Genomic DNA, 54,311 nt, shown 5'->3' with positions numbered 1-54,311 from the left:
CGTGATCGCCGCCGACATGTCCTCGGCCCAGCCCTCCGGCGCGTTGAGCCCGGTGCCGACCGCGGTGCCGCCGATCGCCAGCTTGCGCAGGTTGCCGTTCAGCGCCCCTTCGATCCGTGCCTTGCAGCTGATCAGCTGGGCCGCATAGCCACCGAATTCCTGGCCAAGCGTCAGCGGGGTCGCGTCCTGGGTGTGGGTACGGCCGATCTTGATGATGTGGTCCCAGGCCTCGGCCTTGGCGGTCAGCGAAGCGGTGAGCTGGTCGAGCGCCGGAATCAGCTGGTCGCGCGTCGCCAGCACGGCGGCGACGTGCAGCGCGGTCGGGAAGCTGTCGTTCGACGACTGGCTCATGTTGACGTGGTCGTTCGGGTGCACCGGCGACTTGCCGCCCTTGGTGCCCGCCAGCACGAAGTTCGCGCGGCCGGCGATCACTTCGTTGACGTTCATGTTGGTCTGGGTGCCCGAGCCGGTCTGCCAGATCACCAGCGGGAACTGGTCGTCCAGGTCGCCCGCGACGATTTCCTGCGCCGCTGCCTCGATCGCATCGGCGATTTTCGAATCCATCCCATGCTTGCGGTTCACCCGCGCCGCCGCCTGCTTCACGATCGCCTGGGCATGGACGATGCCCAGCGGCATGCGCTCCATCGCGCCGAACGGGAAATTCTCGATCGAGCGCTGGGTCTGGGCGCCCCAATAGGCGTCGGCGGGAACTTCGATCGCGCCGATCGAATCGGTTTCGGTCCGGGTGGTCACATCAGGCCTTTCATCTGGATCCGCCTCTCGCGGAGTCGCCGCGGCTCTACCGCCTTGCCCCCCGCGATTCCAGCACCCCCGCGCAGGCGTCTGGCCCGGCAGGAATTTTGAGGGCCGTTAACCAACTGTGCGTGCTTCGCTTCTTACAATGGAATCATGCACGCCGGCGCACATCTTCCCACTTCCCACGGATCGCAGGAGCGCGCGCCGCGCAAGAACCTGTTCCTGGCGGCCGCGATCGAAGCCGATGCGCTGAAGGTGGCGGTGCGCATCCGCAACCTTTCCGAGGGCGGCGCGATGCTCGACGGCTCGGTGCTGCCGCGCGCCGGCACCCCGCTGGTGCTGCGCCGCGCCGAGATCGAAGTCCCCGCCCGAGTCGTCTGGCAGAGCGAGGGCCGCTGCGGCGTCGCCTTCGATCACAGCGCCGTCACCGTCGACGAATGGATCTCGGGCAACCGCGTCGCCAGCTTCGAGGGCTATCGCGGCCAGGCGCGGGTCGATGCGATCCAGGAAGCGGTGCGCAGCGGCACTGCCCTGCCCGCCGAGCCCACCCCGCCTCCCGCCGCGCCGGCCATGGCCGATCTCGGCGAGCGGCTGGTCGAGGAGGTCTTCCATGTCCGCGAGCTGCTGAACAGCCTGGGCGAGCGGCTGGTCGAGGACCCGCACGTCATCGCCCAGCATCTCGAGGCGCTGCAGAATCTCGACCGCGCCAGCCAGATCCTCGAGCATCTCGGCTCGATCCTCGGCGCCGAGGACCCCGGCGCCGCGGCCCAGGCCGTAGCCATGCAGGACCTGCGCGCCCGCCTGCTCCGCCCGTCCAGCGCCAACGACGGCTAGGGAGCAAAGGCTCTCAACCTTCGGTTCCCCGGCGAAGGCCGGGGCCCAGTTGCAATGTCTTTCGTGAGGTTCCGGCGCGCTCGATGATGCGCCGAGACTGGGCCCCGGCCTTCGCCGGGGAACCGAAAGAACCACACACCCATATGACTAAAGGCCGGCCGAATAGGCATCCCCGTTTCGGGGCTAAATCTCCTCCGCGCGCGATTGCCCTGGCCGGCATCGCCCCCTTAGTCTGCCCGCACGGAAACAAGGGTCGCATCCGTCGGAGAACACAGGCTTTTCGAGGAGAACCATCATGTCCAGACTCTCGATGCGTCGCACGCTGATCGCGGTGGCGGCCACCGCCGCGCTGCCCGCCCTCGCTGCCGCCGCGCCCGGCGGCGAAACCCTCTACGTCCACCAGTATTTCAGCGACGACAGCTATACCGAACAGGTCGGCCGCGAGCTCGACCGCTGCACGCAGCAGGGCGTGCAGGCCGGCACGCTGTTCGGCACCTGGACGCCCTATGTGATCGACACGCCCACGGCGATCTGCCGCGACGGCAACAAATATCCGCTCGAATGAGGCATTGGGGGCGGTGCGCCTGCACGGCGCGCCGCCTTACTTCTTCCGCTTGAAGTCCACCGAGACGACGTTCGAGCCGTCCTCGACGGGCTTTGCCGCCGGCCCGTCATTCTCCGCTTCCTCGTGCTGCGGCTCGTCCTGCTCGGCGCCCTCGGCCGCCTGGAAGCGCAGCTCGAAGTTCACCGCCGGATCGTGGAAGCCGGTGATCGCCGAGAACGGGATGTTGAGCATCGCGGGAATCTGGTTGAAGCTCAGGCCCACCGAGAATTTCTCGCCGTCCACCTTCAGGTCCCAGAAGCGGTGCTGCAGGACGATAGTCATCTCGTCCGGGAACCGGTCGATCAGCCGCTGCGGGATGTCGACCCCCGGCGCATGCGTCTTGAAGGTGATGTAGAAATGATGCCCGCCGGGCAGGTTGCCCGTCTCGGCAACCGAGCCGAGCACGCGGCCGACGACTGCGCGCAGGGCCTCCTGCACGATCTCGTCATAGGGAATCAAGCTATCGGGCACGTTGCCAGTCATGCCCCTTGGGTAGCGCAAGGAGCCGCACGGTCAAGATTGCATGCGCGGCAACCTTCGTTATGGGGGTCGCGATGCGCACCGCCACCATAAGCCGCAAGACGAGCGAGACCGCCGTCGACGTCACCGTCAACCTCGACGGTACCGGAGCCTATTCCGTTTCGACAGGGATCGGCTTCTTCGATCACATGCTCGAGCAGCTGAGCCGCCATTCGCTGATCGACATGGAGGTGAAGACGGTGGGCGACCTCCATATCGACCAGCACCACACGGTGGAGGACACCGGGCTGGCGATCGGCGAGGCGATCCTCAAGGCGCTCGGCGACAAGAAGGGCATCCGCCGCTACGCCGACGCGCTGTCGCCGATGGACGAGACGCTGACCCGCGTCGCCATCGACATCTCCGGCCGCCCCTATCTCGTCTGGAAGACCGAATTCTCGCAGAAGCGCCTCGGCGAGATGGACACAGAGATGTTCGAGCACTGGTTCCACAGCTTCGCGCAGACCGCGGGCGTGACGCTCCACATCGAGACGCTCTACGGCACCAACAACCACCATATCGCCGAAGCCGCGTTCAAGGGCCTGGCCCGCGCGCTGCGCGAAGCGGTCGAGATCGACCCGCGCAAGGCGGACGTGGTGCCGAGCACCAAGGGGGTGTTGTGAAAATCTCCCCTTCCGCTTGCGGGAGGGGTCGAGGGGGGGCCTGTCACGGCACCTCACCCACGTCGCTCCCTCCCCTAGCCCCCTCCCGCAAGCGGGAGGGGAATGTGACCATCGCCCTCATCGATTACGGCGCGGGCAATCTCTATTCGGTCCACAACGCGCTGAAGGCCGCGGGCGCGAGCGATATCGCGGTCACCGCCGATCCCGAGGCCGTCCTCAAGGCCGATCGCATCGTCCTCCCCGGCGTCGGTGCGTTCGGCGCCTGCGCCGCGGGCCTGCGCGCCATCCCGGGCATGGTCGAGGCGCTGAACACCCGCGTTCGCCAACAGGGCGCGCCGTTCCTCGGCGTCTGTGTCGGCATGCAGCTGATGGCCGATGCGGGCGAGGAAATGGGCACGCACCCCGGCCTCGGCTGGATCCCCGGCACCGTCCGCGCGATCGCCCCCGCCCCCGGCGTCCATGTCCCGCACATGGGCTGGAACGACGTGATCCCCGCCTCCCCCCATCCGCTGATCGAGGCCGGCGAGGCCTATTTTCTCCACAGCTTCGCCTTCACCGGTGCGCATGTGCTGGCCACCACCGATCATGGCGGCCCGGTCACCGCGGCGATCGGCCGCGACACCATGATCGGCGTCCAGTTCCACCCCGAGAAGAGCCAGCGCTACGGCATCGCGCTGGTCGAAAGGTTCCTCCAGTGGCGTCCGTAGACAATGGCCTGATCATCTTCCCCGCGATCGACCTCAAGGGCGGCCAGGTCGTCCGGCTGGCCGAAGGCGACATGGACCGCGCCACCGTCTATGGTGACAACCCCGCCGCCCAGGCCGAGCTCTTCGCCCAGGCCGGCGCCGAATGGCTGCACGTGGTCGACCTGGACGGCGCCTTCGCCGGCGAATCGGTCAATGGCGGCGCGGTCGCGTCGATCCTCGAGAGCTTCGGCGGCCATATCCAGCTCGGCGGCGGCATCCGGAACCGTGAATCGATCGACCGCTGGCTCGATCTCGGCGTGCAGCGCGTGGTGATCGGCACCGCCGCGCTGGAAAACCCGGACCTGGTCCGCGAGGCCGCCCGTGACAATCCCGGCCGCATCGTCGTCGCCGTCGACGCGCGCGACGGGCTGGTCGCCACCCGCGGCTGGGCGGACGTGTCGGACGTCGCGGTGGTCGATCTCGCCCGCCGCTTCGAGGATGCCGGCGTCGCCGCGCTGCTGTTCACCGATGTCGGCCGCGACGGCCTGCTCAAGGGCTGCAATGTCGAGGCGACCGTGGCACTTGCCCGCGCCGTCTCGATCCCGGTGATCGCCAGCGGCGGCGTCACCGACATCGCCGACATCCATGCGCTCCGCCCCCATGTCGCCGACGGTATCGAAGGCGTGATCACCGGCCGCGCCCTATACGACGGCCGCCTCGACCTCGCCTGGGCAATCGAAGTGGGCCGGGCATGAGGTTCACGCGAAGCCGCGAAGCCGCGAAGATTTTGTTCGCGCAGAGGCGCAGAGAGCGCAGAGCTGTCTCGCGCTGCGCCAACGGCGCCCTCAATTACTTGGCTTCCAAAATCCCTGCCGCCGACGCGGCACATGGGCTCGGCACCAGCGCAACCTCTCTGCGTCCTCTGCGCCTCTGCGCGAACCCCCTTCTTCTTCGCGCCTTCGCACCTTCGCGCGAGCAAATCGCATGACCGTCCGCGCCCGCGTCATCCCCTGTCTCGACGTCGCCAACGGCCGCGTCGTCAAGGGCGTCAACTTCGTCGACCTGATCGATGCCGGCGACCCCGTCGAGCAGGCCCGCGCCTATGACGCCGCCGGCGCCGACGAGCTCTGCTTCCTCGACATCACCGCATCCCACGAGGCGCGCGGCACGATCCTCGACGTCGTCCGCCGCACCGCCGAGGTCTGCTTCATGCCGCTCACCGTCGGCGGCGGGGTGCGCAGCGTCGAGGACGCCCGCGCGCTCCTCCTCGCCGGTGCGGACAAGGTCGCGGTCAACAGCGCCGCCGTCACCCGTCCCGAGGTCGTGGCCGAGATCGCCGAGAAGATGGGCAGCCAGTGCGTCGTCGCCTCGGTCGATGCGCGCCGCACCGCCGCCGGCTGGGAAGTCTTCACCCATGGCGGCCGCAAGCCGACCGGCATCGACGCGGTCACCCACGCCATCGCCCTCGCCCATCTCGGCGCCGGCGAGCTGCTGATCACCTCGATGGACCGCGACGGCACCAAGGACGGCTATGATCTCGAGCTGATCCGCACCATCGCCGATCAGGTGACCGTGCCGGTGGTCGCCAGCGGCGGCGTCGGCAATCTCCAGCATCTGGTCGACGGCATCACCCAGGGCCATGCCAGCGCCGTGCTCGCCGCCTCGATCTTCCATTTCGGCGAGGCCAGCATCGCCGACGCGCATGCCGCGCTGGCCGCGGCGGGGATTCCGGTGCGCAGCTAGACCGTCATCCCGGCGAAAGCCGGGATCTTGTGCGGCTCTATTCCCGCCTTCGCCTGAGATCCCGGCTTTAGCCGGGATGACGGACAGCACTTAACCCTTCCCCAACCCCCGCCGCGCTAGGCCAAGCCATGCTCAAGCCCATGCTGTGCGCCGCCGCCCTGCCCCTGCTTTGGGCCAGCCCCGCGCTCGCCCAGGGCGCCAAGGCCAGCTCCCCCGTGGAGCTCGCCCGCGATATCGACCGGCTCAAGCCCGGCGAATGGGTCTGGGCGCCCGAAGTCGCGCCGGCCGGCCCGATCCTCGTCTATGTCGATCTCTCCGCGCAGCGCGCCACCGTCTATCGCAACGGCGTCCGCATCGCCGCGAGCACCGTCTCCTCGGGCAAGCCGGGGCACGAGACGCCCACCGGCGTGTTCACCGTGCTGCAGAAGGACGCGAAGCACCGCTCGAGCACCTACAACAACGCCCCCATGCCCTTCACCCAGCGGCTCACCTGGGACGGCATCGCGCTCCATGCCGGCGGGCTTCCTGGTTATCCGGAGAGCCATGGCTGCGTGCACCTGCCCTATGATTTCGCCAGGGCGCTGTTCGCCGAGACCAGCCTGGGCGTGACCGTGGTGGTCCAGGGCAACGCCGCCGACCATATCGACACCACCGAGGCCAGCCTGCTCGCCCCGCTCGACGCGAAGGGCAAGCCGTCCGCGCCCCAGCCGCTCGACGGCGAGGCCTATCGCTGGCAGCCCGAGCGCGCACCCAGCGGCCCGCTCACCATCATCGTCTCGAAGAGTGACCAGCGCATCGTCGTGCTCCGCGGCGGGGTCGAGATCGGCCGCAGCGCCGCGCATATCGACGACAATGATCCCGGCTCGCACGTCATCACCCTCACCCGCGGTGCCGACGGCAGCGACAATTGGGTCTATGTCGGCCTGCCCGGGCACAGCGAGGATGCCGGCCGCACCCTCGACGAGGCGACGCGCAACCGCGTGCAGATGCCCCGCGCCTTCTACGAGGCGGTGAAGGCCGTGCTCGCGCCGGGCACGACGATCCTCGTCACCCAGTCGCGCGTCGGCGCCACGCCGGGCAAGCACATCACGATCATGGACGCGGTGCCGCCCGCACCCTGATTAACGCTTTGTCGGTGCTTTGCGCCTAGGGTCGCGCCCATGCGCACCGCTCTCCTGCCCCTGGCCCTGCTCGCCGCGATCCCGGCCTTCGCCGCCGACGAGCCGCCGCATACCGGCCGCGCGGGCAGCCGCTCGATGCCCGAGCTGTCGGACCTGGCGCTCGCCGCCTGTGCCGCCGGCGGCATCTGGTTCGTCCGCCGCCAGCTGCGCGCCCGCTTCCGCAAGACATCGCCCAAAGACTGACGGCGCAGGATTGACAGCGGCGCGCGCCTCCCGCAGCCGGGAGCCATGGCCGATCCGCTCGACATCCTCGAACAGACCATCCGCGCGCGCCGCACCGCGAGCCCGGACAGCTCCTATGTCGCCAAGCTCACGCATCGCGGCCGCGCCAAGATCGCGCAGAAGCTGGGCGAGGAAGCGACCGAGACGGTGATCGCCGCGATCCAGGACGACCGCGAGGAGCTGACCAAGGAAGCCGCCGACCTCGTCTTCCACCTGCTCGTGCTGCTCGCCGATGCCGGCTTGGGGTTGGACGACATCCGCGCCGAACTGGCCCGCCGCGAAGGGGTTTCGGGAATCGAGGAAAAGGCCAGTCGCCCGGCATGAGCCGGCAGCACGCAACGCCGGTGCTGCTCCCCGCCAGCGGGGAAACCGTGGCGCTGCAGCCGCTTTCGTTCGACGGCGGCCCCGGTCAGGTCAGCGAAGCGGACATCCAGGCGCTCGTCCATGCCTATCCGCAATGCCTGCCGATCGCCGAGATCGATTCCGCCTTTGTCGGCGCGGTGCCGATCTGTACCGAACTCCGCACCAACGCCGGCGCCATCGACAATTTTCTGGTGACCCCGGGCGGCATGCCGGTGCTTGTCGAATGTAAGCTGTGGCGCAATCCAGAGGGGCGGCGAAAGGTCGTCGGCCAGATCCTCGACTATGCCAAGGAACTGAGCCGCTGGTCTTCGGCCGACATCCACCGCGAAGTCGCCGTTCGTACCGATCGCGAGGACGGCCCGTTGCTCCAGATTCTTCGGGAAGCAGGGCATGAGATAAACGAGATCGCGTTCAACGATGCGCTCACGCAGAATCTTCGCCGGGGCAGATTCCTGCTCCTGATCGTAGGCGATGGCATCCGTGAAGGCGTGGAAGCGATCGCGGAATATCTTCAGCGCCACGCGGGGGCGCACTTCTCGCTCGGGCTGGTCGAGATGCCGATCTACTTGGCACCGGACGGTGCTCGTCTCGTAGTACCCCGCGTCCTAGCCCGTACCCATCTCATCGAACGTCACGTCATCGTTGCACCGGATGATATGATCGTGGTCGATCCACAGGAGCCGACCGCCGCCCGGGAAATCGATCCGGATGCGGCCGCCATGGCCGCGGAACGGCAGCAATTCTGGACCGATTTCCAGGAAAGGCTCGTTCTCGACGATCTCGAGCAGCCGGTCGGCAAACCACCCAGGATGGGCTACACCACGCTCTCCATGCCGGTACCTCGCGGCGTCAGCTGGCTGACCGTCTATCGTGACATGTCGCTCGGTGAAGTCGGGATATTCCTGTCCTATCACCACGATACGCTTGGCGAACGTGTCGCGCACGCGATCGCCGAGGACCGCGACGTGGTGCTGGACGAACTAGGCGGCACGGCGCAGTTCATCGATAACAAGGGCAAGCCGCGGCTGATCGACAAGCTGCGTGTTGGCCCCTTAAACGATCCGGCCAATCGCGAGGCAGCACTTGCCTGGCTGCGCGCTCGCACCAATGACTTCGTCAATATATTGCGGCCGCGCATCCGCGCCCTGGCCCTGGATCTCGCAGGAGAAGCCTGATGCCCATCGACGCCACCCAGCCCTATGACGACCAGAACGTCTTCGCGAAGATCCTGCGCGGCGAGATCCCGTCGAAGAAGGTTTTCGAGGACGAATTCGCCCTCGCCTTCCACGACATCAACCCGCAGGCGCCGCATCACATCCTGGTGATCCCCAAGGGCCCCTATGTCTCGTGGGACGATTTTTCGGCCAAGGCGAGCGACGCCGAGATCGCCGGCTTCGTCCGCGCCGTCGGCCATGTCGCGCGCGAGGCTGGCCTGGTGAAGCCCGGCTACCGGCTGCTCGCCAATACCGGCACCAATGCGCACCAGGAGGTGCCGCACCTCCACGTCCATCTCTTCGCCGGCCGCCAGCTCGGTCCGATGCTGTCGCGCTGAGCGGGTGCGCTATCTCAACCTCGCCGTCGCGATCGTCGCCGAGGTCACCGCGACCTCGTTCATGAAACAGTCCGAGGGGTTCACCCGGCTGATCCCCTCGGCGGTCACGATCCTCGGCTATGCGATCGCCTTCTATTTCCTCTCGCTCACCCTGCGCGAGATACCGACCGGCATCGCCTATGCGATCTGGTCGGGCGTCGGCATCGTGCTGATCGCTACGATCGCCTGGCTGTTCCAGGGGCAGAAGCTCGACCTGCCGGCCCTGCTCGGCATGGCGCTGATCATCGCCGGCGTTCTGGTGATGAACCTCTTCTCGAGGGCCACGCCGCACTGATCCCGGCGCCGGAAACCTGCCATGGCGCCGCCGTTTCGCAGGTTTCCGTGCGCCAGCCTACCACGGCTCGACGCTTTCCTGCGCTAAAGCCGCGCTTTCGGCCACTAAAGCATTGCCTCCACCGGTTTTGCGGCTAGGCTCCGCGCTTTCATCCAAACGGGGCGGCGGGATACACCGCCGTAGAGGGGACCATCCATGATCTTCGGGCGCGTAAAGCCACTCGATGCCATCCTGGCCACCGCCGAGAAAAAATCGCTCCACCGGTCACTGGGAGCGTTTCAGCTCACCATGCTCGGCATCGGCGCGGTGATCGGCACCGGCATTTTCGTTCTCACCGCCGAAGCCGCGCAGAAAGCCGGCCCCGGCATGATGATCTCGTTCATCATCGCCGGCGTGGTCTGCGCCTTCGCCGCGCTCTGCTACGCCGAAATGGCCTCGATGGTCCCGGTCTCGGGCTCGGCCTATACCTATAGCTATGCCGTGATGGGCGAGCTGATCGCCTGGATGGTCGGCTGGGCCCTGATCCTCGAATATGCGGTCGCCGCGGGCGCGGTCTCGGTCGGCTGGTCCGGCTATGTGATCGGCCTGATCGAGCATACTTTCCATGTCGACATACCCGCCTCGCTGGTCACCGGACCGTTCGATGGCGGCCTGATCAACCTGCCCGCGATGCTGATCGCCGCGCTGGTCACCTGGCTGCTGGTCATCGGCACCAAGGAGAGCGCCACGGTCAACGCCATCCTGGTCACGATCAAGATCACCGCGCTCACCGTGTTCATCATCCTGGCGGTGCCGGTGATGAACAGCGCGCAGTTCTCTCCCTTCGCGCCGACGGGCGTGATCGGCGTCTCCATGGCGGCGGCGTCGATCTTTTTCGCCTATGTCGGCTTCGACGCGGTCTCGACCGCGGCCGAGGAGACCAAGAACCCGCAGCGCAACATGCCGATCGGCCTGATCGGCTCGCTCGCCATCTGCACCATCTTCTACCTGCTCGTCGCCGCCGGCGTGATCGGCGCCCCGGGCCTCAGCACCCAGCCGGTGATGGACGCCGCGGGCCATGCGCTCGAGCCGGGCAGCCGCGAGCTGGCCGCCCAGTGCGCCACCCGCGCCGCCGAAGGCTTCAAGGACGTCGTCTGCTCGAAGGAAGCGCTGGCGTTCACCCTGCGCGAGATCGGCTGGCCCCAGATCGGCAACCTGCTCGGCCTCGCCGCCGGCCTGGCGCTGCCCTCGGTCATCCTGATGATGATGTTCGGCCAGACCCGCATCTTCTTCGTGATGAGCCGCGACGGCCTGCTCCCCGCCGCCTTCTCGAAGATCCACCCCAAGTTCAACACGCCACATGTGATCACGATCATCACCGGCATCGCGGTGGCGCTGTTCGCAGCCTTCTTCCCGGTCGGCCAGCTCGCCAACATCTCCAACTCGGGCACGCTGTTCGCGTTCGCCGCGGTCTCGATCGCGGTGATGGTGATCCGCAAGACCGACCCGACCCGCAAGCGCCCGTTCAAGACGCCGCTGGTATACATCACCGCGCCGATCGCGATCCTGGGCTGCCTCTATCTGTTCGTCAGCCTCGATCACAAGAGCATCATCCTCTTCCTGATCTGGGCGGCGATCGGCCTGCTGGTCTATTTCGGCTACAGCCGCTCGCGCAGCCATGTCGGCCGCGGCATCGTCGATGTGCCCGAGCATGAAGCCTATGAGGAACTGGACCCGCCGGTCCCCGGCACCCACTGAGGGCGCCGGCTTCCGGGCATGAGAAAAGGGCCGGAGGAGCGATCCTCCGGCCCTTTTTCTATTCAAAGCCCCTCCCCTTCAGGGGAGGGGTTTTTAGCCGCTCAGCCCAGCTTCTCGGCCGCCAGCGCCTTCAGGTCCACCTCAGCGCGCGCGCCGTAATGCTGGATGATCTCGGCGGCGCACAGCGCGCCCAGGCGCAGCGAGTCCTTCACCGAGCGGCCCTGGGCCTGGCCGTGGAGGAAGCCTGCGGCGAAGCTGTCGCCCGCGCCCGTGGTGTCGACCAGCCGCGCGATCGGCTCGGCCGGGACCTCGACGCGCTCGTCGCCGACCAGCGCCATCGCGCCATTCTCGCTGCGGGTGACGACCAGCACCGGCACCTTGCCGTGGATGTGCTGCACCGCCGCCTCGAAATCCTCATGCTCGCACAGCGCGAGCAGCTCGTTCTCGTTGGCGAACAGGATGTCGATCATCCCGTCCTCGATCAGCTTGCGGAAATCGTCGCCGTGGCGCGAGATGCAGAATACGTCCGAAAGCGTGAAGGCGACCTTGCGGCCATTCGCCCGCGCGATCTCGATCGCCTTGCGCATCGCGGCGCGCGGCTCCTCCGGATCCCACAGATAGCCTTCGAGATAGAGGATCGCGCCGCTGGCGATCAGAGTCTCGTCGAGCGCCGAGGCCGGCAGGAACTGCGAGGCGCCGAGGAAGGTGTTCATCGTGCGCTGGCCGTCCGGCGTCACGAAGATCAGGCAGCGCGCGGTGGTCGGCTGGCCGGGGCGGACCGCGGTGTCGAAATGCACGCCGGCGGCGCGCAGGTCGTGCGCGAAGACTTCGCCGAGCTGGTCGTCGGCGACCTGGCCGATGAACGCGGTCTTGCTGCCCAGCGCGGCGAGGCCCGCCACCGTGTTGCTCGCCGAGCCGCCCGAAACCTCGCGGCCCGGGCCCATCTTGGCATAGAGCGCATCGGCTTCCTCGGGCGAGAACATCAGCTGCATCGAGCCCTTGGCCACGCCGATCTCCTCGATGAAGCTGTCCTCCGCCTGGGCGAGGATGTCGACGATCGCGTTGCCGATGGCGACGACGTCATAGGTCGGGCTGGTCAAATGGGTGCTCCAAAAAGATTGCGCCGCCGCCCTAGTAGCGGGCAAAGGATAGCGCAATGATTCAGGCCTTCTTCCTGTCGCTGGGCCAGCTGTTCGACCGGCCGATACTCGCCGTCTTCGTCAAGTCCGTGCTGCTGACCCTGGTGCTGTTCGCCGCGGCGAGCATCGGCCTGTGGTTCGGCATGCACGCGCTGGCCGACGGGATCTCCGCCTGGCTCGGCGGCTGGAGCGGCTCGGAGGCGTTCGCCGACATCACCACGATCCTGCTGGTGATCCTCTTCCACTGGCTGATGTTCCGCGCGATCGCCGTCGCCGTGATCGGCATCTTCGCCGACGAGGTCGTCGCCGCGGTCGAGAAGAAGCATTATCCCGGCGCCCATGCCCAGGCGATCGACGTGCCGCTCGGCCGCTCGATCGCGATGGGCCTCGGCTCGGCGGTGCGGCTGCTCGCCATCAACCTGCTGCTCTCGCCGCTCTACCTGATCCTGCTGGTCACCGGCGTGGGCACCGCGCTCGCCTTCTTCCTGGTCAACTCCTGGCTGCTCGGCCGCGACCTGGGCGACATGGTCGCGGCCCGCCACATGCGGCGCGGCGAGCTGCGCGGCTGGCGCCGGCGGACCAGCATCGGCCGCTTCACGCTCGGCGCGGTCGGCACCGGGCTTCTGCTCGTCCCGATCCTCAACCTGGTCGCCCCGGTGCTGGGAGCCGCGATGGCCACGCACGCATTTCACCGCGGGAGGCGGGCACAATGAAGAAACTCATCCTGATCACGGCCCTGGTGCTGGGCGCCTGTGGTGGCGAAGGCGTGATCCCGCCGCCGCGCGCCGGCTATGTGCCGGTGCCGAGCGCGCGCGCCACGCCCAGCGCCCGCCCTACCCCGGGTCCCGCCACCCCGCTGCCCGGCGGCCTCGCTGCGGTCCAGGGCGCCACCGCCCCGCGCCTGATCGCCAGCTTCGGCAAGCCCCAGCTCGACATGAGCGAAGGCACCGCGCGCCAGCTGCAATTCGCCGGCCCGATCTGTGTGCTCGACACCTATCTCTACCCGCAGAGCCGCGGCGAGCCGGTGGTCACCCATGTCGACGCCCGCCAGCGCGACGGCCGCCCGATCGACGAGGCGAGCTGTGTGGCGGCACTGAGCGGGGCAAGGGCGCGGTGACCCTTCAATTCCTCCCCGAGCTTGCTCGGGGAGGGGGACCATTTGCGCAGCAAATGGTGGAGGGGCCGGCGCAACGCGCCGATGCCCGGCGCGCCCCTCCACCACCGGCCTGCGGCCGGCGGTCCCCCTCCCCCAGACAAGCTGGGGGAGGAATTTATTGCGCAAGCCTCCCCAAAGCCCACCCCGCCGCCTCGCGCACCGTCTCGTCCGCATCCCCCAGCAACGCCCGCACCGGCTCGACCAGCGCCGCATCCCCGCTGTTCCCCGCCGCGATCAGGCAGTTGCGCACCATCCGGTCGCGCCCGATCCGCTTGATCGGCGATCCCGAGAACACCTCGCGGAACCCCGCATCGTCGAGCGCGAGCAGATCGGCCAGCGCCGGCGCGGTCAGCTCGGCGCGCGGCACGAACGCCAGGTTCGCCTGCGCCGCATGGGCGAACTTGTTCCACGGGCACACCGCCAGGCAGTCGTCGCAGCCATAGATGCGGTTGCCGATCCCTTCGCGGAACTCCTCGGGGATCGGCCCCTTGTGCTCGATCGTCAGGTACGAGATGCAGCGCCGCGCATCGAGCTGGTACGGCGCCGGAAACGCATCGGTCGGGCAGGCCGTCTGGCACGCGTCGCAGCTCCCGCAGGTCGTGCGCACCCGTGCATCGGGTTCCAGTTCCGCGGTCGTGTAGATCGCCGCGAGGAACAGCCAGCTGCCATGGCTGCGGCTGACGAGATTGGTGTGCTTGCCCTGCCAGCCCAGCCCCGCCGCTTCCGCAAGGGGTTTTTCCATCACCGGCGCGGTGTCGACGAACACCTTGAGGTCGGTCCCCGGCGCCTCGGCGACCAGCCAGCGCGCCAGCTCCTTCAGCCGCCGCTTGACCACGTCATGATAGTCCTGGCCCTGGGCATAGGTCGAGATCCGCCCGATCTCGCCATGCCCGGCCAGCGCCAGCGGATCGCGCGCCGGGGCATAGCTCATCCCCAGCGAGATCACCGAGCGCACCTCGGGCCACAGCCCGGCCGGGCTCTCGCGGTGATGCGCGCGCTCCTCCATCCACAGCATCGAGCCGTGGCGCCCGTCCTCCAGCCATTGCCGCAGCCGCTCGGCGGTCTTCGGCGCGGCATCGGCGCGCGCGATCCCGCAGGCCGCGAAGCCGATTTCGGCGGCTTTGGCCTTCATTAGTGCTTCGAGTGGCTTGTGCTGTTCCACGCCGACCCGCTACCACCAAAGCGATCAGGGAGGGACTCATTTGACCAGCGAATTGGCCGTAAGCGCCCGAGGTCTAGTGAAATATTTCGGGGACAGGCGCGTCGTCGACGGGGTCGACATCGCCGTGCCCAAGGGGCTGGTCTATGGCGTGCTCGGCCCGAACGGCGCCGGCAAGACCACCACGCTGCGCATGCTGCTCGGGATCATCGAGCCGGACGAGGGCGAACGCGCGATGCTCGGCTATGGCCACCCGCGCGACGCCAGCGACCTGGTCGGCTATCTCCCCGAGGAGCGCGGCCTCTATCCCAACATGAAGTGCCGCGAGGCGATCGCCTTCATGGGCGCCCTGCGCGGCCTGCCCTGGGCGATCGGCCGCAAGCGCGCCGATACGCTGCTCGACAATGCCGGGCTCGGCCATGCCAAGGACGAGAAGATCCGCAAGCTCTCCAAGGGCATGGCGCAGCTCGTCCAGCTGCTCGGCGCGGTGGTCCATGAGCCGCAGCTGCTCGTCCTCGACGAGCCTTTCTCCGGCCTCGATCCGGTCAACCAGGAGAAGCTCGAGAAGCTGATCCGAGCCGAGCGCGATCGCGGCGCGACGATCCTCTTCTCCACCCATGTCATGGCGCATGCCGAACGGCTCTGCGATCATCTCTCGATCATCGCCGGCGGCAAGGTCCGCTTCGAAGGCACGGTCAACCAGGCGCGCGCGTTGCTGCCGATGAAGGCGCATTACACGCCGCACCACAATGTCGAGGGCGCCGCCAGCCTGCTGCCCGCCGACGCCGAGCGCGAGGGCGATGGCTGGCGCTTCACCCTGCCGGCAACCGGCATCGAGGCGCTGCTCGTGAAGCTGATCGACGGCGGCTATGGCGTCTCCGGCCTGTCGATCGAACGGCCCGGCCTGCACGATGCGTTCGTCAAGATCGTCGGTGCCGATGCCCTCAAGGACCAGGACGAGGAGGAAGCGGCATGAGCAAGTTTTCGCGCATGCTGCGCCAGGCGCTGACCGTCGCCCGCCGCGACTTCACCGCCACCGTCTTCACTCCCACCTTCCTGCTCTTCCTGTTCGCCCCGGTGCTGATGATCGGCTTCGGCGCGGTCGGCGGCATCGGCGCCCAGTCGATCGTCGGCGACGATTCGCAGATGAAGATGGTGGTGATCGCCCCGCCCTCCCAGGCGCCGACCCTGCTCGAGACCGACAGGCAGCTGCGCAAGCTCTTCCCCAGGAAGAGCGAACTGGCCCCGCCGCCCCTCACCATCGAGGCGCCGCACGGCGATCCGGCGGCCCAAGCGCGGGCCTATTTCGACAGCGACAAGTTCGATGCCGCCGCCGTGCTCTACGGCCCGCTCGACAAGCCCGAGATCCTCTATGCCCGCCGCGGCTGGAGCGAGGCGCAGTTCCTCACCCAGCTCGCCGAGCAGAGCCTGCGTGCCCAGAAGCTGGGCAATGCCGAGCCGCTCGCCACCGTCACCCAGACGGCGGTCAAGCGCGGCCAGGCCTCGCCCACCGGGCGCGGCCAGGCCGCGTCGATCGGCGCGTTCTCGATCTTCTTCCTCACCCTGTTCCTCTCGGGCCAGGCGGTCGGCACCATGGCCGAGGAGCGCTCGAACAAGGTGATCGAGATCCTTGCCGCCGCCGTCCCGCTGGAAAGCGTATTCTTCGGCAAGCTGATCGGCACCTTCGGCGCGGCGGTGCTGTTCCTGCTGTTCTGGGCGACGATCCTCATCAACGCGACCCGGCTGCTGCCACCCGAGATCGCCTCCGGCTTCCCCAGCCTGATCGCGGCGCTGGGCGCCCCCACCTATGCGCTGCTGTTCATCGCCTATTTCACCATGTCCTACATGCTGCTCGGCGCCATGTTCCTCAGCATCGGCGCGCTGACCTCCACCCAGCGCGAGCTGCAGATGCTGTCGCTGCCGATCACCATCTTCCAGATGATCATGTTCGGCCTGGCGCTGGCCGCGGCGACCCGGCCGGGCAACTGGGTCGAGATCGCGGCGCAGGTCTTCCCGTTCAGCTCGCCCATGGCGATGATCGGGCTGGCGGGCAGTTCGCCGGCGATCTGGCCGCATCTGCTCGCGCTGGCCTGGCAGACGCTATGGGTGGCGATCATCATCACCGTCGGCGCCCGCGTCTTCCGCCGCGGCGTGCTCAAGTCGGGCAGCCCCAAGCGCAAGACGAAGATCGAGGCGACGGCCTGACCCGCACCACTTAATTCCCCTCCCTGAAAGGGAGGGGTCAGGGGTGGGTTAGAAAAGGTCGGGCTCGATGCCCGGCCTTTTCTTTATCGCTACCGGCCAGCCGGGCTCGCTACGCTCGCAACCCACCCCCAACCCCTCCCTTTCAGGGAGGGGAGCGCAACACCCCTATCACCTCTCACTATTGACACGACTGTCAATTAGGTATTCCCTCTCCCCAGAATACAGGAGAGGCAGCATGGCTACGCTTGCGACCGAAACCGGAACTCCCGGCACCCCGGCGGTCGATCCGCTCGACGTCAGCCGCCCCGAGCTCTACCGCGACGATACTTGGCATGCGCCCTTCCGCGAGCTGCGCGCCCGTGGTGGCATCCATTATCACGAGCACACCGCCTTCGGCCCCTTCTGGTCGATCGCCACCTACAAGCCGCTCGTCCAGGTCGAGTCGCTGCCCGAGATCTTCTCGTCCGAGGCCGGTGGCATCACCATCGCCGACATCGCCGAGGGGGACATCAAGATGCCGATGTTCATCGCGATGGACCGGCCCAAGCACACCGACCAGCGCCGCACCGTCGCCCCCGCCTTCACGCCGAGCGAGATGGTGCGGATGAGCGACAATATCCGCATGCGCACCGCCGAGATCCTCGATTCGCTCCCCGTTGGCGAAGAGTTCGACTGGGTCGACCGCGTCTCGATCGAGCTGACCACCCAGATGCTGGCGCTGCTGTTCGACTTCCCCTGGGAAGAGCGCCGCAAGCTCACCTACTGGTCCGACTGGGCCGGCGACATCGAGATCGCCAAGGATCCGGTCCGCAAGGAGGAGCGCCGCCAGATCCTGTTCGAATGCGCCGCCTATTTCGGCAATCTCTGGCAGGGCAGGCTCGGCAAGGAGCCACGGCCCGACCTGATCTCGATGATGATCCATTCGGACGCGATGAGCCACATGGACCAGATGGAGTTCCTCGGGAACCTCATCCTGCTCATCGTCGGCGGCAACGACACCACCCGCAACTCGATGAGCGCCTATGCCTGGGGGCTCAACCAGTTCCCCGACGAGCGCGCCAAGCTCGAGGCCAATCCCGGGCTGATCCACAATGCCACGCAGGAGATCATCCGCTGGCAGACCCCGCTCGCCCATATGCGCCGCACCGCGACGCAGGATACCGAGCTCGACGGCCACAAGATCCGCGAAGGCGACAAGCTCGGCCTCTGGTACATCTCGGCCAATCGCGACGAGAGCGTCTTCCAGGATGCCGACCGGATCATCGTCGACCGCGAGAATGCCCGCCGCCACCTCGCCTTCGGCCACGGCATCCACCGCTGCGTCGGCGCCCGCCTCGCCGAGCTGCAGATCGGCGTGCTGATGGAAGAAATGGCCAGGCGCCGCCTGCGGGTGAACGTGCTGGCCGAGCCCGAACGCGTCGCGGCCTGCTTCGTCCACGGCTACAAGAAGATGGCGGTGGAGCTGTCGCACTACTGAGCCTTTATCGTCATCCCGGCGAAAGCCGGGATCTCAGGCGAAGGCGCAAGACGGCACGAGATCCCGGCTTTCGCCGGGATGACGATGTGGGTCTGGACGGTCGCCCTGTTCCTCCCCACATCCCCCACATGGAAACCAACCGCCGCAGCTTCCTCGCCATCGCCGGCCTCGGCGCCTTCACCGCAGCCTGTGGCGGCGCCCCCGCCGAGGCGGCACAGAAGTTCCCTTTCACGCTCAGCGATGCCGAATGGCGCAAGCGGCTCAGCCCCGCCGCCTATCGCGTGCTGCGCCAGGGCGCGACCGAGTACGCCTTCTCCAGCCCGCTCAACAAGGAGCACCGCGCCGGCACCTTCACCTGTGCCGGCTGCGCCCTCCCCCTGTTCAGCTCGACGACCAAGTTCGACAGCGGCACCGGCTGGCCGAGCTTCTGGCAGCCTCTGCCCAATGCGGTGGCCACCGATGCGGACGATTCGCTCGGCATGCGCCGCACCGAAGTCCGCTGCCGCCGCTGCGGCGGCCATCTCGGCCATGTCTTCGACGACGGCCCGAGGCCGACCGGCAAGCGCTACTGCATGAACGGCGTGGCGCTGGCGTTCCAGCCAAAATAACCGTCATCCCTCCCCCAAACCGTCATCCCGGCGCAAGCCGGGATCTCAGGCGAAGGCGCGGGGAAGGAGCCGCACGAGATCCCGGCTTTTGCCGGGATGACGATTGTGGCGCACATACGAAAAAGCCCGGCACTGCCGGGCTTTTCCAATTCCAAAGCTCTAGAACCGATCACCCCGCGTCAGGCATCTCGTTCTTCGCCTCGGCCATCAGGTCGCTGAGGTCGAGGTCGAGCGACGGCTTGAAGTCGTCGTCGCTGAAGTCGCGCGGCGCGCCGTCCGAATAGATGAAGCCGTTGACCGGATAGACCGAGGTGCCGAGGCCGCCGACCGGCGCGAACCACACCTTCACTTCGCTCCAGTCGCCCGCGGCCGACACGTCCACCGCGCGGACGTTGCGCTCGATGCCGCCGGCGCGCGACCAGTTGGCATGGGTGAGCAGCACTTCGCGGTCGCTGACGATCTGGCTGACCATCGCGACATGGCCGAGCGGCATCTTCGAGGTGCGCTGGAACGACATCACCGAGCCGACCTTCGGAGCCTCGCCACGCTGGTAGCGGCCCGCGGCCTGGTTCCACCAGGTCCAGGCATTGCCATGGATGTTCACGCCGGAAATCTCGCGAGCGTAAGGCGCGCACTGCCAGAAGGTACGGCCCTTGGCCGAAGCCGCCTGCGGGGCGGCCATCATCAGCGTGCAAACAGCCATCAGCGCGAAACGCGCTGCAAAAACGCGGAAATTCATGGACCCCCCGGTCAGGAAGCAGTCAGGTGTTGAGTGCGACTGACCAAAGTATAGGCGCGAAGTACACCCCTGCGGCTCGTCGATCCGACGAACCGTTGCGACGAGCCGATGACCTGCAAAAAACCCTCCGCCGGAGGGAACCTTTGCCCCGGAACTTCGTGCCGCCCCTCCCCGAAACCCTCCCGGACCCTAAGGGTGAACCCGGACCCGGATAGGCCACGAATGGGCAATATCGTTGCGCAAGCCCATCACCCGGCAAGCTTTTCCACAAGCGCGACTTCGGTTCGTCGCATCCATGTTGCGCCGCGGAATCGGTTGGTCTCCTATAATGAACAGGGGACGACGACAGGTTAAGCGACCCGTTAACCATATGGGCGCAGTATCTGTCCTGGAGGGTAATTATTGGGGTGGGAGTTTTGGACGATGGGAGCACGGGCTAAGCCGGCAGAAGGCGCGATGACGCTGGCCGAAATGAAGGAATTCGCGGGATTCTCCGCAGCGACGCAGCGTTACATCCGCCGCTCGCTCGACATCGGGCTGGAGCGCGACGACGCGATGCTCCGCTGGTCGCGCGACGTGGTCGAGGCTGCCAGCATCCGCGCCCAGGCGCATATCTATGAGCGCCTCCAGGAAGTGCGCGCGCTGATGCCCGACGACAGCGACCTCGACTCGATCGAGCCGTTCATGGCCCCGCTCGTCGCCATCGCCGCCTTCGACCTCAGCCAGGGCCGCCTCACCAGCTTCTCGGCCTTCCGCTTCCTCTACGAGCGGCTGATCGGCGCCGAAGTGCGCCCGTGGCTCCCCTCGGCCTTCTGCGCCGCGGCGGCGCTGCCGCACCTCCATCCGGAGCTGCGCCGCAAGCTGCTCCAGTCGATCAGCGAAGCCGCGGCGACCGCCTCGGGCTGGTCGAACCGCCAGCCGAGCTTCTACCCGGCCTGGGTGGAAAAGGTCGACTCGGCCGCCCTGCCGAACTGAAGACTAAAACTCCTCCCTCGCGAAGCGGGGGCGGGGGACCGCGCCCGAAGGGCGTGGTGGAGGGGGCGCCGCCGCACGGACTGCCGCCTCGAATTTAGCCTCTGGATGTTCCCCCTCCACCACCGGCTTCGCCGGCGGTCCCCCTCCCCCGGAGCTGCGCTCCGAGGGAGGAATTGAAACCTCACCTGCACGCCCGCCACCCCATCTCGCCCCGCTCCGCCTCGTCGAGGTGCAGGTGGTCGCGGTGCGCGGCGTTGTAGTCGGGCGAGAGCACGGTCGAGAACAGCCGGCACGCACCGCTCCGCACCTCGCGCAGGAACGCGGCCTTCTCCCCGCCCGCGCCCCAGTCCTTCACCACGCTGATCCGCGTCCCGTCGCCCAGGCGGAACCCCGCCACGTCGATCGCGTCCGCCGTCGCATGCTCGCTCCAGTCCCCGGCGCTGCGCCCGTACATCCGCCGGCACGAATAGCTGCCGAGATGCTCGATCTGCGTCACCGCCACCCCGAAATGCTTCTGCGCCGCCGGCTGGACCACCTCCCATTCCCATAGCGACAAAGCCGCCGCCACCGGGCAGGAAGTGCCGAGATTGGCCGGGCTGAACCCGATCCCCCGCGACCCGCCGCCCACCAGCCGCACGCCGTCAGCATAGCCGCACTGCGCATCCTCCCTCGCAACCTTCGCCAGCACCGTGTAGCGCACCCCGGCCGCGCGGAGCAGCGCGCGGCATTCGGCGAAATCGTCGGTCAGCCCGGCAAGCTTGCGCCCGGTGAAGATGCCGATCGGCTGGCTCAGGTCGAGCCGCGTCCAGGGCAGGTCCTGCGGCCGCCCGCGCAGCGCCGCCCAGGCGAGCAGTCCGCCCCCGAGCAGCACGGCGAACAGGATCGTCGCCGAGATCGCCCGGCGCAGATCCTTCACGCGCGGATCGCCTCGTCGAGCCGCTGCGAGGTGACCGGATAGCCGAGATCGTCGGGGATGCAGAGATGCCGCTCGCCGCCGCGCTCCTCGATCCACGGCGTGATCGTCCGCACCGGATGCGCCCGGGCATCGGCCACCGCATCGTCGAAGCTGCCGAACAGCGCCAGCCGCTCGAGGTTGCGCCGCGTCGGGAAGATGATGTGCACCTCGCCGGCATCCGCCGCATCGAGCACCGCGCGGGCACTCGCCCAGAACAGGCGGACATTCTCGTTGCCGTCGACCAGCGGCGCGGCCTCCTCGGGCGCGCGGACCAGATAGAAGCGGGTGTCGAACACCTTGTGGTGCACCCCCGCCGGCAGCCAGCGCGCAAACGGCACCAGCGCATCGAGCGCCAGCGCCGCGCCCGCCTCCTCGAGCAGCTCGCCCATCGGCTCGCCGGCATAGAGCCGGTCCCGCAGCGCGACCATGTCGCCGGCCGGCTCGAGCCCGACCGCGACGCCCGCTTCCTCCAGTGTCTCGCGGATCGCGGCGATGCGCGCTGCCTGCTCCTCGGCATCGCCGCCGTGCAGCCCGGCCAGCACCAAATCGCCCGGATCGACTCGCCCGCCGGGAAACACCAGCGCCCCGCCCGCAAACGACATCGCCGCCGCCCGCTCGACCATCAGCAGCTCGGGCGCCCCGCCAGGCCTCTCGCGCATCACGATCACGGTCGCGGCGGGAATCGCGGGTTCGTCGGTCATCGGCCTGCTCTACCCTCCACAGTGCTCCTGCGAAAGCAGGAGCCCAGGGTCACGAGCCAGACAATCGCGAAGCAGTTCCTCCCCGAGCTTGTCTCGGGGAGGGGGACCGCGCCGAAAGCGGTGGTGGAGGGGTGACGCTTGCGCCAACCCGCAGTTGGAAAACCTCACCCCACTCGAACCCCGTCATCCCCGCCTTCGCGGGGATGACGGAATCAAGTGCGCGACTCTACCACCCGGAAACCTTCAGCCGCACCTTCACCACCATATCCGAGGAGGTAACGAACAGCGTCTTCCCGTCCTCGCCGAAACAGCAGTTCGCTGCCGCCTTGCCGGTGCCGATCACGCCGAGCTTCCGGCCGTCCGGTGCGATCACCCAGATTCCGCCCGGCCCGCTGGCGAACAGATGGCCGCTCTTCGCCACCTTCATCCCGTCGGGCAGCCCCGGCAGTTTCTGCGCCACTTCGGCGGAGAAATCGACGAACGGCACCAGCTCGGTCATCGCCGAGCCGTCCGCCGCCAGCTCGCAGGTATAGATTCTGGCCGCATCGGGATCGGACTGGCTGACATAGAGCCGGTCGAACCCCGGCGAGAGGCCGATGCCGTTCGGTCGCTTCAGGCTCTTGTCGATCAGCGACACGCCGCTGCCGTCCGGATTGACCCGGTAGACGCCGTTGAACCCCAGTTCCTTGAGCGGCGAGCTGTCGCCTTCGGTCAGCCCGTAAGGCGGGTCGGTGAAATAGATGATCCCGTTCCGCCCGATCACCAGGTCGTTGCAGCTGTTGAACTTCTTGCCCTCGAAGCGGTCCACCACGATCGACTTCTGCTTCGTCGTCATGTCCACCCGCGCGATCGCCCGCGTGCCCGAATCGGCCATCAGCAGGGCGCCCTTGGCATCGAACACCAGGCCGTTGGACCCCGCCTCGCGGATGCCCGGCGGGATCGGCCCGGCCAGGCCCGAGGGCACAAGGAACCGCTCGGCGCGCGAGCCGGGGATCAGGCGATAGGCGATGTTCGCCGGCACATCGGAGAACAGCAGCCCTCCCCGCTGCGGCACCCGCCCCCACACCGGCCCCTCCGCCCATTTGAAACCCTCGGCGACGATCTGGGGCGCGCTCCCCGCATCGATCAGCGCGTCGAGCTCGGAATCGAACCGCTTGATGCCGCCGATAGCAGTCCACAGGAGGCTGGGGCGCGGCTTCGCGCCCATCATGCCCTGGCCCTGCGCCTGACCCAGCGCCACGCCGGGCACGAAAGGCAAAGCGGCCATGCCGGCCAGCAGGCTGCGGCGGGTCGTCTCGATCATCGTCACTCTCTCCGTCATCCGAGCTTGATCGCCCGCCCCTCGCGCGCCGAGCGATAGATCGCCTCGATCAGCCGCATGTCGCGCAGCCCCTCTTCGCCCGAGGCCCTAAGGGGTATGCCGGTAAGCGCCGCTTCCGCAAGATGATCGAGCTGGGCGACGAACTGGTTCTTGGGCGGCGGCGGCGGCGTGACCTGTTCGGTCTTGCCGTTCGCCCGCGTCCACATCTGGTGCCCCTGATAGGGCGTCGCCGGCTCCATCCCCACCCAGCCTTTGGTGCCCGTCACGCGGAAGGCATTGTGGCCGGAGGAATAGCTCGAAACGCAATTGGCGATCACGCCCGAGGGGAAGCGCATCTGCCAGTCGATCCGGTCCTCGACATTCTTGAACCGCGGGTCGCTCCGGTCGGTATATTCCATCGCGCTGACCGCCACCGGCTCCTCGCCGGCCAGATAACGCGCGGCGTTCAGGCTGTAGATGCCGATGTCCATCATCGATCCGCCGCCCGACATCGGCCGGTCGAGCCGCCACTGGTTGGGCTGGGCATAGAAACCATGCTCGGAAGTGATCAGCGTCGGCCGCCCGACGAACCCCGACTTCACCAGCTCGACCGCGTGGAGATTGTACTGCTCGAAATGGCAGCGATAGCCGATCATCAGCTTGCGATTGGCCTTTTTCGCCGCCGCGATCATCGCCTCGCATTCGGCGACCGAGGTCGCCATCGGCTTCTCGCACAGCACATGCTTGCCGGCCTGGCTGGCGCGGATCGCATATTCGGCATGCATGCTGTTGGGCAGCACGACATAGACCAGGTCGATGTCGGGATTGTCCTTGATCCGGTCGTAATTCTTGTAGTCGTACCAGTGGGTCTTCGGGATGCCGTACTGGGCGCCGAACTTCTCCAGCTTGGCGGGGGTGCCGCTCACCAGCGCCTTCAGCTCGGCGAACTCGCAATCCTTGATCCGCGGCATGATCTGGTTGGTGGCGTAGCTGCCCAGCCCGACGATCGCGTAGCCCAGCTTGCGCTTGCCCTGCGCGCAGGCCGGCAGGCCGATCGCGCTGGTGACCAGCCCCGCGCCGATCGTGCCCAGCACGTCGCGCCGCGTTCCCATGATCTTCATTGCCCGGTTCCCTCTTCCGACTGGCGCCGGCGCGTATCCCGCCGATCAACGCGTTAGCGCTATCATGGATGGAGTGGGCCGCCTAGGCAGCTACGACTTTGGTCGAAGTCCTTCTCCCTCTCCATCCAGAAAATCCTCCCTCGCGAAGCGGGGGAGGGGGACCGCTCGCGAAGCGAGTGGTGGAGGGGGCTAGCCGCCGGCAATACGCTTGCGGAGACGCCCCCTCCGTCGCGCTGCGCGCGCCACCTCCCCCGCTTCGCGAGGGAGGATTTTTCGAGGCCCCTACCCGAACACCCCCCGAAACCGCGCCCGCAGCCGCGCATGCGTCTCCCCCGCCCGCGCCAGCAGCACCGGATCCGCCTCCGCCACCCGCGCCTCCGCCACCCGCAGCACCGAAGCGTCGATCGGCGCCTCGACCAGAGCCGCCAGCCGCGGCGCATGCAGGCGCGGGCTGGCGCACAGCGCGTCATAGTCGAGGAACAGCTGGCGCTCTCCCACCCCCGCCGGCGCAGCGAGCAGCGCGCGGTGCACGCTGTCCCACAGCGTCAGCCAGTAATCGACGCGCATCGCATCCTCGCCCGGCCCAGGGGCGCCGTCGAACAGGAAGGGCCTGTGGTCGGCGCCGAACTCGTGATGGCCGAGCCAGGTCATGAAGCGGCGGCGGAATGGGTCGTCCGCGGCCAGCGCCACCGCGCGGCGGTGCTGCGTCAGGAGCGACAGGGCCTGCTGCAAAGGATCGCGGAACGGATGTATCAGAAGCGCATCCGGAAAGCTGGTCGCCAGACTCTCCAGCCGCAGGATATTGTTGTTGTTCTTCGATAGATAGCGGGTGCCGCCATGGCGGATCAGCACCAGGCACACATAGTCGCGGAAGTTGGCGAGCGTCTCCGGATCGGGCGCCACCGGCGCCAGCCCGTCGCGGCGCAGATAGCGATTTCCCTCCATCGCGCGCCAGAAAACCTCCTCGATCGCCTCCGGGCTGTCGAGATCATGGGTCAAACCGTCGCCATGGCCGCGTTCGCGGGCCTCGACATGCCTCTTGCCGCCCAGCCGCGCCCAGCTGTTCGGAGCAAGTGGAAACGGAAGGTCGCGGTAGGACGGCGCGGCGAAATCGCCGCCGGCGTGGAGCAGCCGGGTGAGGATCGACGTGCCCGCGCGGGCCAGCCCGGCGATGAACAGCGGGCGGCGTATCTCCATCTGCGCGATGCGTTTGCGCTGTGCGGCGCGCTCGATGTCGAAGGTCGCTTCGAGCAGCGCGGGAGAGCCCAGGGCGATGCGGTGGAGGAGCTTGTCAGCCCCGCTGTACACGCGGGATCACCTGCCAGCGCAGCACGGCATAGCCGAGCGTGAAGGGCATCAGTGCCAACTTCGCCGTCCACTCCGTCTGCGCGGCCGCAACTTCCGGCCACCAGGCGTCCGCAGCCAGCACCGCAAGCAGAGGCGAAGCGGCCGCAACGAGCAGCCCCCCGGCCCGCATCGTCCGCGCGAACATACGGCCCGAAAGGATCCGCATCGCCCGCTCCTTGCCCCAGTCGGACACGCCCTTGCGGGCGAGGAGTCGCAGGGCATGCTGGCCGCAGCCGCCAAGTTCCTGGAAAGCGGGGATAAGCGGCAGCGCGCGGGCCAGCTCGAGCACCGCGATGACGGCGAGGAAGGTCAGGATCACCGGGCGCGCCCGCGCAGGCGCCGGACCAGCCGCTTGACCGGGTACCAGACCACCGAGACGATCGCGAGCAGGATCGAGCCGATCAGCCCGAAGGCGACGCCGACCGCGCCGAGGCCGAGCCCCGGTCCGGTATAGGCCTGGGCGGCGATCGGGGCCGAGAGCGCGAGGGCAAGCGACAGGAAACGAAGGGTTTTTACGAGCATTTTGCAGTCACCGTAGCTTGAATGGCCGGGCCATCGGTGGTGGGATCGAGATAGCGCGCCCAGCTAAGGGCCATGCGCCGCTCGGCGGAATCGGCGGAGATGTAGCGCCAGCGCACCGCGCCTTCGGGCGACATGCGAAGCAGGCGACCCTGCTCGGTCTCCTCGATCATCGCGTCGCCCCCGGGCAGCGGGGTGCCGCGGCCCTGGGCGCGGGTGGCGATGCGGTTGACAGCGAAGCCCTTCTCCCAGGGCGATCCGGTCTTGTTGCTGGAAAGATCGTGGACAAGCAGGCGGTTATGCCCGTTCACCCGCTCATCCGGGTATCCCATCAGCGTGTTGTTATCGAACACCGAGATGCGGTGGTCGTCGAGGATGCTGACATCGTGCTGGAAGCGCCAAGGGCCGATCTTCCACCACAGGATCCTGCCCGTTTCGGGCCGGTAGAGCGCGATCAGCGAGAGGTTGCGGATGCTGAGGAACAGGTCGCCCTTCTTCCACATCTGCCCATCGGCCATTGCCGGCTGGATGTCGTTGAGATGGAAGGGATCCTGCACATAGGGCCGGCCTCGCCACAGCCGGGCGAGCCCGTTGCGCTCGAGGATGTCGGCGACGCGGTCGACCTTGAGCAGCGCGCCCTCGGGCGAGACCTGCGCCACCGCATCGTCCCAGAAATCGGCCTTCACCCCCGGCTCGCGCGGCACCGGATAGCGATAGGGCGCCCAGATGGTGCCGTCGGGGCCGAGCTCGGTCGAATGGCTGAAGATGCCGTCCAGCGACCAGAGCAGCCTGCCGCAGGCGTCGTAGCGGGCAAGCGGCGAGCTGTCGTGCAGCACCAGGCTGCCGTCGCGCAGCAGCAGCGGGTGCATCAGCCGGTTGAGCCCGGCGGCCTTGTCGCGGTGGACATCGGTCAGCGCCGAGCGGAATTTGGAGCGGGCATTGGCTGCGTCCACATCGGGCACGAATGTGTGCACGTTGCGCCCGTCGGAGAGGCGGACGAGCTGGACGACCGAGCGCTTGCGCGCCGGATCGAAGGGCGAGATCAGCGCATAGCCGGGGTCGGTGAAGCCCGCGTCCCGGGTGAATCCGCCGGGCAGCTTCTCATATCTGCCGCCGAAATAGGGAGCATTGCTGCGGAACAGGTGCTGGATCGTGTCGGGCACCCGGGCCAGCGTGATCGCCGCGCGGCCGACCGCGCCGGACTTCTCCCAGCCGTCGACGATCGCCCCCGCCCCCATCGCGGCGAGCGGCACCAGCAGCAGCACCAGGGCCAGGCTCCACAGCGGCACCGGGCGCGCGAGCAGCCGCTCGAACGCACCATGTTCCCGGTCCTCGCTGTCGATATCTTCGTCCCGCCGCATGCATCCTCACTGAGATGCATGAGTTCGACGTCATGAATGTCGGGGGGATTTCGGTTCGTCGCAGCGGCGTTTCCGCTTTGTGGCCGAATTAGACAGGCAGGGTCACCAGCGCGGAGAGTCCGCCCTCCTCGCGGTTTCGGATGACCAGGTCGCCGCCATGCGCGCGGGCGACGGCGCGGGCGCTGGCCAGCCCAAGCCCGATCCCTCCGGTGTCGGGATTGCGCGAACGCTCGCCGCGGAAGAAGGGCTCGAACACGCGATCGAGATCCTCGGAAGGAACGCCGGGACCATTGTCCCGCACCTCGATCAGCGCCTGGCCTTCCGCCTCGCCCAGCGAGACCTCGGCGCTGCCGGCATATTTGATCGCGTTGATCACGAGGTTGTTGAGCATCGCCTTGAGCGCCGGCGAGTTGCCCTCGACCACCACCGGCTCGCCGGGCGCCAGCGTCACCGGCTCGCCGCGGTCGCTCATGTCGTCGGTCACCGTCTCGGCGAGCGAGCGCAGGTCGAGCGGTTTGCGCACGCCCTGCTTGGTGGTGTCGCGCAGATAGCTCAGCGTCGCGGAGATCATCGCCTCCATGTCGCGGATGTCGCCCTCGCAGGCGCGGCGGAGATCGTCGGGCGCCGCCTCGAGCCGCAGCCCCAGCCGCATCAGCGGGGTGCGCAGGTCGTGCGCCACCGCGCCGACAACGGTCGCGCGATCGTCGACATAGCGATTGAGCCGCGCCTGCATCCGGTTGAACGCAGCGGCGGCGTCGGCGATCTCGGACGGTCCCTCGATCGCGATAGGCGCGGCGCGCGGATCGCGGCCGAGACGCTCGGCCGCCTCGGCAAAGGCGCCGATCGGCTTGGCGATGCGGCGGGCCAGCGCCCAGGCGAAGGGCGCCACTGCGGCCGCCGAGACGACCAGCCACCACAGCACGAACCAGCGCCAGGGCTCGAAGCCGGTGCTGGTGGTGACGGTCACCCAGCGGCCGTCATCGGCACGATAGGCGGCGGAGAAATCGCCGGTGATGATCACGTCGCGCGCCGATTGCACCGTAGGCGGCGACACCGGGCGTGGCACGCTGGCGCGGTCGTAGCTCTTCTCGCGGGTCAGGAAAGGCGTGGGGAAGCTGATCAGCACCCGCTCGACCGGCACGCCCATCGCCTTGGCCATGGCGATCTCGGTGCGCTCGCCGCGCGGGTTCCAGGGCTGCTCGGCGAAGCGATCCTCACGCGACACCGAGAAGTCGTCGTCGGTGATCTTGCCGCGCAGCGCATCCACTGCCTGCCCCACCGTGTAGAGCTTGGCCGTGGGGGTCTGGACCGCGATCAGCAGGCCGAAATTCATCAGCTGCGTCACCGCGACGCAGACGACCATCAGCGCGAAGACGCGCAGGAACAGGGGAGACCCGGCACCCGCGCGTCGCAATGTCACGCGCGCACCACCTTGGGCACGAACAGATAGCCTTCGTTGCGCACGGTGCGGATGATCTCGTCCCCGCCCGAGCGCAGCTTGCGGCGCAGGCGGCTGACCTGCACGTCGATCGCGCGGTCATAGGCGTCCGAATCCGGCCCACGGGCGGCGGCGAGCAGCGCCTCGCGGCTCAGCACCCGGCGCGGCCGCTCGATGAACACGCGCAGCACCGCGAACTCGCCGTCGGTCAGCCCGACCAGCACGCCATTGGGATCGAACAGCTCATGGCTGCCCAGGTCGATCCGCCAGCCCTCGAAGGTGTAGACGTCGCCGCTCTCGCTGGTGGCGGCGACCGCGCCGCGCTTGCGCAGCGCCGCGCGCACCGTGGCGAGGATCTCGCGCGGGCTGCACGGCTTGGGAAGATAATGGCCGGCGCCGACTTCGAGGCCGAGGATACGGTCCTGCTCCTCGCCGAGCGCGCTCAGGAAGATGATCTCTGGCCCATCGGCGCGCGCGATGCGGCGACAGGCGGAAAGCCCATCCTCGCCCGGCATCATGATGTCCATGATCACCAGATCGACCGGCGTGCGCGCCAAGATCTGGTCCATGTCGCGCGTGCTGGAAGCGGTTTCGACCTTGTACCCGCGCGAGCCGAGGCTGTTCGCCAGCAGCATGCGGATGTCGCGGTCGTCATCTACGACGAGCAGTGTCGCCGAATCGTCCTGTTGAGTCGCGGTAGCAAGCATATTTCAGCTTCTACGACAAATTGCGTCTGCGGTGTTGCGCTAAGTTGTAACAAAGTTCACCCGAGCCGGGTTTCGATCGGAACCCCGCGTTTCAGGGTGAGCGTGACCGGCGTCTTTTCGGCAATTTCGGCGAGACGCGCATTCTGTTCGGCATCGGTGCCGGTAATCGTCAGGATGCGCTCGATGTTGAGCGTCTCGCCCTGTCCGTGGAGGAACAGCGCGACTTCGATGTTCTCGACCGTCCATTGCTTGCGCTCGGCATACATGCGCAGCGTGATCGCGGTGCAGGCGCCGAGCGAGCCGAGCAGCAGCTCATAGGGCGCCGGCCCGGCATCGCCCCCGCCTCGCTCGGCGGGCTCGTCGCCGACGAGCTGGTGCGTGCCGAAATCGATCCGGGTGGCGTAGGGGGCGTCGCGCCCGATCCTGGCGATGGCTTGGGTCATGGCCGGGAGACTAGCGGCTCCGCGATGCCACACAATGCCCATCCGGGTAAGACGCCAGGCAAGACGCTCCTCCCCTAAACCGTCATCCCCGCGAAGGCGGGGATCCAGGGTCACAGGCGCTGTCCTTCCTGACCTTGGATCCCCGCCTTCGCGGGGATGACGAGAGATGGGGCGGGGAAGCCTCAGCTCTTCTGCCAGCCCCCACCCAGGGCGCGGAACAGGTCCACCTGGGTCTCGGCGATGAAGGCATCCGCCTGGGCCAGCGCCGCCTCGGCGTCGGCGAAGGTGCGCTCGGCGTCGAGCAGCGCGAGCGAGTCGATATCGCCCTCGCGCTGGCGGGCCCGGGCGATGTTGACCGCCGCCTCCGCCTCGTTGCGCGCCGCCTGCAGCGCGGTGCGCCGCTCGAGTGCATGGCCATAGGCGGAAAGCGCCGTCTCGGTCTCTTGCAAGGCGTTGAGCACCGTGCCGTCGAAGGTGGCGAGCGCGACCTTGGTGTCGGCTTCGGCACCCGCGACGCGGGCGCGTGCCGGCCCCGGATTCACCGCCCAGTTGAGCAGCCCGCCGACCAGCCAGCGCAGCGGTCCCGCACCGAACACGTCACCGAAATCGGTGCCGGTCGAGCCGCCCGAGGCGCCGAGCGTGATGCGCGGATAGAGGTCCGCGGTCGCCACGCCGATCCGCGCGGTGGCGGCAGCGAGACGGCGCTCGGCGGCGCGGATGTCCGGACGGCGGGCGAGCAGTGCTGCGCCGTCGCCGACCGGAATCGGCTGGCTGAGGCGCAGCGTCGTGTCACGCTCACCCACCACCGCCGGCAGATCTGCCGGGGTGCGGCCGGTCAGCGTCGCGAGGCGGAACAGCGCGGCGTCGCGCGACGCCTTGAGCGCCGGCACATCGGCCTGGCGCTGGTTGCGCAGCGCGCCGATCCGGGCGGTGTCGAGCCGGGTCGCGAGACCGACGCCGCGGCGGCGCTCGGTCAGCTCGATCGACTGGTCGAGCAGCTGGACGATATGCTCCGCCACACCCAGTCGCTCGGCCGACGACGTGGCATCGGCATAGGCACGCGCCGTCTCGGCGGCGACGATCACGCGGACCGCATCGGCATCGGCTTCCGCCGCGCCGACATCGCCGCGCGCGGCTTCGGTGCCGCGGCTGAGGCGACCAAACAGGTCCGCCTCGTAGCTGACGCTCAGGCCGGCATCGATCTGCCAGTCGTTGAGCGGCGCGCTGGGCTGACGCTGGCCCTCGGGCAGGCGGCCGTAATTGGCACCCGCGCCCAGGGTCGCCTGGGGCAGCTGGTTGGCCTTGGCGCCGCGTAGCGTGGCCCGGGCCTTCTCGATCCGCGCCACTGCGACGCGGATGTCGGTGTTGGCCGCCAGCGCGTCGGAGACGAGCTGGTCGAGGACCGGGTCATTGTAGAGCCGCCACCAGTCGCCCTGCACGGGCTCGGCAGTGACCGCCGGATTGGCGGCGACGAAATTGCCCGCCGCGGTCTGCGGCGGCGTCGGCGCGACATAGTTCGGACCGGCGGCGCAGGCGGCGAGCGCCAGGGCCGAAGCGGTTGCGAGGAAAATACGGTAGGTCATTTCAACTTCCTCCTGCCCGTCATCCCGGCGAAAGCCGGGATCTCAGGCGATGGCGGGAAAAGAGCCGCCCGAGGCCCCGGCTATCGGGCACCCATCAAAGTACTACTTTGATGGGACCCGTCGCTGGGGCGACGGGTCATTATTCAGCCGGCACCAGTTCCGGCGCATGGCCACCTTCGTCATGCGCCTTCCGGTTGCCGCGCATCTTGGCGATGCGGTCCCCGAGTGCGCGGCACACGACGTAGAAGGTCGGCGTGAACAGCAGGCCGAAGGCAGTCACGCCCATCATCCCGAAGAACACCGCGGTACCGAGCGCCTGACGGAGCTCCGCACCCGCGCCGCTCGCGATCAGCAGCGGCACGGCGCCGAGGATGAAGGCGAACGAGGTCATCAGGATCGGACGCAGGCGGTCACGCGCGGCACGCACCGCTGCTTCCACCGGCGACAGGCCATCCTGCTCCTCGGCCTGCTTGGCGAACTCGACCACGAGGATCGCGTTCTTCGCCGCCAGCGCGATCAGCACGACCAGGCCGATCTGGGTGAGGACGTTATTGTCCATGCCCCTCAGGTTCACGCCGGCCATTGCCGCGAGCAGACACATCGGCACGATCAGGATGATCGCCAGCGGCATGGTCAGGCTCTCATATTGCGCCGCCAGCACCAGGAAGACGAACACCACTGCCAGGGCGAAGACGAGACCCGCGGTGCTGCCAGCCATCTTCTGCTGGAAGGCAATGCCGGTCCACTCGGCGCCGTACCCCGGAGGCAGCTCGCTCGCGAGCTTCTCCATCGTGTCGAGCGAGGCGCCCGAGCTGTAGCCCGGAGCGGTATCGCCATCCACTTCGACCGCCGGGAACAGGTTGTAGCGCGTCACGCGGTACGGACCGGTCTTGTTCTCGAAGGTCGACACCGAACCGATCGGCACCATCGCGCCCGAGTTCGAGCGGGTCTTGAGGTTGGCGATGTCCGCCTCGGTCGAACGGAACGGCGCGTCAGCCTGCGCGGTCACCCGATAGGTGCGGCCGAGCATGTTGAAGTCGTTCACGAAGGCCGAGCCGAGATAGACGTTCAGCGCCTCGAACACCCGCTCCGGGGGCACGCCGAGCATGTCCGCCTTGCGGCGGTCGATATCGGCGAACACGCGCGGGGTGGCGGTGTTGTAGAAGGTGTAGATCTGCTTCAGGCCGGGGGTCTGGTTGGCCTTGCCGATCAGACCGAAGGCGGTCTTGCCGAGTTCGTCATAGCCATGCTCGGCGCGGTCCTCGATCATCATCCGATAGCCACCGGCCGAACCGATGCCCTGGATGACGGGCGGCGGGACGACGAGCAGCATCGCCTCGTTGATGTCGGCGGTGCGCTTGCGTGCCTCGCCCATGATGTCCTCGATGCTGACGCCCAGCTTCTTGCGCTCCTCGAAGGAAAGCAAAGGCACATAGGCGGCGGCCGAGTTCGGGGCGAGCGTCTGCGACGGGCCGTCGAAACCGGCGAGCATCACCGAGCCCTTCACGCCCGGGATCGGCAGGATGCGGGCGACGACCTTGCGCATCACCTCGTCCGTACGCTCGAGCGAAGAGCCCGGCGGCAGCTGGATGACGGTGAGGAAGTAGCCCTGGTCCTGCTGCGGAATGAAGCCGACCGGCGTCACCCAGAACATGCCCACGGTGGCGGCGATCAGGCCGACATAGGTGACCATCATCCGCTTCGGGCGGGTGACCAGCACCTGGGTGAGCTTGGCATAGCCGACGCTCATTCGCTCGAAGCCGTTGTTGAACGCATCGGCACCGCGCCGCAGCAGGCGGCCAACAGGCCCCTTCGCCTCGCTGTCATGGTGGCGCAGCAGCACGGCGGCCATTGCAGGCGACAGGGTCAGCGAGACGAGCAGCGAGATCGCGGTCGCGGCCGAGATCGTCACGGCGAACTGCTTGTAGAAGGCGCCCGACAGACCGTTGAGGAACAGGGTCGGCAGGAACACCGCGAGCAGCACCAGCACGATCGCGACGAGCGCACCGGACACTTCGTCCATAGAGGTCTGCGCCGCCTTGAGCGGAGTCATGCCCCGCGCCAGGTTGCGCTCGACATTCTCGACCACGACGATCGCATCGTCGACGACGATGCCGATCGCCAGCACCAGGCCGAACAGCGAGAGGTTGTTGAGCGAATAGCCGAGCGGCAGCAGCACCGCCATCGTGCCGATCAGCGAGACCGGGATGGCGAGCACCGGGATGATCGCCGCACGCCACTTCTGGAGGAAGACGATGACCACCAGCACGACGAGCAGGATCGCCTCGCCCAGCGTGTGATAGACCGCGTCGATCGACTGGGCGATGAACTCGGTCGGGTTGTAGATGACGCGATATTCCAAGCCCTTCGGGAAGTTCTTGGACATCAGCTTCAACTGGTCCTGCACCGCATTGGCAGCGGCGAGGGCGTTCGAGCCCGGGCGCTGGAAGACGGCGAGGATCACGGTCGGCTTGTTCGAGAGATAGGTGTTGGACGAATAGTCCGCCGCACCCAGTTCGACGCGCGCCACGTCGCTCACGCGCACCTGGTGCCCATCGGCATCGGTACGGATGACGACCTGGCCGAACTGCGCCGGGTCCTTCAGGCGGCCCTGCGTCTCGATGTTGAGCTGGAAGGCATTGCCGGTCGGGGTCGAACCCGGCTGGCCCAGCGTGCCGGCGGCAACCTGGACGTTCTGCGCACGCAGTGCCTGGACGATGTCGCCCGCGGTCAGGTTGAGCGCGGCGGCGCGGCCCGGATCGATCCACACGCGCATCGCATAGTCGCGCGCACCGAACATACGCACGTCGCCTACGCCTTCGACACGGGCAAGGCGGTCCTTCACCTGGGTCAGCGCGTAGTTCGAGATGTACTCGCGATCGACCGAGTTGTCGGGCGAGATCAGGTTCACGACCAGCAGGAAGTCCGGCGTGGTCTTGCGCGTCACGACGCCAAGGCGCTGCACTTCCTCAGGAAGCCGCGGAATGGCGACCGCAACGCGGTTCTGCACCAGCACCTGCGCGGCATCGAGATTGGTGCCGGACTTGAAGGTGACGGTGATGGTGACGTTGCCGTCACCGGTCGACTGCGACGACTGGTAGAGCATGTCGTCGACGCCGTTGATCTCCTGCTCGATCGGCGCGGCCACGGTTTCCGCGACCGTCTCTGCCGAGGCGCCCGGATAGGAAGCGGTGACCGTCACCGTCGGTGGGACGATGTCGGGATATTGGGAAATCGGCAGCGCCAGATAGGCGATCGCGCCGATGATCGTGATGATCACCGCGATCACAGCCGCGAAGATCGGGCGCGTGATGAAGAACCGTGAGAGGCGCATCGGGCCACTCCTCGTGAATTGAGTTCGGAAAAAGGGTCAGCCGCCGGCCCCTGGGGAGAGCCGGCGGCTGATGGTCAACGGGCGAAAGTTGCTTCGCCGGTGACCGGCGCCGTGAGGGCCGGCGCCTGACTGGTTGCGGTGGGCTCGATCTTGCCGGCCTTCGGGGTCACCTTGCCGCCCGGCTGGGCGAACTGGGTGCCCGAGATCACCACGCGATCCTGAGCGGTCAGACCCGAGCGGACGACGCGCAGCCCGTCGACCACGGGGCCGAGCGTGACCGGCTTCGGCGCGACACTGCCGTCCTTGCCGACGACCAGGACCAGCTTGCGGGCCTGGTCGGTCTGGATCGCGGCATCGGGCACCATCAGCGCCTGGGTGGTGCCGCCGGCCGAGAGGCGCATGTTGCCGAACATGCCGGGCGTCAGGAACATGCCCGGATTGCTCAGCACCGCGCGGCCACGGATCGTGCCCGACTTGGGGTCGAGCCCGTTGTCGGTGAAGTCGAGCTTGCCCTTCCACTTGTAATCGGTCTCGTCCTGGAGACGGATCTCCACCGGCGATTCCTGGGCACCCGCTTCCTTTGCGCGCTTGGTCTTGAGGAACAACGCCTCCGACCCGTCGAAGGTGAAGTAGATCGGGTCGAGCGCGTTGATCGTGGTCAGCAGCGAACCGCCCTGCCCCTCACCCGCGGCGACCAGGTTGCCCGGATCGACGCGGCGGTCCGAGATACGGCCGGCGATCGGTGCGCGGACCTGGGTGAACTCCATGTCGAGCGCGCGGCTGCGGACGCGGGCCTGGGCGGCCGAGACCGCGGCACCCGCGGCACGAACGCGGGCCTGGAGCCGCTCGACATCGCTCTTCGACACCGCCTCGACCGAGACAAGACGCTCGGCGCGGCTCAGGTCGGAACGGGCCAGCGCGAGATCGCTCTCGGCGCTCGCCAGCCCGGCGCGTGCCTCGGCCAGCGCCGCGGCGAAGGGACGCTGGTCGATCGTGAAGAGCAGCTGGCCCTTCTGGACGATCGCGCCGTCCGTGAAGTGGACGCCGGTGATCGCCCCGGAGACGCGCGGACGCACCTCGACCGCGCGGCTCGGCTCGAAGCGGCCGACATAGTCGTCCCACTCGTTGATGTCCCGGACGAGCGGGGTGGAGACGGTCACCACCGGCGGCGGCGGGGCCGCCATCGCGGCGGGCGCGTCCTTGCTGGCGATGCCCAGGCCGGCGGCGACCAGCACCACGGGGATCGCAACCAGGCTGCCACGCTGCCACAAGGGCATGCGGCGGATACGGGCCGAGACGCCCGGCTTGCTGTCGCCGGTCTCGGTTTCGATGCGCGAGATCATGTTCATTGGAATCGCTTCCCCTGATTAAGGGCTGCCCGGCCGCGGCTGATGCTCGCGAGCAGCGTTTCATATTGGTCGGGCGTGAAGCCCGCTTCGTGGAAGGCGCGGATCTCGTGACGCGGCACGGCATAGCCCTTGTGCCAGGCGAGCACCGACATCCGGCGCAGCGCCTCCAGCTTGAGGTCCGCAAGCTTGGGATTGGGAGACTCGCCCCCGAAGATCATGCCCAGTGCCACCGAGAGGCGGCCGGGTTTCTCGAGGCTCGCCAGCCGATCGTGCTGCGCGATCGCGACGACCTGCCATTCGAGCGCGGAGAAGCCGGTGACCGGGAGGACATCGGCAGGCGCCATGACCGGGCGACCCTCGAGCGCGGAAAAGTTGAGATAGGCCATGATCGTCTCCTCCTGCTTGTTGCCCGGCGGAAGGCACAAACCTCCCCGTGCCGCGCGGAGCTGTTTCCGCGAGCATTTCCGGTCATCCTCAACCGGCACGAGACGAGGCTTTCGCGCAGACGCATGTGTCTGCGGCGCACCATCCCGGTCCTGTCCAAATTCAGCGCTGCTGGAGTTTCGGGCTAGGACCCCAGTCCCATTCCCTCGCTTCGGCAACTTCCCTCATTTCTATACTGACTGGTATAGAAATCGTGCTGCGTTGCGTCAAGGGACTTTTTATACCGCTCGGTATTTTTTGTCGAGACGGGTGAGAAAAAAGTTTGACGGGTCACCCGTCATCCCGGCGAAAGCCGGGATCTCAGGCGGCAAGCGGACGGTCAGCGGCACGAGATCCCGGCTTTCGCCAGGATGACGATTTCTCTTCCGTTGCCGCTTACTTGCTCGGCCAGCAGGAAAGGCTGGTGTCGATCAGCGCCTTGAGGTCGGCGCAGGACGTGCCTCCGCCGGCCTGCAGCGCGATGCCCTGGAGCAGCGCGGTCAGATAGGCGGTCAGCCCGATCACATCGGTGTCGGCGGGCAGGTCGCCCTCCGTCTTCGCGCGCTCGAACCGGTCGATCAGCCCCTGCTTCACGGTCGCGCCGCGCTTGAGCACTTCGGCCCGGATCGACTCGGCCTCGGTGCCGCAGGCGACCGAGTTGATCACGCCCATGCAGCCCTTGGGATCGCACGAACTCATCTGCATCTCGAGCGCGCCCATCAGCAGCCGCTCCGCGACTCCCCGCGCGGTCGGCGCATCGAGCGCCTTGCCCATGTAATCGAGCTTCTCGCGCTGGTAGAGGTCGAGCGTCTTCCTGAAGAGCGCTTCCTTGTTGCCGAAAGCGGCATAAAGGCTCGGCCGGGTGATGCCCATCGCCTCGGTCAGATCGCTCAGCGAGGCACCTTCATAGCCCTTGGTCCAGAAGACGCGCAGCGCCGCGGTCAACGCCGAGTCGGTGTCGAATTCACGGGGGCGCCCCTTGGCGGCATGGCAGGCAGTGATTTCCATAATGACCGGTACATAATGTAGATGGGCCTGAAAGTCCAATGCCTTGCCCGGCTTTCGCACACCAGCACATTAACCACTGTATTTTCACGGGTGTGAACTTGTCGGCCGGCCGGATTACCCGGTCGTAATGATCAACTCTCTCCGACTCACCAATTGGCGTGTCCATTCGGCGCTTGTGATTCAAGTTTCCAATGCGTGCGGCCGCCATTCCGGCAGGTCGGGAGATACTGCCGTCTGAGATGATCGTCGGGGCGTTCCAGAAGCGGTGGGGAGGAATTGGCCTCGCCTTGCTTGCGGCAACCGCCGCCGGCGCGCTGCGTGCCTTGCTCGATCCCTGGCTTGGCGACCGGCCGCAATATCTGATCTTTCTCCTGGCTGTGCTGGTCGCGGCATTGCTGGCAGGGCTGCTCCCCGGCCTGGTCGCAACGATCCTGTCGATCGCCATGGAAAATCTGGCGACGCCGCACGGGACGCCGGAAAGCGTCGTCGATCTCCTGCTCTTCCTCGCCAGCGCGGGGCTGGTCCTCCTGCTCGCCACCAGGGCGCATGCCGGCCAGACCATTCTCGCCAGCGGCGCGCAGCAACAGGCCGAACGGCAGCTCAGGGCGAGCCTGAACCAGTTCCGCTCGATCCTCGCCACCGTGCCCGATGCGATGATCGTGATCGACGAGCATGCCCGGATCCTCTCGTTCAGCGCCGCGGCCGAACGGTTGTTCGGCTTCACCGAGGCCGAGATGGTCGGCACCAACATCAACCGGCTGATGCCCCGCCAGGATAGTGGCCGGCACGACGACTATGTCGCCCGCTATCTCACTTCAGGCGAGCGCCGGGTGATCGGGCGCGGCCGCACCGTGGTCATCGCCCAGCGCCGCGACGGCTCGACCTTCCCGATGGAGCTCTCGGTCGGCGAGGCGGTCACCGATGGCGTCCGTGTGTTCACCGGCTTCATCCGAGACCTGACCGAGAAGCAGAAGGCCGAGGCGCGGATCGAGCAGCTTCGCGGCGATCTGGTCCATGCCGCGCGCCTCAGCGCGATGGGCACCATGGCATCGACCCTGGCGCACGAGCTCAACCAGCCGATCACTGCAGTGGTCAACTATGTCCGCGGCGCCGGCAACCTGATGCGCGTCGCCGAGCGTTCCAACCTGCCGATCATCCAGCACGCGCTCGACGAAGCGACCAATGAGGCGATGCGCGCCGGCGGCATCGTGCGCCGGCTGCGCGAATTCGTCGCGCGCGGCGACAGCGAGAAGAGTGTCGAGGATCTCGAGGCACTGGTCGAGGAAGCGTCGCAGCTGGCACTGATCGGCGCACGCGAGCGCGGGATCGAGACCCGCTTCGTCATCGACCGGGCGAGCGCGGAGGTGCTGGTCGACAAGATCCAGACGCAGCAGGTGCTGATCAACCTGATGCGCAACGCGGTGGACGCCATGGCGGAATCGGAGATCCGCCGCCTCACCGTTTCGAGCCAGCCGGAGCCCGGCGGCTATGTCCGCGTCACCGTGGCGGATACGGGACCCGGGATCGAACCCGAAATCGCGGAGAATCTCTTCCGCGCCTTCAACAGCAGCAAGCATGGCGGGATGGGACTGGGCCTCTCCATCTGCCGGACGATCGTCGAGGCCAATGGCGGAAAGATCTGGAGCGAGGCGCGGCCCGAGGGCGGCACTGCATTCCATTTCACTCTCGCACGCATGGAAACGGAGCAGTCTGAATGAACGACCGGCGTCTGGTGCACATCATCGATGACGAGGAAAGCGTCCGGAACTCGATCGGGTTCATGCTGCAGACCACGGGCTATGCCGTGCGCACCTGGCCGTCGGGTGCCGCGTTCCTGCGCGATCTGCGCAGCGCCGAACAGGGCTGCATCCTGCTCGACATCCGCATGCCCGAGATGGACGGGCTGCAGGTGCAGCAGCAGCTCGCCGCGCGCGGCGTCACCATGCCGGTGATCGTGCTTACGGGGCATGGCGACGTGACCATCGCGGTGAAGGCGATGCGCAATGGTGCGGTCGATTTCCTCGAAAAGCCGTTCGAGGCGGAGCAGCTGCTCTGCGCGATCGAGACTGCCTTTGGCCGCGCCTGCGAGGGGAGCAGCGCCTCGCGCACCGACGCCGCGCGCACCCAGCTCGCCAGCCTGTCGATGCGCGAGCGCGAAGTGCTGGACGGGCTGGCGGCCGGCTTCCCCAACAAGACCATCGCCTATGATCTCGGCATCTCCCCGCGCACGGTCGAGGTGCACCGCGCCAATCTGATGCAGAAGCTGGGCGCGCGCAGCCTTTCCGAAGCGCTGCGCGTCACCTTCACCGCCGAGATGGGCGAAATCTAGAGCCAGCCCGCCGTCTCGACGAGCATCCAGACGCCCGCGGCCAGGAACAGCGCCGCGGCGATGCCGTGCACCAGCTTGAGCGGGACGCGCTGCAGCAGCGCATTGCCCAGGAACACCGCGGGCACGTTGGCCAGCATCATGCCGATCGTGGTGCCTGCCGTGACCGCCCAGACATTGTGGAACTTCGCGCCCAGCGCGACGGTGGCGAGCTGGGTCTTGTCGCCCATCTCGACCAGGAAGAAAGCGATCGCCGTGGTCAGGAAGGCGCCGAAGCGCGCCGGCTTGTCCTCGAGATCGTCGATCTTGTCCGGGATCAGCGTCCACAGCCCCATCGCGATGAACGACGCGGCGATCAGGTAGCGGAACCAGGCGCCCGAGAGCAGCTCGGCGGCCGAGGAGCCGACCAGCGCGGCGAGGAAATGATTGGCCAGCGTGGCGACCAGGATACCGAGCACGATAGGCACCGGCTTCTTGAAGCGGGTGGCGAGCAGGATGGCGAGCAGCTGGGTCTTGTCGCCTATCTCGGCGAGGGCGACGAGCGCGGTCGAGCTGAACAGGGCTTCGAGCAAGAGGAACTCCGGGCCGGACGGAGACGAAATCCAACGACATCGCACCTCCCCGCCCGGCAAGGACGGAGATGCGACGCCATTGGTCTCGCCCGAACGGTGATCCCGTCCCTCCCGCGCCATGGCCTCTCGGCCAAGTATGTTGACGCGGGAGCCCGCGCAGGTGCGCGGCTGGCTACTCCCCAAATAGCGAGGTGCCGCCCGGGGGCAGCGCACTGGCCCCTAGCCTGCGCCTCCGCGGAAATCCAGTTGTTTGTGCCTCAGCGCGCCAGGCTGAGCAGGCCGCGCCCCGTCTCCGGCTGCCCGTCCGCATCGCCGCGCAGCGAGGCGAGCAGCTCGCCGATCGATCGCAGCGGCGAGGAATCGAGGAAGCGGCTGCCCCAGTCACGCGCCAGCGCCGCGGCGTCTGCCCCGGTGTCGGCTAGGATCGACGGGAAGGCGATGCGCAGCCGCGGCCCGGCGAACAGCTGCTCGGGCGAGGCGCCGACCACCGATCCCAGCGGCCGGACGAACACCGCCCCGGCCACCTTCTCGACATAGGAGGCCGGCGAGAGCCGCGCCCACCAGGTCACGGCGAAGCAGCCGATGCCGTGCGCGACCAGGATCACCGGGCGCTCGGTCAGGCGCACCGCCTCGTCGAGCCGCGCGGCCCAGAGGTTGCGCCCGCCGCCACCGGCGCCGAGCTCGATGATCTGCCCGGCATGGGCAAGCAGGCTGCGCGATGGACGATCGGCACGGTCATAGATCGTCAGGGTCGGAAGCGACGTATCGAAGAGGCCATTTTCGGGCATTCGCTTAACTCCCTCGAGCTGGGGAAAGCACGCTCAACGAGTCGCTAGCTTATTCCCACTCACTCACTGTGCAATTGCCCCTGCGCCAGAATGTTTTCCCCGTGCGCCGAAATAATAGAATCGAGCTGCAGGCATCCAGGCACTGAATATTGCGGAAAGTTCATCCTGCGGAGAACTCCGTGCCACCCGGCGGAGCGCAATTTCCAGGCTCCACAACGGAGAAGATGCCCATGTTCAGGAAGTTGATGATCGCCGGCGCCTCGCTCGCGATGCTCGCCGCGGCCTCGCCTTCGATCGCCGCGGCCCCTTGCCGCGACGCGCATGGCAAGTTCGTGAAATGCGCGACCAAGCCCGCCACCCCCGCCAAGGCGACTCGCTGCAAGGACGCCAAGGGCAAGTTCGTGAAGTGCGGCACCGCGGGCGCCAAGCCGGCCTGATGCCCTGATCCGATATCCGGAGCCCGGCCTCCCTTCCGGGCCCGGATCAAATCGTCACCATCTCCTGATGCCGGCGCCAGCCCCGCCGGCATCTTTGCGTTCGGGCAGGTCCGGCTTCGTCGCAAGGGCCGCTGCCTTGGTCGCGTAACACAGGCGAACCGCCCATCTCCCCCGCAGCGTGCCCGTGTGCCTGTACTTCCAATCGGGAAGACGGCGCAGCGGGCGGGCTGCGGGCGATAGCCTGCGCGATCGGGCCAGCGGGTTTCCCAAGCGGAATCATCAGTCCCGCCCCGCGAGCAAAAGAGGGCGTGGGCCCGCCAGTGAGCACCGGCGTCGGGGTGCCCGAGCGGCCCACCATTAAAAGGGCTGAAAATGACAGATCGAACCAAGACCATGACCCGCCTGTTGCGGGGCTCGACGGCGCTTTGCTGCGCGATCCTGTTCGCGACCCCGGCCGGCGCACAGGATGCCCCGGCAGCGCAGGATAGCGCCACCCCCGCGCCCACTTCGACCGCGGCGCCCGCCCAGGAAGCTCCCACCCAGGCCGAATCCGGCGAGACCATCGTCGTCACCGGCTCGCTGTTCCGCCGCACCAATGCCGAGACGCCGTCGCCGGTGACCGTGCTTTCGGCCGAGGCGCTCGAGCAGCGTGGCATGAACACCGTCGCCGAGGCGCTGCAGCGCATCTCGGCGGGCAATGCCGGCACGATCACCCAGGGCTGGAACAGCGGCAATAATTTCGCCGCCGGCGCCAATGCGGTCGCCCTGCGCGGCCTCACCGTCCAGGCGACGCTCACCATGTTCGACGGGCTGCGCATGGCCCCCTATCCGCTCGCCGACGACGGCCAGCGCAACTTCGTCGACCTCAACACCATCCCGAACGCGATCATCGAGCGCATCGACGTGCTGCGCGACGGCGCCTCCTCGACCTATGGCGCCGATGCGGTCGCCGGCGTGATCAACGTGATCACCAAGAAGGAGATCAGGGGCCTGCACGCCAATGTCTCGGCGGGCATCTCGCAATATGGCGATGCCGGCGAGCGCCGCGCCGATCTCACCTGGGGCTATGGCGACCTGCGCGAGCAGGGCTTCAACGTCTATGTCAGCGGCGAGTATCTGAAGCAGGACGCGCTCTGGGCGCGCGATCGCGGCTATCCGTTCAACACCACCGACTGGAGCCGGATCTGCAAGGCCGACGGCGCCTGCCTTCCCAACCTCAACTCGAACGGCGTCAGCCCGGACGGCAGCGCCAATGCGTTCTTCGGCGTGCCGGGCGTGACCGCGGTCCGCCCGGTCACCACCGCGGGCGGCGCGATCGGCAGCGGCCGCTTCTCCTATCTCAACCCGGCGCTCGGCTGTGGCCGCTGGACCCGCACCCAGCTGAACGCGGCCCAGCTCGATCCCGCCCAGGGCGGCTCCGCCTCCGCGCCCGCCGATGGCCGGGTCTGCGAGGCGAACCTCACCGGCGCCTATTCGATGCTCCAGCCAGATGTGGAGCGCTTCGGCGTCTCGACGCGCTTCACCGCCAATCTGGGCGAGGCGCACCAGCTCTATGTCCAGGGCAATTTCTACCAGACCGACACGCTCGCCTCGGGCGCCCCGCGCGCCTTCAACGAGCGACCGACCACGCCGCGCAGCGGCGCCGTGGTCTATAACGTGATCGCCCCGGTCTATGTCTGCGCGACTGGCACCGGCACGCTCAACGGCCTGAATACCGGCTGCACCGCGGCCAATGGCACGCTCAACCCCTACAACCCCTATGCGGCATCGGGGCAGACGGCGCAGCTGCTGTTCGGGCCCGACCGTGCCACCACCGACAAGACCTCGGCGCGCTCGCTGCGCGGCGTGATCGGCCTGTCGGGCAGCATCTTCGGCGACTGGGATTATTCGGCCAATTTCGTCGCCTCGCGCGTCGAGCTCAAACGTGACCAGAATGGCTATCCGATCCCGCAGCGGATCATGGACATGGTCGCGCGCGGCACGTTCAACTTCGCCAATCCCGCCGCCAATTCGGAAGATGTGTGGAACTACATCATGCCGACCAGCCGCACGCTCTCGGTTTCGAATCTGTGGCAGGCGACGGCGAACGTCTCCCGCGCCGTGTTCGAGCTGCCCGGCGGCCCGCTCAACGCGGCGGCGGGCCTGGCCTATCGCCACGAATCGATCGACGCCCCCAGCGCCAATCCGCAGAACGATGCGCATCCCTATGATCGCTATTACGCCGTCAACGCCGTCGGCACCGCGGGCTCGCGCAACGTCTTCTCGGCGTTCGGCGAGATCGAGGCGCCGATCGTCAAGCAGTTCGAGCTGAACCTGTCGGGCCGCTACGACTCCTATTCGACCGGCCAGAAGAACTTCTCGCCCAAAATCGGCGCCAAGTTCACCCCGATCCCGCAGGTCGCCTTCCGCGGCACCTGGTCGAAGGGCTTCCGCATCCCGAGCTTCAATGAGGCATTCGGACTGCCGACCACGGGTTTCGTCTCGAACGGCGGTGGCACCTTCTGCGCGACCTATGCCAATTTCTGCGCGGCGCACGGCAACAACGCCTATGCAGCACAGCCCTTCTCGGTCGGCCTCACCAATGTCGGCAACCCGGCGCTGAAGCCGGAGCGGTCGGAGAACTTCACGCTCGGCGCGATCTTCGAGCCGATCCGCGGGATCAGCTTCACGGTCGACCTGTGGCGAATCAAGGTCCGCGACCAGATCGTCGGCGTCACCAACACCGGGCCGGTGATCGACGCCTATTATCGCAACAACGGCGTGGTCAACATTCCGGGCTTCACGGTCACCCAGGGCACGCCCGACCAGGCGAACCCCAATGCCCTGCCGCATATCGGCACGATCCAGGCCTCCTACGCCAATGCCAACCAGCAGCTGGTCCAGGGCATCGATCTGGGAGTCAACGCGCGGGTGAAGGTCACCGACGGCCTGCGCCTGACCAGTTCGTTCGAAGCCTCGTACCTCGACAAGAACCACCTGACCAACATCGATCCGGTCACCGGACAGGCGCAGCCGCCGCTCCAATATGAAGGCACGCTCAGCCCGTGCAACATCACCTCCTGCTCGGGCTCGCCGCGCTGGCGCGCCAGCTGGCAGAACACGCTCGAGTTCGGCAGCACCACCGTCACCGCCACCGCCTATTACACCAGCGGCTACAAGGTGGCGGAGCTCGACATCAATGCCGCCTCGCCGGACGACTGCACCCATGCCTTCGCCTATGACGACGGCACGCCCTATCAGTGCCGCTCCAAGGCGATCTGGAACCTCGACCTGACCGCGTCGCACAAGATCAACGACCAGTTCTCGGTCTATGTGAACGCGCTCAACGTGCTCAACATCAAGCCGCCTTTCGATCCGAACGCGGCCTACAGCATCTACGGCTTCAATCCGGCCTGGGCCGGCCCGAACATCACGGGCCGCTATTTCCGCGTCGGCGCGAAGATCGACTTCTAGATACCTTCGACGAGAAACCTCCCTGGGGAGCGGCGCCACCGCTCCCCTTTTTCTTGTCCGGCGGACGGCTGAACGCCCAGCTTTCGCTAATGCGATTGACTCGCAATATACCCTTCCCTACCAGCGCCCAAACGATCGCTTCAAAGGGAATCCGCGATGCAGACCTTCCTCCGCAGCGCGCTGCTCGCCAGCGCCATGCTCCTGCCCATGACCGCCTGGGCCGCCGGACCGGAGGGAGACGAGGATCAGGACAAGAGCCGCGACGAGATCGTCGTCACCGGCCTGGCGAACGAGAAGACGCCTGCGGCCACCGGCCTGGCGCTGACGCCGAAGGAAACCCCGCAGTCGATCACCATCTTCGATCGCACCCGGATCGATGATTTCGCGCTGACCAACGTCAACGACCTGATCGCCCAGCTGCCCGGCATCAATGTCGAGCGGGTCGAGACCGACCGCACCTATTTCAACTCGCGCGGCTTCGACGTTTCGAACTTCCAGGTCGACGGCATCGGCATGCCCCTGTTCTGGGGCATCCAGTTCGGCGATCTAGACACCGCGCTGTTCGACCGGGTCGAGGCGGTGCGCGGCGCCAATGCGATCATGACCGGCATCGGCAATCCGTCGGCGACGATCAACTATGTCCGCAAGCGCCCGTCCTTCGACGCGCTCCACGCCAGCGTCACCGCCCAGGGCGGCTCGTGGAACCAGTGGCGCGGCGAGGCGGACGTTAACGTGCCGGTAAGCGACACGCTCGCCGCACGCTTCGTCTATGCGCACGACCAGCGTGATTCCTATCTCGACTACAACCACGTCAACCGGAACGTGTACGGCGCGATCATCGCGTGGAAGCCGGCACAGGGGCTGACGGTCACCGCCGGCTATACCCGCCAGCAGAACAACGCCGATGGCGTGCTGTGGGGCGCGCTGCCGCTCACCTATACCGACGGCACCCGCGTGCCCTATCCGGTCTCGGCCTCCACCTCGGCCGACTGGACCTATTGGGACGTCAAGGACCAGAGCGCCTTCGCCGAGCTGAACTACGAGTTCGGCGGCGGCTGGCAGGCCAGGGGCGTGTTCACCTACAAGCGCTTCGAGGAGAATGCGAAGCTCCTCTACGCCTATAACTATCCCGACAAGGCGACCGGCCTGGGCGTCGAGGGCATGTCGGGCATCTATCCCTCGGTCTATGACCAGTATCTCGGCGATTTCTACGCTTCGGGTCCGGTCACCCTGTTCGGCCGCGAGCACCAGCTGGCCTTCGGCGTCTCCACCGGCCGCTCGGACGGGCGCGAATGGGAGAATTTCTCGCTCGACACGATCGTCTATTCCAAGTGGCAGGACTGGGGCAGCACCCAGGTCGCCGAGCCGACCTATCCGGGCGAGTATCTCGCGGCGAAATACACCGACAAGCTGACCCGCGCCTATGGCGCCGCGCATCTCAACTTCACCGACCGGCTCAAGGCCGTGGTCGGCGCCAGCGCGATGTGGATCCGCTCCAACGGCACCTCCTACGGCACCGACCAGGCGCGCAAGGACAGCGCCGTCAGCCCCTATGCCGGCCTGTTGTTCGACGTGACGAAGAACATCACGCTCTATGCGAGCTACACCGACATCTTCAATCCGCAGGTCGAGCTCGGCGTCGATGGTGCCAAGCTCGCCCCGGCCAAGGGCAGCAGCCTGGAGGGCGGCATCAAGAGCGAATGGTTCGGCGGCCGGCTCTACGCCACCGCCACCCTGTTCCGCGCCAGGCAGAAGGGGCTCGCTTCCTATGCCGGCGATTTCGGCGATCCGGCCGGCCCCTGCCCGACCGGCGGCAAGCTGGGCGACAGCTGCTATCTGGGCGTCGACACCACCTCCAGGGGCTTCGAAGTCGAGCTTTCCGGCAAGGTGACCGATAACTGGTCGATCAGCGGCGGCTATACCGGCATGAAGATCGAGGACGATGCCGGCAACCGCACCCGCACCTGGCTGCCCAACCGCACGCTCAAGCTCGCCACCACCTATGCCGTGCCGCAGCTCAACGACCTCAAGCTCGGCGCCCAGCTGCGCTGGCAGAACGCGATCACCTATGCCGATAGCGGCGTGCAGAGCGCCGGCGTGATGACCGGCGACGTGATCCTGCGCCAGCCCAGCTATGCGGTGGTCGATCTGATGGCGAGCATCAAGCTGGTCGACCGGCTCACCGCCGCGGTCAATGTCCGCAATGTCGGCAACGAGAAGTATCTCGGCAGCCTGATGTGGGGCCAGGCCTTCTACGCCGCGCCCCGCAGCGCGACCGTCTCGCTTCGCTTCGCCTACTGATCTACGGTTTCCAGGTGGCGGGGGCAGCACAACAACGAGCCGGCTGGCGCTACCGCGCCAATGTCGCGGCGCGCGTGGTGGCGGGAACGATCGGCGCCTATGCGGTCGCCGCGCTGTTCGCCATGGCGCTCGCCCGGATCCTGCCGATGGACCGGGCGCAGGCAGTGGTGCCGGCGACCCTGCTTGCCTTTCTGGTCGGCCCGGCGGTCACGATCTGGGCGTTCCTCGCCCGCGGACCGTGGCGCGCCTGGGCCGGCGTGGTCCTGCTCGGCGCGCTCTTCGCCGCGATCGCCTGGGCCGTGGGAGCACCGGTATGAGCGCCGCGATCCGCGAAGGTGTCCGCCAGGTCATGGCATGGCTGCATGGCTGGGTGGGCCTGCTGCTCGGCTGGGTACTGTTCGTCATGTGCCTCGCCGGCACGCTCAGCGTGTTCAAGCCCGAGATCGGCCAGTGGATGCGTCCGGAGACCGTCGCCACCGCCGATCCGGCCGACGCGGTGCAGGCGGCGACCGACTGGCTGGCCAGGAACAGCAAGGGCTCGACCGGCTGGTACCTCACCGCTCCGAACGCGCGGAGCAACACGGTCGAGGCGGCGTACGACAGCGACGGCGCCTTCCTCTACCGCGCGCTTGATCCGGTGAGCGGCGCCGCCGCCCCGCGCGAGACACTGGGCGGCGAGTTCTTCTACCGGCTGCATTTCGAACTCGAGCTGCCCTATCCCTGGGGCCGGCTGCTCGCCTCGCTCGCGGCGATGTTCATGCTGGTCGCGCTGATCACCGGGATCATCGCGCACCGCCGCATCTTCAAGGACTATTTCACCTTCCGTCCGGCCAAGGGCCAGCGCTCCTGGCTCGACGGGCACAATGCGCTGGGTGTGCTCGCCACGCCCTTCCACCTGATGATCACCTTCACCGGGCTGGTCACCCTGGCCTCGCTGTCGATGCCCTGGGGCATCACCGCGCTCTACGGCGGTGACCTGGCGAAATTCTACCAGGACTTCACCCCCGGCTTCACCCAGCGCGCGCCGACCGGCGAGAAGGCGGCGCTCGCCCCGGTCGCGCCGATGCTGCGCGAGGCGCAGCGACAGCTGGGCGGCACGATCGGCCGGGTCTATGTGCTCAACCCCGGTGACAAGGCGGCGGTGGTCACCGTCTATCGCTCGGATGCCGATCAGATCGGCTTCAACCCATCCCAGATCAGCTTCGACGGAGTCACCGGCAAGCCGCTCGGCACCTGGCGAGAGGATCGCGGGGCGATCCAGACCTACAATGTCGTCTATGGCCTCCACATGGCCCGCTTCGCCCCGCTTGCGACGCGCTGGCTCTATTTCCTCGGCGGCGCGATGCTGACGCTCGCAATTGCGACGGGAATGGTCCTCTGGATCGTGAAACGCCGCGAACGGGCGCCGCTCTCTCTGGGAAACCGTATCCTGGAACGCCTCAACGCCGGTTTTCTGGGAGGCGTCCCCCTCGGTTGCGCCGCCTATCTGCTCGCCAACCGCCTGCTCCCCCTCGGCCTGAATGGTCGTGCCGAACTCGAGGTATCGACCGCATTGTGGACCGCCGCAGCAGCTCTGGTTCTCGGCACCATGCTCCCACCTCGCTGGTCCTGGCCCCTCCTGACCGCCGCCACCGCCCTCACCTGCGCGCTCGCGGCGCTCATCGGCCTGCCACTCAGCGTGATGTCGGCGGCGCTGTTCGCTACCGCCGCCAGCCTGGCGCTGCTCGTCCGGCAGCAGCTGCGCGGCCCGGCGAAGCGTCCCGAACGCAAGAGGCGCGCCGCCGCATGACCCTCGCCATCACCGGCCTGCTCTATCTTGGCATGTTCGCGCTCGCCGCCGGCATGTCGCGCCACGCCCCTCCCCTGCTCGGCGCGCAGGCAAAACTCTCGGCGCGCCGCCATCCCGCCCGCTATGGCTGGGCGCTGGTGGCGCTCTCCGCGCTGCTTGCGATCTTCGCGCGCGACGGCGGCCAGGCGCTCGTCCTGTGGTTCGGGCTGATCCCCTTTGTCAGCGCGATCCTTCTGCTCGGGCTCACCTACCGCCCGGCAGTTCCGCGCGCCGTCGTGCCGGTAGCCGCGCTGATGGTGCTGCTGGCGCCCTTCGTCTGAAACGGCACCCGCAAAGCCAGGCCGCTCGCGTTCAATTCATGCTGTCGGGAAGAAGGGGCGGCTGGTGGAGCTGAGGGGAATCGAACCCCTGACCTCTGCAGTGCGATTGCAGCGCTCTCCCATCTGAGCTACAGCCCCGCCGCCTGTCCCGGTTGCCCGGGAGGCGCTCCATTAGCGGCGCTTCTGCCCCAATGCAACCGGCTTGAAACAAGCGCGGCAAAACGCTTCGTCCGCGCGGCGAATGGCACTGAAAAGCCCGGCTTTTCCAGGAACCATTCGCGGTCCTTGTCCGCTGAATCCGCACCAATTCGCCCAACCGGCAATGGAGAGGATTTCATGAACGACCGCTACACCGATCCCCGTTATTTCGGCCCCGAGGATCAATATCAAGTCAGCGGCGCGCGGCGCGCCGGCGGCGAGCATTATTCGAGCGCCCGCGAATATGCCGCGGCCGGCGAACTCGGGCGCGGACCCTATGGCTATGGCGGCCGGGCCAGCTATGGCCGTGGCGGCTATGGCAATGACTGGGACCGTGGCGGCCGCGACTATCGGGGCGGCTGGGACGAGCCCCGCGGCCAGGATCGCGGCTATGGCAGCCAGGCCCGCTACGATCGCAGCGCGCGCAATACGGCCTACGAAGCGGACCGCGGCTTTCTCGATCGCGCAGGAGACGAGGTCCGCTCCTGGTTCGGCGATCGCGACGCCGAGCGCCGGCGCGAGGAGGACATGCGCTACGATGCCCGTCAGGATCGCAACGAACGCTGGGCGCATGGCCCGGACGACCATTATGGCAGCTGGCGCCGCGAGCGCATCGCCGAGCTCGACAGCGACTATGACGAATATCGCCGCGAGAACGCCCAGCGCTTCCAGAACGAGTTCAACAGCTGGCGCACCGACCGCCAGGGCCAGCGCGACGCCGTGCGCCGGGTGAGCGAGCATATGGAGGTGGTCGGATCGGACGGCAGCCATGTCGGCAAGGTCGACAAGGTACGCGGCGACCGGATCATCCTGACGAAGAACGATACCGATGCCGGCGGCCATCATCACTCGATCCCGTCACGCTGGGTCCAGTCGGTCGACGAAAAGGTGACGCTGCGCAAGACCGCCGACGAGGCGCAGGCGGCGTGGAAGGACGAGGAGCGCTCGGGCGCGCTGTTCGGCGGACGCGACGATCAGGACTGGAGCCGCGACAGGAACCTCAACCGGAGCTTCTCCGGCACCTATTGATCCCCAGATACCAGAAGTGAGCAGAACTGGGCCCGGGATGTTCCCGGGCCCTTCTTTGTCCGCTCAGCCGGCCAGGAAGGCAGTCAGCGCCGCCCGGAAGGCCTCGGGCTGGTCGAGCATGATGAAGTGGCCGCTCTCCGCCACGCCCGTCACATTGGCCTTGGGCGCGCCGGCATATTCGCGCTTGTAGAGGTCGAGCACCGCCCCCTCGCCGCCGCGCGCCGCCGTCCAGGGCACCAGCACGGTGACCGGCGCGGAGATGCTCGCGAGATCGGGCCGCATGTCGGTCTGCAGGTCCTCGTAGAGCGCCTGGGCCGTGACGCGCATGTCCGCCGCGGCAGACCAGGCCGCGACCTGCGCCTGCGATTCCGGCTTGAGCGCATTCTGGCGCCCGATCGCCTGGCCCACCGCCGCCGGGAAGGGCTTGCCGTACAGTCCTGCCATCTGGGCGCGCATCGCCTCGGCCTGGGGCTTCACGCTGTCGATGGTCGATCCCGGGATGAAGGCCGAGCCGACAAAGGGCAGCGCATCGACGATCAGTGCCTTGCCGACATCGCCCGAATGCGCCCTGGCCAGCATCAGCGTCACCAGCCCGCCCATCGAATGGCCGACCACCGCCGCGCCGCCGATCTTCCTGTCGGCGATCAGCTTGTGCAGGTCGGCGACGATGCCGGGCAGCATCCCCGTACCCAGATTGGCGCCCGGCGCATCCCCGCCAAAGCCGTTGACCTGGACGAGATAGACGGCGTGCGTCTTGGCCAGCTCGGGTGCCACGCCGTCCCACACCGCGCGCGGGCTGGAGAGGCCGGGGATCAGGATCACCGGGCTGCCCTTGCCGATCACCTGCACCGAGATATGGTCCATCTGGATCAGCCCGGCCTGGGCGGGCGCGACCGCGGCATGGGCCCGCGGCGCGCCGAGGATGGCGGGAATGCTGGCGGTGGCGAGCAGCGCGAAAGCGATACGACGGATCATTGCTTGGGCTCCTTGGCGGGGTTGGTGAAGATCTCTTCGATGGTCAGGCCGAACAGGTCGGCGATCTTGAAGGCGAGCGGCAGCGAGGGGTCGTAGCGGCCGGTCTCGATCGCATTGACGCTCTGGCGGGAGACCTCGAGCCGCTCGGCCAGGTCCTGCTGGCTCCAGGCGCGCTCGGCGCGCAGCACGCGGAGGCGGTTGATCATTCCCCGCCTCCCCGCATCGCCGCGACCTTGTTGATGCAGGCGCCCAGGCCCAGGCCCGCGAACCACAGGATCGCCGCGTAATAGGCATAGACATGCGGCACGAGGTCGAAATTCTCGAGGAAGCCCCAGGCCGTGGCGATGCTCATCGCGAAGCCGGTGGCGATCAGCGCCTGGCGGGTGACCTGCATGCGCAGATACTCGTCCCGCTCCTCGACCAGATAGCGCCCGAGCACGAAGAACACCCCGATCACCGGAAAGGCAGGCATCAGGCCGACAACATAGCCGAGCGGTCCATGCAGCGGATGGTTGTCATGATAGGCAACCACGCCGAACAGGATAAGCACATAGCCGGCCATCAGCAGCATCACCGAAACCGAATAGCGTTTCTGCGCACGATTCATCGCCATGACTGGCTCCCTTTACATCTTGTAAAGGGAGCTTTACGCCGCGAGGCGCAACATGTCAACGATGCTTTCCACATGGGAAAGCAGGCACGACTATCTGCGAAGGGTCGCTACAATGGAAACCCCTCGCAGGCGAATGGGAAAATAGCGCAAAGCGGGCGTGCTATAAGCGCATTATTGTGGACAAGTCGTGTTTGGACTCGACTTCGAAAGAAACCCACGGAATCAATGTCTCCGCGAAGTCAAGTACCGCACTCGCCCCGAACTAGCTGATTAAGCAGGCAGCTAGCCAAAGGAAGGAGGTGGTAATCTATGGCAACGCACAAGCGCGGGCGTGATGCTGACAACGGTCAGTTCATTCCCGTGAAGGTCGCTGAGCGCCGTCACAAGACGGCAATCGTTGAGACCTTCAAGACGGACAAGGACGGTCGGCCGATCAACTGACCCGTTCTAGTCTGGGGGTCGCCGGGGGAAACCTCGGCGGCCTTTCCCCTTTGAATCAGACCGAATCCTACACGTCAAGTGATCTACGCTTGTTGCTTCCCTTTCGGACTGATCTGCCTTCCCCGCCGCCGAGGCTCGCTTGACTCAATGAGCGGTTCGTGCGGCTTTGGTGAGGTACTCAGCATCCTGCGGAGTACGTCCTCTTCACGGGTGGTTCGGCATGGCGAAGCCTCGTACGATTGTCAGCAACGCCAGGGTGGATCTCCCAGACGATCTCAGTGCAGAGATTGGCCGCATCATAGTGCGCTGGGCTACCTTTGAGCACTTGCTGCAACGGATAGTGACACGCCTCATCGGTGTCACGGATGCTGTCGCACGGCTTGCGGTGAGAGAGCCGCGAGCAATCGATCGAATCAGTTTAATTCGCGATTTGATCGAGTTGCAAACGGTGAAGACTGACGCCGAAAGTTTCAAGAAATTCCGGGCGAGAGCGGAGGCAAATGGTCTGATCCGAGATTTATTGGCGCACGGTATTTGGTTTTTCGAAGATGGCCTTTGGCACATCATGTATGCGCGCGGAATGTACCCAGTTGAGGATAGAGGAACGCAGCATCCTAACCGCCGCGTAAGTCCAGAGGCTCGGATCGTGACTCTAGAAGAAGCCCAAAAGGTCACCATGGAAATCAATGCCCTGCTGATGTCTGCCGAGCAACTTCAGCAATCCCTTTTCTCAGAGAGCACATCCAATAACATATCTCCGTCGCGGTGACCCGTCTCTCAACTGGATGTTCGAAGTCCAAACGCCGGAAATATGCGGTTCTAGCCCGCCAGCTTGCCCAGCATCTCGGCGGCGAGCTGGCTCAGCGTG

58 protein-coding genes, 1 tRNA gene and 1 riboswitch (2 of these 60 cut by a window edge) are annotated in these 54,311 nt (G+C 67.3%); of the genes, 31 read left to right on the top strand and 28 right to left on the bottom strand.

What is annotated here, in order from left to right:
* On the bottom strand, positions 1–753 hold the 5' portion of the coding sequence (fumC, locus tag ACEN8G_RS03195) for a class II fumarate hydratase (protein ID WP_413419043.1). Its footprint begins 636 nt before the window's first position; the window shows 753 of its 1,389 coding nt (coding positions 1–753); it begins with the start codon at positions 751–753; its stop codon lies beyond the left edge, outside the window.
* 156 nt (positions 754–909) lie between these two features.
* On the opposite strand from fumC, the gene ACEN8G_RS03190 reads away from it, so the two are divergent.
* Both ACEN8G_RS03190 and ACEN8G_RS03185 read left to right on the top strand, forming a co-directional pair.
* Complete coding sequence (locus ACEN8G_RS03190; RefSeq protein WP_413419041.1) at positions 910–1,590, top strand: PilZ domain-containing protein; 681 nt, start codon at positions 910–912, stop codon at positions 1,588–1,590.
* Positions 1,591–1,885: 295 nt separating this feature from the next.
* Positions 1,886–2,155, top strand: a complete 270-nt coding sequence (locus ACEN8G_RS03185) for a hypothetical protein (RefSeq protein WP_413419385.1) — start codon at positions 1,886–1,888, stop codon at positions 2,153–2,155.
* Between the two features lie 36 nt (positions 2,156–2,191).
* On the opposite strand, the gene ACEN8G_RS03180 is transcribed toward ACEN8G_RS03185, so the two are convergent.
* Positions 2,192–2,677 (bottom strand): SspB family protein, encoded by a 486-nt coding sequence (locus ACEN8G_RS03180; protein WP_307117936.1) that lies wholly within the window; start codon positions 2,675–2,677, stop codon positions 2,192–2,194.
* 71 nt (positions 2,678–2,748) lie between these two features.
* Between ACEN8G_RS03180 and hisB the strand changes: the two genes are divergently transcribed.
* The 11 genes from hisB to ACEN8G_RS03125 all read left to right on the top strand — a co-directional run bounded on the left by hisB (position 2,749) and on the right by ACEN8G_RS03125 (position 11,154).
* Positions 2,749–3,336, top strand: a complete 588-nt coding sequence (gene hisB / locus ACEN8G_RS03175) for an imidazoleglycerol-phosphate dehydratase HisB (protein ID WP_413419383.1) — start codon at positions 2,749–2,751, stop codon at positions 3,334–3,336.
* 104 nt (positions 3,337–3,440) lie between these two features.
* Entirely contained in the window at positions 3,441–4,043 is a 603-nt protein-coding gene (gene hisH / locus ACEN8G_RS03170; protein WP_413419321.1) for an imidazole glycerol phosphate synthase subunit HisH, read from the top strand.
* Positions 4,044–4,051: 8 nt separating this feature from the next.
* A complete protein-coding gene (hisA, locus tag ACEN8G_RS03165) occupies positions 4,052–4,777 on the top strand; it encodes a 1-(5-phosphoribosyl)-5-[(5-phosphoribosylamino)methylideneamino]imidazole-4-carboxamide isomerase (protein ID WP_413419323.1) in 726 nt (241 codons plus the stop codon).
* 229 nt (positions 4,778–5,006) lie between these two features.
* Entirely contained in the window at positions 5,007–5,765 is a 759-nt protein-coding gene (gene hisF / locus ACEN8G_RS03160) for an imidazole glycerol phosphate synthase subunit HisF (RefSeq protein WP_413419319.1), read from the top strand.
* 128 nt (positions 5,766–5,893) lie between these two features.
* Positions 5,894–6,886 (top strand): L,D-transpeptidase, encoded by a 993-nt coding sequence (locus tag ACEN8G_RS03155; RefSeq protein ID WP_413418696.1) that lies wholly within the window; start codon positions 5,894–5,896, stop codon positions 6,884–6,886.
* A gap of 39 nt (positions 6,887–6,925) precedes the next feature.
* A complete protein-coding gene (locus ACEN8G_RS03150; protein ID WP_307117932.1) occupies positions 6,926–7,129 on the top strand; it encodes a hypothetical protein in 204 nt (67 codons plus the stop codon).
* A 45-nt stretch (positions 7,130–7,174) separates the two neighbouring features.
* On the top strand, positions 7,175–7,492 hold the full coding sequence (locus ACEN8G_RS03145) for a phosphoribosyl-ATP diphosphatase (protein WP_307117931.1): 318 nt from the start codon (positions 7,175–7,177) through the stop codon (positions 7,490–7,492).
* Entirely contained in the window at positions 7,489–8,706 is a 1,218-nt protein-coding gene (locus ACEN8G_RS03140; protein WP_413418694.1) for a hypothetical protein, read from the top strand. Before ACEN8G_RS03145 ends, ACEN8G_RS03140 begins: the two co-directional genes overlap by 4 nt.
* Entirely contained in the window at positions 8,706–9,083 is a 378-nt protein-coding gene (locus ACEN8G_RS03135; protein WP_413418692.1) for a histidine triad nucleotide-binding protein, read from the top strand. The genes ACEN8G_RS03140 and ACEN8G_RS03135 overlap by 1 nt, the downstream gene beginning before the upstream one ends.
* A gap of 4 nt (positions 9,084–9,087) precedes the next feature.
* Positions 9,088–9,417, top strand: a complete 330-nt coding sequence (locus ACEN8G_RS03130) for an SMR family transporter (RefSeq protein WP_413418690.1) — start codon at positions 9,088–9,090, stop codon at positions 9,415–9,417.
* Positions 9,418–9,612: 195 nt separating this feature from the next.
* Positions 9,613–11,154, top strand: a complete 1,542-nt coding sequence (locus ACEN8G_RS03125) for an amino acid permease (RefSeq protein WP_413418688.1) — start codon at positions 9,613–9,615, stop codon at positions 11,152–11,154.
* A gap of 101 nt (positions 11,155–11,255) precedes the next feature.
* Here the strand turns inward: ACEN8G_RS03125 and ACEN8G_RS03120 are convergent, their stop codons facing one another.
* On the bottom strand, positions 11,256–12,254 hold the full coding sequence (locus ACEN8G_RS03120) for an adenosine kinase (protein WP_413418686.1): 999 nt from the start codon (positions 12,252–12,254) through the stop codon (positions 11,256–11,258).
* Between the two features lie 56 nt (positions 12,255–12,310).
* On the opposite strand from ACEN8G_RS03120, the gene ACEN8G_RS03115 reads away from it, so the two are divergent.
* A complete protein-coding gene (locus tag ACEN8G_RS03115) occupies positions 12,311–13,006 on the top strand; it encodes an EI24 domain-containing protein (protein WP_413740729.1) in 696 nt (231 codons plus the stop codon).
* Complete coding sequence (locus ACEN8G_RS03110) at positions 13,003–13,410, top strand: hypothetical protein (RefSeq protein WP_413740728.1); 408 nt, start codon at positions 13,003–13,005, stop codon at positions 13,408–13,410. The genes ACEN8G_RS03115 and ACEN8G_RS03110 overlap by 4 nt, the downstream gene beginning before the upstream one ends.
* Positions 13,411–13,564: 154 nt before the next feature.
* Here ACEN8G_RS03110 and queG read toward each other — a convergent pair whose 3' ends face one another.
* Positions 13,565–14,581 (bottom strand): tRNA epoxyqueuosine(34) reductase QueG, encoded by a 1,017-nt coding sequence (gene queG / locus ACEN8G_RS03105; protein ID WP_413418641.1) that lies wholly within the window; start codon positions 14,579–14,581, stop codon positions 13,565–13,567.
* A 106-nt stretch (positions 14,582–14,687) separates the two neighbouring features.
* Between queG and ACEN8G_RS03100 the strand changes: the two genes are divergently transcribed.
* The 4 genes from ACEN8G_RS03100 to msrB all read left to right on the top strand — a co-directional run bounded on the left by ACEN8G_RS03100 (position 14,688) and on the right by msrB (position 18,898).
* Positions 14,688–15,584, top strand: a complete 897-nt coding sequence (locus tag ACEN8G_RS03100) for an ABC transporter ATP-binding protein (protein WP_413418639.1) — start codon at positions 14,688–14,690, stop codon at positions 15,582–15,584.
* Entirely contained in the window at positions 15,581–16,813 is a 1,233-nt protein-coding gene (locus tag ACEN8G_RS03095; protein WP_413740727.1) for an ABC transporter permease, read from the top strand. Before ACEN8G_RS03100 ends, ACEN8G_RS03095 begins: the two co-directional genes overlap by 4 nt.
* A gap of 235 nt (positions 16,814–17,048) precedes the next feature.
* Complete coding sequence (locus tag ACEN8G_RS03090) at positions 17,049–18,290, top strand: cytochrome P450 (RefSeq protein ID WP_413418635.1); 1,242 nt, start codon at positions 17,049–17,051, stop codon at positions 18,288–18,290.
* A gap of 128 nt (positions 18,291–18,418) precedes the next feature.
* Positions 18,419–18,898 carry a peptide-methionine (R)-S-oxide reductase MsrB gene (gene msrB, locus ACEN8G_RS03085; protein WP_413418633.1) on the top strand — a complete coding sequence of 160 codons (480 nt, stop codon included), beginning with the start codon at positions 18,419–18,421 and terminating at the stop codon, positions 18,896–18,898.
* Positions 18,899–19,067: 169 nt separating this feature from the next.
* Here msrB and ACEN8G_RS03080 read toward each other — a convergent pair whose 3' ends face one another.
* Positions 19,068–19,637 (bottom strand): CHAP domain-containing protein, encoded by a 570-nt coding sequence (locus tag ACEN8G_RS03080; protein WP_413418631.1) that lies wholly within the window; start codon positions 19,635–19,637, stop codon positions 19,068–19,070.
* Between the two features lie 423 nt (positions 19,638–20,060).
* Between ACEN8G_RS03080 and ACEN8G_RS03075 the strand changes: the two genes are divergently transcribed.
* The gene (locus ACEN8G_RS03075) at positions 20,061–20,612 is read left to right on the top strand and encodes a hypothetical protein (RefSeq protein ID WP_307117917.1); all 552 of its coding nucleotides are present in this window, start codon (positions 20,061–20,063) and stop codon (positions 20,610–20,612) included.
* Between the two features lie 181 nt (positions 20,613–20,793).
* Here the strand turns inward: ACEN8G_RS03075 and ACEN8G_RS03070 are convergent, their stop codons facing one another.
* The 16 genes from ACEN8G_RS03070 to ACEN8G_RS02995 all read right to left on the bottom strand — a co-directional run bounded on the left by ACEN8G_RS03070 (position 20,794) and on the right by ACEN8G_RS02995 (position 38,201).
* On the bottom strand, positions 20,794–21,528 hold the full coding sequence (locus ACEN8G_RS03070; RefSeq protein WP_413740726.1) for an extensin family protein: 735 nt from the start codon (positions 21,526–21,528) through the stop codon (positions 20,794–20,796).
* Positions 21,525–22,268, bottom strand: coding sequence for an NUDIX hydrolase (locus ACEN8G_RS03065; RefSeq protein WP_413419169.1), 744 nt, complete (start codon positions 22,266–22,268; stop codon positions 21,525–21,527). The genes ACEN8G_RS03070 and ACEN8G_RS03065 overlap by 4 nt, the downstream gene beginning before the upstream one ends.
* Before the next feature lie 226 nt (positions 22,269–22,494).
* On the bottom strand, positions 22,495–23,571 hold the full coding sequence (locus ACEN8G_RS03060) for an SMP-30/gluconolactonase/LRE family protein (protein ID WP_413419171.1): 1,077 nt from the start codon (positions 23,569–23,571) through the stop codon (positions 22,495–22,497).
* A gap of 14 nt (positions 23,572–23,585) precedes the next feature.
* Positions 23,586–24,680 carry a Gfo/Idh/MocA family protein gene (locus tag ACEN8G_RS03055; RefSeq protein WP_413419173.1) on the bottom strand — a complete coding sequence of 365 codons (1,095 nt, stop codon included), beginning with the start codon at positions 24,678–24,680 and terminating at the stop codon, positions 23,586–23,588.
* Between the two features lie 291 nt (positions 24,681–24,971).
* The gene (locus ACEN8G_RS03050) at positions 24,972–25,997 is read right to left on the bottom strand and encodes a sulfotransferase (RefSeq protein WP_413740725.1); all 1,026 of its coding nucleotides are present in this window, start codon (positions 25,995–25,997) and stop codon (positions 24,972–24,974) included.
* Positions 25,981–26,355: a hypothetical protein gene (locus ACEN8G_RS03045; RefSeq protein ID WP_413415278.1), complete on the bottom strand. Its 375-nt coding sequence runs from the start codon at positions 26,353–26,355 to the stop codon at positions 25,981–25,983. Before ACEN8G_RS03045 ends, ACEN8G_RS03050 begins: the two co-directional genes overlap by 17 nt.
* A complete protein-coding gene (locus ACEN8G_RS03040; protein WP_413415277.1) occupies positions 26,352–26,558 on the bottom strand; it encodes a hypothetical protein in 207 nt (68 codons plus the stop codon). Before ACEN8G_RS03040 ends, ACEN8G_RS03045 begins: the two co-directional genes overlap by 4 nt.
* Positions 26,549–27,916, bottom strand: coding sequence for an arylsulfotransferase family protein (locus tag ACEN8G_RS03035; RefSeq protein ID WP_413415276.1), 1,368 nt, complete (start codon positions 27,914–27,916; stop codon positions 26,549–26,551). Before ACEN8G_RS03035 ends, ACEN8G_RS03040 begins: the two co-directional genes overlap by 10 nt.
* A gap of 88 nt (positions 27,917–28,004) precedes the next feature.
* Positions 28,005–29,336 carry an ATP-binding protein gene (locus ACEN8G_RS03030; protein WP_413415275.1) on the bottom strand — a complete coding sequence of 444 codons (1,332 nt, stop codon included), beginning with the start codon at positions 29,334–29,336 and terminating at the stop codon, positions 28,005–28,007.
* Positions 29,333–30,061, bottom strand: coding sequence for a response regulator (locus tag ACEN8G_RS03025; protein ID WP_307117909.1), 729 nt, complete (start codon positions 30,059–30,061; stop codon positions 29,333–29,335). Before ACEN8G_RS03025 ends, ACEN8G_RS03030 begins: the two co-directional genes overlap by 4 nt.
* Before the next feature lie 56 nt (positions 30,062–30,117).
* Positions 30,118–30,504, bottom strand: a complete 387-nt coding sequence (locus ACEN8G_RS03020) for an OsmC family protein (RefSeq protein ID WP_413415274.1) — start codon at positions 30,502–30,504, stop codon at positions 30,118–30,120.
* 182 nt (positions 30,505–30,686) lie between these two features.
* The gene (locus ACEN8G_RS03015) at positions 30,687–32,087 is read right to left on the bottom strand and encodes an efflux transporter outer membrane subunit (protein ID WP_413415273.1); all 1,401 of its coding nucleotides are present in this window, start codon (positions 32,085–32,087) and stop codon (positions 30,687–30,689) included.
* 139 nt (positions 32,088–32,226) lie between these two features.
* Positions 32,227–35,421 carry an efflux RND transporter permease subunit gene (locus tag ACEN8G_RS03010; protein ID WP_413415272.1) on the bottom strand — a complete coding sequence of 1,065 codons (3,195 nt, stop codon included), beginning with the start codon at positions 35,419–35,421 and terminating at the stop codon, positions 32,227–32,229.
* A gap of 74 nt (positions 35,422–35,495) precedes the next feature.
* Positions 35,496–36,770, bottom strand: coding sequence for an efflux RND transporter periplasmic adaptor subunit (locus ACEN8G_RS03005; protein ID WP_413415271.1), 1,275 nt, complete (start codon positions 36,768–36,770; stop codon positions 35,496–35,498).
* Positions 36,767–37,156, bottom strand: coding sequence for a hypothetical protein (locus tag ACEN8G_RS03000; RefSeq protein WP_307117904.1), 390 nt, complete (start codon positions 37,154–37,156; stop codon positions 36,767–36,769). Before ACEN8G_RS03000 ends, ACEN8G_RS03005 begins: the two co-directional genes overlap by 4 nt.
* Positions 37,157–37,589: 433 nt before the next feature.
* On the bottom strand, positions 37,590–38,201 hold the full coding sequence (locus ACEN8G_RS02995) for a TetR/AcrR family transcriptional regulator (RefSeq protein ID WP_413415270.1): 612 nt from the start codon (positions 38,199–38,201) through the stop codon (positions 37,590–37,592).
* A 287-nt stretch (positions 38,202–38,488) separates the two neighbouring features.
* On the opposite strand from ACEN8G_RS02995, the gene ACEN8G_RS02990 reads away from it, so the two are divergent.
* Together ACEN8G_RS02990 and ACEN8G_RS02985 are read left to right on the top strand one after the other, a co-directional pair.
* Complete coding sequence (locus ACEN8G_RS02990; protein WP_413415269.1) at positions 38,489–39,919, top strand: sensor histidine kinase; 1,431 nt, start codon at positions 38,489–38,491, stop codon at positions 39,917–39,919.
* Positions 39,916–40,530 (top strand): response regulator transcription factor, encoded by a 615-nt coding sequence (locus ACEN8G_RS02985; RefSeq protein ID WP_307117901.1) that lies wholly within the window; start codon positions 39,916–39,918, stop codon positions 40,528–40,530. The genes ACEN8G_RS02990 and ACEN8G_RS02985 overlap by 4 nt, the downstream gene beginning before the upstream one ends.
* On the opposite strand, the gene ACEN8G_RS02980 is transcribed toward ACEN8G_RS02985, so the two are convergent.
* Positions 40,527–41,099: a TMEM165/GDT1 family protein gene (locus ACEN8G_RS02980; RefSeq protein WP_413415268.1), complete on the bottom strand. Its 573-nt coding sequence runs from the start codon at positions 41,097–41,099 to the stop codon at positions 40,527–40,529. The two genes, ACEN8G_RS02985 and ACEN8G_RS02980, sit on opposite strands and share 4 nt — an antisense overlap.
* Positions 41,100–41,109: 10 nt before the next feature.
* A riboswitch (yybP-ykoY riboswitch) is annotated at positions 41,110–41,292 on the bottom strand.
* A 64-nt stretch (positions 41,293–41,356) separates the two neighbouring features.
* Positions 41,357–41,887 carry an alpha/beta hydrolase gene (locus ACEN8G_RS02975; RefSeq protein ID WP_413415267.1) on the bottom strand — a complete coding sequence of 177 codons (531 nt, stop codon included), beginning with the start codon at positions 41,885–41,887 and terminating at the stop codon, positions 41,357–41,359.
* A gap of 230 nt (positions 41,888–42,117) precedes the next feature.
* On the opposite strand from ACEN8G_RS02975, the gene ACEN8G_RS02970 reads away from it, so the two are divergent.
* From ACEN8G_RS02970 to ACEN8G_RS02945, 6 genes are all read left to right on the top strand, one after another.
* Positions 42,118–42,324, top strand: a complete 207-nt coding sequence (locus tag ACEN8G_RS02970; RefSeq protein ID WP_413415266.1) for a hypothetical protein — start codon at positions 42,118–42,120, stop codon at positions 42,322–42,324.
* 372 nt (positions 42,325–42,696) lie between these two features.
* Positions 42,697–45,777 carry a TonB-dependent receptor plug domain-containing protein gene (locus tag ACEN8G_RS02965; RefSeq protein ID WP_413415265.1) on the top strand — a complete coding sequence of 1,027 codons (3,081 nt, stop codon included), beginning with the start codon at positions 42,697–42,699 and terminating at the stop codon, positions 45,775–45,777.
* Between the two features lie 156 nt (positions 45,778–45,933).
* Entirely contained in the window at positions 45,934–48,078 is a 2,145-nt protein-coding gene (locus ACEN8G_RS02960) for a TonB-dependent siderophore receptor (protein WP_413415264.1), read from the top strand.
* Between the two features lie 14 nt (positions 48,079–48,092).
* Complete coding sequence (locus tag ACEN8G_RS02955) at positions 48,093–48,395, top strand: DUF3649 domain-containing protein (protein WP_413415263.1); 303 nt, start codon at positions 48,093–48,095, stop codon at positions 48,393–48,395.
* Positions 48,392–49,867, top strand: coding sequence for a PepSY-associated TM helix domain-containing protein (locus ACEN8G_RS02950; RefSeq protein WP_413415262.1), 1,476 nt, complete (start codon positions 48,392–48,394; stop codon positions 49,865–49,867). Before ACEN8G_RS02955 ends, ACEN8G_RS02950 begins: the two co-directional genes overlap by 4 nt.
* Entirely contained in the window at positions 49,864–50,187 is a 324-nt protein-coding gene (locus tag ACEN8G_RS02945) for a DUF3325 family protein (RefSeq protein ID WP_413415261.1), read from the top strand. The genes ACEN8G_RS02950 and ACEN8G_RS02945 overlap by 4 nt, the downstream gene beginning before the upstream one ends.
* Before the next feature lie 62 nt (positions 50,188–50,249).
* Here the strand turns inward: ACEN8G_RS02945 and ACEN8G_RS02940 are convergent.
* Positions 50,250–50,325 (bottom strand) — tRNA-Ala (locus ACEN8G_RS02940).
* Positions 50,326–50,523: 198 nt separating this feature from the next.
* Between ACEN8G_RS02940 and ACEN8G_RS02935 the strand changes: the two genes are divergently transcribed.
* Positions 50,524–51,414, top strand: a complete 891-nt coding sequence (locus ACEN8G_RS02935) for a DUF2171 domain-containing protein (RefSeq protein WP_413415260.1) — start codon at positions 50,524–50,526, stop codon at positions 51,412–51,414.
* A gap of 63 nt (positions 51,415–51,477) precedes the next feature.
* Here ACEN8G_RS02935 and ACEN8G_RS02930 read toward each other — a convergent pair whose 3' ends face one another.
* From ACEN8G_RS02930 to ACEN8G_RS02920, 3 genes are read right to left on the bottom strand one after another with little or no spacing between them, the layout of a single operon-like run.
* On the bottom strand, positions 51,478–52,389 hold the full coding sequence (locus ACEN8G_RS02930; protein WP_413415259.1) for an alpha/beta fold hydrolase: 912 nt from the start codon (positions 52,387–52,389) through the stop codon (positions 51,478–51,480).
* Positions 52,386–52,595: a helix-turn-helix transcriptional regulator gene (locus tag ACEN8G_RS02925; protein ID WP_184000814.1), complete on the bottom strand. Its 210-nt coding sequence runs from the start codon at positions 52,593–52,595 to the stop codon at positions 52,386–52,388. The genes ACEN8G_RS02930 and ACEN8G_RS02925 overlap by 4 nt, the downstream gene beginning before the upstream one ends.
* Positions 52,592–53,002, bottom strand: a complete 411-nt coding sequence (locus ACEN8G_RS02920) for a hypothetical protein (protein ID WP_413415258.1) — start codon at positions 53,000–53,002, stop codon at positions 52,592–52,594. The genes ACEN8G_RS02925 and ACEN8G_RS02920 overlap by 4 nt, the downstream gene beginning before the upstream one ends.
* Before the next feature lie 309 nt (positions 53,003–53,311).
* Here ACEN8G_RS02920 and ACEN8G_RS02915 point away from each other — a divergent pair, with 309 nt between their 5' ends.
* On the top strand, positions 53,312–53,443 hold the full coding sequence (locus ACEN8G_RS02915; protein WP_413415257.1) for a hypothetical protein: 132 nt from the start codon (positions 53,312–53,314) through the stop codon (positions 53,441–53,443).
* A gap of 220 nt (positions 53,444–53,663) precedes the next feature.
* Positions 53,664–54,212: a hypothetical protein gene (locus tag ACEN8G_RS02910; RefSeq protein WP_413415256.1), complete on the top strand. Its 549-nt coding sequence runs from the start codon at positions 53,664–53,666 to the stop codon at positions 54,210–54,212.
* A 50-nt stretch (positions 54,213–54,262) separates the two neighbouring features.
* On the opposite strand, the gene ACEN8G_RS02905 is transcribed toward ACEN8G_RS02910, so the two are convergent.
* On the bottom strand, positions 54,263–54,311 hold the end of the coding sequence (locus ACEN8G_RS02905; RefSeq protein ID WP_413415255.1) for a glutamate ligase domain-containing protein. It continues 1,349 nt past the right edge of the window; the window shows 49 of its 1,398 coding nt (coding positions 1,350–1,398); its start codon lies off the right edge, out of view; its stop codon occupies positions 54,263–54,265.

The sequence above is a fragment of the Sphingomonas sp. Sphisp66 genome (assembly GCF_047324325.1).
GTDB lineage: Bacteria > Pseudomonadota > Alphaproteobacteria > Sphingomonadales > Sphingomonadaceae > Sphingomonas.
Note: the sequence above shows the minus strand (reverse complement) of the source record. Positions and strands in the feature narration are given on the sequence as shown.

Excerpts from the sequence above, each read along its gene's own strand:
- ACEN8G_RS03190 (WP_413419041.1), top strand. The coding sequence starts at position 910 with ATGCACGCCGGCGCACATCTTCCCACTTCCCACGGATCGCAGGAGCGC.
- ACEN8G_RS03185 (WP_413419385.1), top strand. The coding sequence starts at position 1,886 with ATGTCCAGACTCTCGATGCGTCGCACGCTGATCGCGGTGGCGGCCACC.
- ACEN8G_RS03180 (WP_307117936.1), bottom strand. The coding sequence starts at position 2,677 with ATGACTGGCAACGTGCCCGATAGCTTGATTCCCTATGACGAGATCGTG.
- hisB (WP_413419383.1), top strand. The coding sequence starts at position 2,749 with ATGCGCACCGCCACCATAAGCCGCAAGACGAGCGAGACCGCCGTCGAC.
- hisF (WP_413419319.1), top strand. The coding sequence starts at position 5,007 with ATGACCGTCCGCGCCCGCGTCATCCCCTGTCTCGACGTCGCCAACGGC.
- ACEN8G_RS03155 (WP_413418696.1), top strand. The coding sequence starts at position 5,894 with ATGCTCAAGCCCATGCTGTGCGCCGCCGCCCTGCCCCTGCTTTGGGCC.
- ACEN8G_RS03150 (WP_307117932.1), top strand. The coding sequence starts at position 6,926 with ATGCGCACCGCTCTCCTGCCCCTGGCCCTGCTCGCCGCGATCCCGGCC.
- ACEN8G_RS03145 (WP_307117931.1), top strand. The coding sequence starts at position 7,175 with ATGGCCGATCCGCTCGACATCCTCGAACAGACCATCCGCGCGCGCCGC.
- ACEN8G_RS03140 (WP_413418694.1), top strand. The coding sequence starts at position 7,489 with ATGAGCCGGCAGCACGCAACGCCGGTGCTGCTCCCCGCCAGCGGGGAA.
- ACEN8G_RS03135 (WP_413418692.1), top strand. The coding sequence starts at position 8,706 with ATGCCCATCGACGCCACCCAGCCCTATGACGACCAGAACGTCTTCGCG.
- ACEN8G_RS03125 (WP_413418688.1), top strand. The coding sequence starts at position 9,613 with ATGATCTTCGGGCGCGTAAAGCCACTCGATGCCATCCTGGCCACCGCC.
- ACEN8G_RS03115 (WP_413740729.1), top strand. The coding sequence starts at position 12,311 with ATGATTCAGGCCTTCTTCCTGTCGCTGGGCCAGCTGTTCGACCGGCCG.
- ACEN8G_RS03110 (WP_413740728.1), top strand. The coding sequence starts at position 13,003 with ATGAAGAAACTCATCCTGATCACGGCCCTGGTGCTGGGCGCCTGTGGT.
- queG (WP_413418641.1), bottom strand. The coding sequence starts at position 14,581 with ATGAAGGCCAAAGCCGCCGAAATCGGCTTCGCGGCCTGCGGGATCGCG.
- ACEN8G_RS03095 (WP_413740727.1), top strand. The coding sequence starts at position 15,581 with ATGAGCAAGTTTTCGCGCATGCTGCGCCAGGCGCTGACCGTCGCCCGC.
- ACEN8G_RS03090 (WP_413418635.1), top strand. The coding sequence starts at position 17,049 with ATGGCTACGCTTGCGACCGAAACCGGAACTCCCGGCACCCCGGCGGTC.
- msrB (WP_413418633.1), top strand. The coding sequence starts at position 18,419 with ATGGAAACCAACCGCCGCAGCTTCCTCGCCATCGCCGGCCTCGGCGCC.
- ACEN8G_RS03080 (WP_413418631.1), bottom strand. The coding sequence starts at position 19,637 with ATGAATTTCCGCGTTTTTGCAGCGCGTTTCGCGCTGATGGCTGTTTGC.
- ACEN8G_RS03075 (WP_307117917.1), top strand. The coding sequence starts at position 20,061 with ATGGGAGCACGGGCTAAGCCGGCAGAAGGCGCGATGACGCTGGCCGAA.
- ACEN8G_RS03065 (WP_413419169.1), bottom strand. The coding sequence starts at position 22,268 with ATGACCGACGAACCCGCGATTCCCGCCGCGACCGTGATCGTGATGCGC.
- ACEN8G_RS03060 (WP_413419171.1), bottom strand. The coding sequence starts at position 23,571 with ATGATCGAGACGACCCGCCGCAGCCTGCTGGCCGGCATGGCCGCTTTG.
- ACEN8G_RS03055 (WP_413419173.1), bottom strand. The coding sequence starts at position 24,680 with ATGGGAACGCGGCGCGACGTGCTGGGCACGATCGGCGCGGGGCTGGTC.
- ACEN8G_RS03040 (WP_413415277.1), bottom strand. The coding sequence starts at position 26,558 with ATGCTCGTAAAAACCCTTCGTTTCCTGTCGCTTGCCCTCGCGCTCTCG.
- ACEN8G_RS03035 (WP_413415276.1), bottom strand. The coding sequence starts at position 27,916 with ATGCGGCGGGACGAAGATATCGACAGCGAGGACCGGGAACATGGTGCG.
- ACEN8G_RS03025 (WP_307117909.1), bottom strand. The coding sequence starts at position 30,061 with ATGCTTGCTACCGCGACTCAACAGGACGATTCGGCGACACTGCTCGTC.
- ACEN8G_RS03020 (WP_413415274.1), bottom strand. The coding sequence starts at position 30,504 with ATGACCCAAGCCATCGCCAGGATCGGGCGCGACGCCCCCTACGCCACC.
- ACEN8G_RS03015 (WP_413415273.1), bottom strand. The coding sequence starts at position 32,087 with ATGACCTACCGTATTTTCCTCGCAACCGCTTCGGCCCTGGCGCTCGCC.
- ACEN8G_RS03010 (WP_413415272.1), bottom strand. The coding sequence starts at position 35,421 with ATGCGCCTCTCACGGTTCTTCATCACGCGCCCGATCTTCGCGGCTGTG.
- ACEN8G_RS03005 (WP_413415271.1), bottom strand. The coding sequence starts at position 36,770 with ATGAACATGATCTCGCGCATCGAAACCGAGACCGGCGACAGCAAGCCG.
- ACEN8G_RS03000 (WP_307117904.1), bottom strand. The coding sequence starts at position 37,156 with ATGGCCTATCTCAACTTTTCCGCGCTCGAGGGTCGCCCGGTCATGGCG.
- ACEN8G_RS02995 (WP_413415270.1), bottom strand. The coding sequence starts at position 38,201 with ATGGAAATCACTGCCTGCCATGCCGCCAAGGGGCGCCCCCGTGAATTC.
- ACEN8G_RS02985 (WP_307117901.1), top strand. The coding sequence starts at position 39,916 with ATGAACGACCGGCGTCTGGTGCACATCATCGATGACGAGGAAAGCGTC.
- ACEN8G_RS02975 (WP_413415267.1), bottom strand. The coding sequence starts at position 41,887 with ATGCCCGAAAATGGCCTCTTCGATACGTCGCTTCCGACCCTGACGATC.
- ACEN8G_RS02970 (WP_413415266.1), top strand. The coding sequence starts at position 42,118 with ATGTTCAGGAAGTTGATGATCGCCGGCGCCTCGCTCGCGATGCTCGCC.
- ACEN8G_RS02965 (WP_413415265.1), top strand. The coding sequence starts at position 42,697 with ATGACAGATCGAACCAAGACCATGACCCGCCTGTTGCGGGGCTCGACG.
- ACEN8G_RS02960 (WP_413415264.1), top strand. The coding sequence starts at position 45,934 with ATGCAGACCTTCCTCCGCAGCGCGCTGCTCGCCAGCGCCATGCTCCTG.
- ACEN8G_RS02950 (WP_413415262.1), top strand. The coding sequence starts at position 48,392 with ATGAGCGCCGCGATCCGCGAAGGTGTCCGCCAGGTCATGGCATGGCTG.
- ACEN8G_RS02945 (WP_413415261.1), top strand. The coding sequence starts at position 49,864 with ATGACCCTCGCCATCACCGGCCTGCTCTATCTTGGCATGTTCGCGCTC.
- ACEN8G_RS02935 (WP_413415260.1), top strand. The coding sequence starts at position 50,524 with ATGAACGACCGCTACACCGATCCCCGTTATTTCGGCCCCGAGGATCAA.
- ACEN8G_RS02930 (WP_413415259.1), bottom strand. The coding sequence starts at position 52,389 with ATGATCCGTCGTATCGCTTTCGCGCTGCTCGCCACCGCCAGCATTCCC.
- ACEN8G_RS02925 (WP_184000814.1), bottom strand. The coding sequence starts at position 52,595 with ATGATCAACCGCCTCCGCGTGCTGCGCGCCGAGCGCGCCTGGAGCCAG.
- ACEN8G_RS02920 (WP_413415258.1), bottom strand. The coding sequence starts at position 53,002 with ATGGCGATGAATCGTGCGCAGAAACGCTATTCGGTTTCGGTGATGCTG.
- ACEN8G_RS02915 (WP_413415257.1), top strand. The coding sequence starts at position 53,312 with ATGGCAACGCACAAGCGCGGGCGTGATGCTGACAACGGTCAGTTCATT.
- ACEN8G_RS02910 (WP_413415256.1), top strand. The coding sequence starts at position 53,664 with ATGGCGAAGCCTCGTACGATTGTCAGCAACGCCAGGGTGGATCTCCCA.